General features: G+C 72.2%; 54 protein-coding genes and 3 pseudogenes (1 of these 57 only partly in view). 28 read left to right on the top strand and 29 right to left on the bottom strand.

The window, feature by feature from the left end:
* Together ACWD4P_RS20950 and ACWD4P_RS20945 are read right to left on the bottom strand one after the other, a co-directional pair.
* Positions 1-225 carry the 5' end (the start) of an ATP-binding protein gene (locus ACWD4P_RS20950; RefSeq protein ID WP_449780562.1) on the bottom strand. It extends 561 nt beyond the left edge of the window, so the window shows 225 of its 786 coding nt (coding positions 1-225); the start codon lies at positions 223-225; its stop codon lies beyond the left edge, outside the window.
* Positions 226-383: 158 nt separating this feature from the next.
* On the bottom strand, positions 384-1,472 hold the full coding sequence (locus ACWD4P_RS20945) for a Mu transposase C-terminal domain-containing protein (RefSeq protein ID WP_449780561.1): 1,089 nt from the start codon (positions 1,470-1,472) through the stop codon (positions 384-386).
* Positions 1,473-1,549: 77 nt separating this feature from the next.
* On the opposite strand from ACWD4P_RS20945, the pseudogene istB reads away from it, so the two are divergent.
* Positions 1,550-2,182 (top strand): annotated as a pseudogene (istB, locus tag ACWD4P_RS20940) (IS21-like element helper ATPase IstB); the annotation flags it as partial.
* A 66-nt stretch (positions 2,183-2,248) separates the two neighbouring features.
* Here istB and ACWD4P_RS20935 read toward each other — a convergent pair.
* The 3 genes from ACWD4P_RS20935 to ACWD4P_RS20925 all read right to left on the bottom strand — a co-directional run bounded on the left by ACWD4P_RS20935 (position 2,249) and on the right by ACWD4P_RS20925 (position 5,477).
* Positions 2,249-2,665 (bottom strand): DUF5959 family protein, encoded by a 417-nt coding sequence (locus ACWD4P_RS20935; protein WP_449780560.1) that lies wholly within the window; start codon positions 2,663-2,665, stop codon positions 2,249-2,251.
* 154 nt (positions 2,666-2,819) lie between these two features.
* Positions 2,820-3,623, bottom strand: coding sequence for a hypothetical protein (locus ACWD4P_RS20930; protein ID WP_449780559.1), 804 nt, complete (start codon positions 3,621-3,623; stop codon positions 2,820-2,822).
* Between the two features lie 1,146 nt (positions 3,624-4,769).
* Positions 4,770-5,477 carry a hypothetical protein gene (locus ACWD4P_RS20925; RefSeq protein ID WP_449780558.1) on the bottom strand — a complete coding sequence of 236 codons (708 nt, stop codon included), beginning with the start codon at positions 5,475-5,477 and terminating at the stop codon, positions 4,770-4,772.
* A gap of 26 nt (positions 5,478-5,503) precedes the next feature.
* Between ACWD4P_RS20925 and ACWD4P_RS20920 the strand changes: the two genes are divergently transcribed.
* On the top strand, positions 5,504-6,283 hold the full coding sequence (locus ACWD4P_RS20920) for a hypothetical protein (RefSeq protein ID WP_449780557.1): 780 nt from the start codon (positions 5,504-5,506) through the stop codon (positions 6,281-6,283).
* Between the two features lie 511 nt (positions 6,284-6,794).
* Here the strand turns inward: ACWD4P_RS20920 and ACWD4P_RS20915 are convergent.
* Both ACWD4P_RS20915 and ACWD4P_RS20910 read right to left on the bottom strand, forming a co-directional pair.
* Positions 6,795-6,917, bottom strand: a complete 123-nt coding sequence (locus ACWD4P_RS20915; protein ID WP_359821002.1) for a hypothetical protein — start codon at positions 6,915-6,917, stop codon at positions 6,795-6,797.
* A gap of 210 nt (positions 6,918-7,127) precedes the next feature.
* Entirely contained in the window at positions 7,128-7,700 is a 573-nt protein-coding gene (locus ACWD4P_RS20910) for a hypothetical protein (RefSeq protein WP_449780556.1), read from the bottom strand.
* A 308-nt stretch (positions 7,701-8,008) separates the two neighbouring features.
* Here ACWD4P_RS20910 and ACWD4P_RS20905 point away from each other — a divergent pair, with 308 nt between their 5' ends.
* Positions 8,009-8,551: a hypothetical protein gene (locus ACWD4P_RS20905; RefSeq protein ID WP_449780555.1), complete on the top strand. Its 543-nt coding sequence runs from the start codon at positions 8,009-8,011 to the stop codon at positions 8,549-8,551.
* Positions 8,552-8,813: 262 nt separating this feature from the next.
* Here ACWD4P_RS20905 and ACWD4P_RS20900 read toward each other — a convergent pair whose 3' ends face one another.
* Positions 8,814-10,100, bottom strand: coding sequence for an IS256 family transposase (locus tag ACWD4P_RS20900; protein WP_449780565.1), 1,287 nt, complete (start codon positions 10,098-10,100; stop codon positions 8,814-8,816).
* A 248-nt stretch (positions 10,101-10,348) separates the two neighbouring features.
* Between ACWD4P_RS20900 and ACWD4P_RS20895 the strand changes: the two genes are divergently transcribed.
* Complete coding sequence (locus tag ACWD4P_RS20895; protein WP_449780554.1) at positions 10,349-10,726, top strand: nuclear transport factor 2 family protein; 378 nt, start codon at positions 10,349-10,351, stop codon at positions 10,724-10,726.
* Positions 10,727-10,733: 7 nt separating this feature from the next.
* On the opposite strand, the gene ACWD4P_RS20890 is transcribed toward ACWD4P_RS20895, so the two are convergent.
* On the bottom strand, positions 10,734-11,192 hold the full coding sequence (locus tag ACWD4P_RS20890) for an RICIN domain-containing protein (RefSeq protein ID WP_359825097.1): 459 nt from the start codon (positions 11,190-11,192) through the stop codon (positions 10,734-10,736).
* 740 nt (positions 11,193-11,932) lie between these two features.
* Between ACWD4P_RS20890 and ACWD4P_RS20885 the strand changes: the two genes are divergently transcribed.
* The 3 genes from ACWD4P_RS20885 to ACWD4P_RS20875 all read left to right on the top strand — a co-directional run bounded on the left by ACWD4P_RS20885 (position 11,933) and on the right by ACWD4P_RS20875 (position 13,166).
* Entirely contained in the window at positions 11,933-12,226 is a 294-nt protein-coding gene (locus ACWD4P_RS20885; protein WP_359825100.1) for a hypothetical protein, read from the top strand.
* Positions 12,223-12,813: an RNA polymerase sigma factor gene (locus ACWD4P_RS20880; protein WP_359825102.1), complete on the top strand. Its 591-nt coding sequence runs from the start codon at positions 12,223-12,225 to the stop codon at positions 12,811-12,813. Before ACWD4P_RS20885 ends, ACWD4P_RS20880 begins: the two co-directional genes overlap by 4 nt.
* 125 nt (positions 12,814-12,938) lie before the next feature.
* Entirely contained in the window at positions 12,939-13,166 is a 228-nt protein-coding gene (locus ACWD4P_RS20875; protein WP_359825141.1) for a helix-turn-helix domain-containing protein, read from the top strand.
* On the opposite strand, the gene ACWD4P_RS20870 is transcribed toward ACWD4P_RS20875, so the two are convergent.
* The 7 genes from ACWD4P_RS20870 to ACWD4P_RS20840 all read right to left on the bottom strand — a co-directional run bounded on the left by ACWD4P_RS20870 (position 13,119) and on the right by ACWD4P_RS20840 (position 23,529).
* Complete coding sequence (locus ACWD4P_RS20870) at positions 13,119-13,535, bottom strand: hypothetical protein (RefSeq protein ID WP_449780553.1); 417 nt, start codon at positions 13,533-13,535, stop codon at positions 13,119-13,121. The two genes, ACWD4P_RS20875 and ACWD4P_RS20870, sit on opposite strands and share 48 nt — an antisense overlap.
* A gap of 375 nt (positions 13,536-13,910) precedes the next feature.
* Positions 13,911-14,312 carry a hypothetical protein gene (locus tag ACWD4P_RS20865; protein ID WP_449780552.1) on the bottom strand — a complete coding sequence of 134 codons (402 nt, stop codon included), beginning with the start codon at positions 14,310-14,312 and terminating at the stop codon, positions 13,911-13,913.
* A gap of 259 nt (positions 14,313-14,571) precedes the next feature.
* Complete coding sequence (locus tag ACWD4P_RS20860) at positions 14,572-14,826, bottom strand: hypothetical protein (protein WP_449780551.1); 255 nt, start codon at positions 14,824-14,826, stop codon at positions 14,572-14,574.
* Between the two features lie 658 nt (positions 14,827-15,484).
* A complete protein-coding gene (locus ACWD4P_RS20855) occupies positions 15,485-16,027 on the bottom strand; it encodes a hypothetical protein (protein WP_359825112.1) in 543 nt (180 codons plus the stop codon).
* A 492-nt stretch (positions 16,028-16,519) separates the two neighbouring features.
* Positions 16,520-19,744: a fibronectin type III domain-containing protein gene (locus ACWD4P_RS20850; RefSeq protein WP_449780550.1), complete on the bottom strand. Its 3,225-nt coding sequence runs from the start codon at positions 19,742-19,744 to the stop codon at positions 16,520-16,522.
* A 700-nt stretch (positions 19,745-20,444) separates the two neighbouring features.
* Positions 20,445-22,019, bottom strand: coding sequence for an RICIN domain-containing protein (locus tag ACWD4P_RS20845; protein ID WP_449780549.1), 1,575 nt, complete (start codon positions 22,017-22,019; stop codon positions 20,445-20,447).
* Positions 22,020-23,094: 1,075 nt separating this feature from the next.
* The gene (locus tag ACWD4P_RS20840; protein ID WP_449780548.1) at positions 23,095-23,529 is read right to left on the bottom strand and encodes a helicase associated domain-containing protein; all 435 of its coding nucleotides are present in this window, start codon (positions 23,527-23,529) and stop codon (positions 23,095-23,097) included.
* A gap of 111 nt (positions 23,530-23,640) precedes the next feature.
* Between ACWD4P_RS20840 and ACWD4P_RS20835 the strand changes: the two genes are divergently transcribed.
* The 13 genes from ACWD4P_RS20835 to ACWD4P_RS20775 all read left to right on the top strand — a co-directional run bounded on the left by ACWD4P_RS20835 (position 23,641) and on the right by ACWD4P_RS20775 (position 36,076).
* Positions 23,641-23,880, top strand: a complete 240-nt coding sequence (locus ACWD4P_RS20835; protein WP_449780547.1) for a hypothetical protein — start codon at positions 23,641-23,643, stop codon at positions 23,878-23,880.
* Positions 23,881-24,205: 325 nt separating this feature from the next.
* Complete coding sequence (locus ACWD4P_RS20830) at positions 24,206-24,388, top strand: hypothetical protein (protein ID WP_359825121.1); 183 nt, start codon at positions 24,206-24,208, stop codon at positions 24,386-24,388.
* A gap of 94 nt (positions 24,389-24,482) precedes the next feature.
* Positions 24,483-25,283, top strand: coding sequence for an SAM-dependent methyltransferase (locus tag ACWD4P_RS20825; RefSeq protein WP_359825123.1), 801 nt, complete (start codon positions 24,483-24,485; stop codon positions 25,281-25,283).
* Positions 25,250-26,074 carry a hypothetical protein gene (locus ACWD4P_RS20820; protein ID WP_449780546.1) on the top strand — a complete coding sequence of 275 codons (825 nt, stop codon included), beginning with the start codon at positions 25,250-25,252 and terminating at the stop codon, positions 26,072-26,074. The genes ACWD4P_RS20825 and ACWD4P_RS20820 overlap by 34 nt, the downstream gene beginning before the upstream one ends.
* A 3-nt stretch (positions 26,075-26,077) precedes the next feature.
* On the top strand, positions 26,078-26,986 hold the full coding sequence (locus ACWD4P_RS20815) for a hypothetical protein (protein WP_359825128.1): 909 nt from the start codon (positions 26,078-26,080) through the stop codon (positions 26,984-26,986).
* Complete coding sequence (locus tag ACWD4P_RS20810; protein ID WP_359825130.1) at positions 26,980-27,687, top strand: ABC transporter ATP-binding protein; 708 nt, start codon at positions 26,980-26,982, stop codon at positions 27,685-27,687. Before ACWD4P_RS20815 ends, ACWD4P_RS20810 begins: the two co-directional genes overlap by 7 nt.
* Positions 27,684-28,448: an ABC transporter permease gene (locus tag ACWD4P_RS20805; protein ID WP_359825133.1), complete on the top strand. Its 765-nt coding sequence runs from the start codon at positions 27,684-27,686 to the stop codon at positions 28,446-28,448. The genes ACWD4P_RS20810 and ACWD4P_RS20805 overlap by 4 nt, the downstream gene beginning before the upstream one ends.
* A gap of 35 nt (positions 28,449-28,483) precedes the next feature.
* Positions 28,484-29,491 (top strand): MsnO8 family LLM class oxidoreductase, encoded by a 1,008-nt coding sequence (locus ACWD4P_RS20800; protein WP_449780545.1) that lies wholly within the window; start codon positions 28,484-28,486, stop codon positions 29,489-29,491.
* Between the two features lie 93 nt (positions 29,492-29,584).
* On the top strand, positions 29,585-29,707 hold the full coding sequence (locus ACWD4P_RS20795; protein ID WP_359825137.1) for a hypothetical protein: 123 nt from the start codon (positions 29,585-29,587) through the stop codon (positions 29,705-29,707).
* 530 nt (positions 29,708-30,237) lie between these two features.
* A complete protein-coding gene (locus ACWD4P_RS20790) occupies positions 30,238-31,221 on the top strand; it encodes an ABC transporter permease (RefSeq protein WP_449780544.1) in 984 nt (327 codons plus the stop codon).
* 118 nt (positions 31,222-31,339) lie between these two features.
* Entirely contained in the window at positions 31,340-32,200 is an 861-nt protein-coding gene (locus ACWD4P_RS20785; RefSeq protein ID WP_449780564.1) for an ABC transporter permease, read from the top strand.
* Positions 32,197-34,329 carry a dipeptide ABC transporter ATP-binding protein gene (locus ACWD4P_RS20780; RefSeq protein ID WP_449780543.1) on the top strand — a complete coding sequence of 711 codons (2,133 nt, stop codon included), beginning with the start codon at positions 32,197-32,199 and terminating at the stop codon, positions 34,327-34,329. Before ACWD4P_RS20785 ends, ACWD4P_RS20780 begins: the two co-directional genes overlap by 4 nt.
* A 49-nt stretch (positions 34,330-34,378) precedes the next feature.
* Positions 34,379-36,076: an ABC transporter family substrate-binding protein gene (locus ACWD4P_RS20775; RefSeq protein WP_449780542.1), complete on the top strand. Its 1,698-nt coding sequence runs from the start codon at positions 34,379-34,381 to the stop codon at positions 36,074-36,076.
* 114 nt (positions 36,077-36,190) lie between these two features.
* On the opposite strand, the gene ACWD4P_RS20770 is transcribed toward ACWD4P_RS20775, so the two are convergent.
* The 6 genes and pseudogenes from ACWD4P_RS20770 to ACWD4P_RS20745 all read right to left on the bottom strand — a co-directional run bounded on the left by ACWD4P_RS20770 (position 36,191) and on the right by ACWD4P_RS20745 (position 43,756).
* Positions 36,191-38,545, bottom strand: coding sequence for a Helicase associated domain protein (locus tag ACWD4P_RS20770; protein WP_449780541.1), 2,355 nt, complete (start codon positions 38,543-38,545; stop codon positions 36,191-36,193).
* A 70-nt stretch (positions 38,546-38,615) separates the two neighbouring features.
* Entirely contained in the window at positions 38,616-39,344 is a 729-nt protein-coding gene (locus ACWD4P_RS20765) for a helix-turn-helix domain containing protein (RefSeq protein ID WP_449780540.1), read from the bottom strand.
* Entirely contained in the window at positions 39,341-41,557 is a 2,217-nt protein-coding gene (locus ACWD4P_RS20760) for a hypothetical protein (RefSeq protein WP_449780539.1), read from the bottom strand. Before ACWD4P_RS20760 ends, ACWD4P_RS20765 begins: the two co-directional genes overlap by 4 nt.
* Positions 41,558-41,564: 7 nt before the next feature.
* The gene (locus ACWD4P_RS20755) at positions 41,565-42,122 is read right to left on the bottom strand and encodes a DNA-binding protein (RefSeq protein ID WP_449780538.1); all 558 of its coding nucleotides are present in this window, start codon (positions 42,120-42,122) and stop codon (positions 41,565-41,567) included.
* Between the two features lie 482 nt (positions 42,123-42,604).
* Positions 42,605-42,724: pseudogene (locus ACWD4P_RS20750) on the bottom strand (hypothetical protein); the annotation flags it as partial.
* Positions 42,725-42,742: 18 nt separating this feature from the next.
* Entirely contained in the window at positions 42,743-43,756 is a 1,014-nt protein-coding gene (locus ACWD4P_RS20745; RefSeq protein ID WP_449780537.1) for a zinc-binding dehydrogenase, read from the bottom strand.
* Positions 43,757-43,893: 137 nt separating this feature from the next.
* Between ACWD4P_RS20745 and ACWD4P_RS20740 the strand changes: the two genes are divergently transcribed.
* Positions 43,894-44,850, top strand: a complete 957-nt coding sequence (locus ACWD4P_RS20740) for an Lrp/AsnC family transcriptional regulator (RefSeq protein ID WP_359827010.1) — start codon at positions 43,894-43,896, stop codon at positions 44,848-44,850.
* A 5-nt stretch (positions 44,851-44,855) separates the two neighbouring features.
* On the opposite strand, the gene ACWD4P_RS20735 is transcribed toward ACWD4P_RS20740, so the two are convergent.
* On the bottom strand, positions 44,856-45,086 hold the full coding sequence (locus tag ACWD4P_RS20735; protein WP_449780536.1) for a LysR family transcriptional regulator: 231 nt from the start codon (positions 45,084-45,086) through the stop codon (positions 44,856-44,858).
* A gap of 155 nt (positions 45,087-45,241) precedes the next feature.
* On the opposite strand from ACWD4P_RS20735, the gene bla reads away from it, so the two are divergent.
* Positions 45,242-46,216 carry a class A beta-lactamase gene (bla, locus tag ACWD4P_RS20730; protein ID WP_449780535.1) on the top strand — a complete coding sequence of 325 codons (975 nt, stop codon included), beginning with the start codon at positions 45,242-45,244 and terminating at the stop codon, positions 46,214-46,216.
* A 299-nt stretch (positions 46,217-46,515) separates the two neighbouring features.
* Here the strand turns inward: bla and ACWD4P_RS20725 are convergent, their stop codons facing one another.
* Both ACWD4P_RS20725 and ACWD4P_RS20720 read right to left on the bottom strand, forming a co-directional pair.
* Complete coding sequence (locus tag ACWD4P_RS20725) at positions 46,516-47,175, bottom strand: fasciclin domain-containing protein (RefSeq protein WP_449780534.1); 660 nt, start codon at positions 47,173-47,175, stop codon at positions 46,516-46,518.
* A gap of 112 nt (positions 47,176-47,287) precedes the next feature.
* A complete protein-coding gene (locus ACWD4P_RS20720) occupies positions 47,288-48,943 on the bottom strand; it encodes a molybdopterin-dependent oxidoreductase (protein WP_449780533.1) in 1,656 nt (551 codons plus the stop codon).
* A 365-nt stretch (positions 48,944-49,308) separates the two neighbouring features.
* On the opposite strand from ACWD4P_RS20720, the gene ACWD4P_RS20715 reads away from it, so the two are divergent.
* Both ACWD4P_RS20715 and ACWD4P_RS20710 read left to right on the top strand, forming a co-directional pair.
* Entirely contained in the window at positions 49,309-49,893 is a 585-nt protein-coding gene (locus tag ACWD4P_RS20715; protein ID WP_359826997.1) for a sigma-70 family RNA polymerase sigma factor, read from the top strand.
* Positions 49,890-50,633, top strand: a complete 744-nt coding sequence (locus ACWD4P_RS20710) for an anti-sigma factor (RefSeq protein WP_449780532.1) — start codon at positions 49,890-49,892, stop codon at positions 50,631-50,633. Before ACWD4P_RS20715 ends, ACWD4P_RS20710 begins: the two co-directional genes overlap by 4 nt.
* Positions 50,634-50,740: 107 nt before the next feature.
* On the opposite strand, the gene ACWD4P_RS20705 is transcribed toward ACWD4P_RS20710, so the two are convergent.
* The 4 genes from ACWD4P_RS20705 to ACWD4P_RS20690 all read right to left on the bottom strand — a co-directional run bounded on the left by ACWD4P_RS20705 (position 50,741) and on the right by ACWD4P_RS20690 (position 53,104).
* On the bottom strand, positions 50,741-51,091 hold the full coding sequence (locus ACWD4P_RS20705; protein ID WP_449780531.1) for a hypothetical protein: 351 nt from the start codon (positions 51,089-51,091) through the stop codon (positions 50,741-50,743).
* 286 nt (positions 51,092-51,377) lie between these two features.
* Positions 51,378-51,776: a DUF2267 domain-containing protein gene (locus tag ACWD4P_RS20700; RefSeq protein ID WP_449780530.1), complete on the bottom strand. Its 399-nt coding sequence runs from the start codon at positions 51,774-51,776 to the stop codon at positions 51,378-51,380.
* Between the two features lie 58 nt (positions 51,777-51,834).
* A complete protein-coding gene (locus tag ACWD4P_RS20695; protein WP_359826988.1) occupies positions 51,835-52,239 on the bottom strand; it encodes a DUF2267 domain-containing protein in 405 nt (134 codons plus the stop codon).
* A gap of 430 nt (positions 52,240-52,669) precedes the next feature.
* A complete protein-coding gene (locus tag ACWD4P_RS20690; RefSeq protein WP_359826985.1) occupies positions 52,670-53,104 on the bottom strand; it encodes an Hsp20/alpha crystallin family protein in 435 nt (144 codons plus the stop codon).
* 109 nt (positions 53,105-53,213) lie between these two features.
* Between ACWD4P_RS20690 and ACWD4P_RS20685 the strand changes: the two genes are divergently transcribed.
* The 4 genes and pseudogenes from ACWD4P_RS20685 to ACWD4P_RS20670 all read left to right on the top strand — a co-directional run.
* Complete coding sequence (locus tag ACWD4P_RS20685; RefSeq protein WP_449780529.1) at positions 53,214-53,900, top strand: hypothetical protein; 687 nt, start codon at positions 53,214-53,216, stop codon at positions 53,898-53,900.
* 153 nt (positions 53,901-54,053) lie between these two features.
* Positions 54,054-54,617, top strand: coding sequence for a TetR/AcrR family transcriptional regulator (locus tag ACWD4P_RS20680; protein ID WP_449780528.1), 564 nt, complete (start codon positions 54,054-54,056; stop codon positions 54,615-54,617).
* Positions 54,618-54,721: 104 nt separating this feature from the next.
* Positions 54,722-55,666 carry an NAD-dependent epimerase/dehydratase family protein gene (locus tag ACWD4P_RS20675; protein WP_449780527.1) on the top strand — a complete coding sequence of 315 codons (945 nt, stop codon included), beginning with the start codon at positions 54,722-54,724 and terminating at the stop codon, positions 55,664-55,666.
* Positions 55,667-55,966: 300 nt separating this feature from the next.
* A pseudogene (locus ACWD4P_RS20670) lies at positions 55,967-56,442 on the top strand (hypothetical protein); the annotation flags it as partial.

Here is a 56,442-nt window from a genome sequence, read left to right as displayed (position 1 = left end):
GTGCGGTGCGAGCAGGCGCAGCGAGGCGTTGACCGACAGGGACTTGCCGTTGCCGGCCGTGCCGGTGATGCACATCATCGCGCGGGCTTCGAGGGTGGCGGCGATGTTGTCCCGGGCGGTGCGCAGCGTCTCGGTGGCGACGGTGCAGGCGCCTTCCAAGTGCAGGTAGTGGTCGGCGCGCTCCGGCGGCAGCATGCCGGGACGGACGGCGGGTGCGGTGGTCACGGTGCTGGCTCCTACGGACTCAAGAGATGGGAACGGGCAGGCAGAGGGGCCGGTGGAGCGAGTGAGAACGCCAGCGCGGGCCGGGCCGCGGCGGTGGGTCAGGCGAGAGCTGTCCTGTTGGCAGGGCCTGGGTCCGGGTTGCGACCGCAGTGGGTGGTTCAGGCTGGCGGTGCCGGTGCCGGGTGTCTGTCATCGGCGGGATCGGGTTCGGCGGGCGTGGTGGCGCGGGGAAGGACCCAGCCGTCCGGAACCGGGGCGTGCGGGAGCAGCCCGGGCAAGGCCAGCGCCTGAAGGTCCCGGCCGTCGGCCGCCTCCAGCTCGGCCGCGGCCTGCGCCGCGGTCAGCGTCTGGAGTGGCTCGGGGGTTCGGGGGGTGGTGACGGCCGCGTACCGTTCGGTGCGGAGCTTTTCGGCGGCGGCCAGTGCCTTCTTCAGACGGCGCTGCTCGGCCGATCTGGTGCGGCGTACGGCGGCCCGCTGCTCGTCGGTGGCCGCGTCGGCCAGGTGAGCGGCGCCCAGGCGGGCGCCGGTGACCGCGTCGACGACTTCGATCTCGTGGGAGTGGTGGGGCAGGAACCGGATGCGGACCTTGATCCCGTCGCCGGCCAGGCCCTGCATCCAGTCGCCGACGTAGTAGCGGCCCCGCCAGTACACGCCGCTGCTGGTGAGCGTGCGGGCACGGCCGTCGTCCTCGAGCGTGAAGGCCCACAGCTGCCCCTGCTTCGGATCCTCGATCGGGGTGGGGTCCTCCAGCCACGCCTGCAGCGGAGTGCGGCCGGCCAGGGCCTGTGAGGTGTGCTCGGTGTTCCACCAGTTGACCCAGCCCAGGAGCAGTTCCACGAACGCGGTGAACGTCAGCGGCGCCGTGGCGTCCTTGGTCCGGGCGCGGCGGCGGACGGAAGGTGTGGGGGCGTGCGTGTAGCGGGGCAGCGAGGCGAAGAGCATCCGTTCCGCGCACCGGTTGAGGTTCTCGACCGTGCCTTTCAGGTGCGGGCTGTAGGCGGGCAGGTCGTGCACGGGGATGGCGAGAGCGCCGAGCGCGGCGGTGACGGTACGGGAGAGGAAGTCCTTTCCCCGGTCGATGCGCACCAGGGCCGGCAGGCCGCCGACCGGCCCGTAAGGGCCGTCGGGTTCGTCGCGGGAGATCGCGGTGCGCAGCGCTGCCAGGATCGCGTCCCGGGACGGGGTGTGCGGGGTGATCGCGGCGCCGGTGACGGCATTCGTGGCGCAGTCGATGAACCAGGTCACCCACGGGCACACCAGCTCGCCGTTCAGCTCGACCTCGACCGGGACGTGTTTGTGATCGCCCTCCCAGCAGGCGTTGCGTGCTGATGTCCGAGTGCGACGACCGGGCCCGGCGCCGCTCCGAGCGCCGGATCAAGGCCGCCGGATTCCCCCGCGACAAGTCGCTGCGGAAGTTCGACTTCGACGCGAACCCGAACATCGACCCCGCGATGATCCACACCCTCGCCACCTGCGAGTGGATCAAGAAGAGCCTGCCGCTCTGCCTGATCGGTGACTCCGGAACCGGCAAATCCCACCTGCTGATCGCGCTGGGCACCGAGGCCGCGATGGCCGGCTTCCGGGTCAAGTACGTGCTGGCCACCAAGCTCGTCAACGAGCTCGTCGAGGCCGCCGACGAGAAGCAGCTCGCCAAGACCATCGCCCGCTACGGCCGCGTCGACCTTTTGTGCATCGACGAACTCGGATACATGGAACTCGACCGCAGGGGCGCCGAACTGCTGTTCCAGGTCCTGACCGAGCGCGAGGAGAAGAACAGCGTCGCCATCGCCTCCAACGAGTCCTTCGGCGGCTGGACCAAGACCTTCACCGACCCCCGTCTCTGCGCGGCCATCGTCGACCGACTCACCTTCGGCGGCAACATCATCGAGACCGGCACCGACTCCTACCGTCTCGCCACCACCCGCGCCCGCGCCGAACAGCAAACGGTCGGCTGACAACTGCAACTGAGTGCGGTGTTCGGGGAGATCGTTGGGCGGGAGCCCGAACACCGCACCGGGAGGTCAGCCCGCGAGCACCCGCCGCACGTTCTCAAGACGCGCACGGTGATCCTCGATCCAGCCGGCTGGCGGCAAGAGAGGAAGGCTGACCGTCACCTGCGACGACGGACCGTCATGGATCGACACTCCGATCACACCAGGCCGCAACGGCTTGATCCCGAGCTGGACCGACCGACCGGAGTTCAGCCACGAGACCAACCGACTATCAGCGAGCTTGTCGAGGGCTTCCTCCCACGCGTCGAGGTCATCGGACGTGATGCCGACAGGGAAGCTGCCGTTGATGGTCTCGGTCTCCACAACGAACTCGCAGTCGAGGAAGTCGCTGCCCGGGACCCGCTCCAGCACCCGGAGAGAGACCACGTGACCGCTCGTTCCCGGCGGATCAGCGAGGTGAATCAGGTCGCCAAGGTCGTCATCCATCACAGTCCCTCTCGTCGGCCTCGAATAAGGGGCATCATTCCGGAGGCCACCGACACGCCCGCCCCCAGCCTGGGTGCTGTCAGGTCTGGCCGATATTCCGCGGCCTGTTGATCACCACCTGCTGCCCAAACTCGTCGATAAGTGCTGTCACCTCTCACCTACGCAGCCAGACACCGCCTGCCGGGTGGCTGGGGGATGCGCCCGCTCCGGTGTCCTGGGCCGAGGAGGGAACCCGATCGATGAATGCGGCCGGACGGTTGGCGTGGGTGTACTCGTCCGCGATGTTGAAGACACTGGCGCACACCGGGCATTCCGCCTCGCCGAAGAGGTGGGCGATCCCGTCGGCGAGCGCCTTCTGCCCGTCGCGGACCGCGGTCCGGTACATCCACCGGCCGGTCCCGGTCAGCTCCTCGGCAACGGCCGGTCGCAGTTCCCGTCGCAGCTCCTCGTCGCCGTCCCACACCTGTGAGTAGCACCCGAACCGGCCGACGGCGATCTTCATCCCCGCAGCGCAGTGCGGGCACTCCAGCTCGTAGATGTCATCCGTGAAGCCCTCCAGAGCGTTCGCCCAGTGGTACTCCTGCACGACGGCGAGCAGAGCACGGAAGGAGACGAGATAGTCGGTCGGCCGTGACCGCAGGTGCCGGTCCAGCGTCTCGCCGAACTCCGCGATCGTGCCGGCGCAGTCCGCCAGCAGGTCGTCGCAGCCGTGGTGCCCGGCCGCGCGCTCGAGGATCCGCCCCGTCAAGGCGCGCGCCTGCGCGCTGCGCGGCGCGAGGCTCACCAGCTGCGGCAGGGCGGCGAAGCCGGCCGGAAAGACCAGGTCGCCCTCAAGGACGAGCCGCCAGCCCAGCTCCTGCCACGCATCCGCGTCGTCCCGGCGTTCCAGCCGCGCCAGAAGCACCGGGACGCGATCGACATCGAAACTGCTGTCACGTATGCGTGCCCAGTCCACCACCCCGGTATTGAACACCGGCCACCCGGCATCCAGGGCTGGAGCCCGCCATGCTGGCTGGCAAAGCGATCTGCATCATGATGTCACCTGGCGGCGTCTCCTGATGTCACCACACATCCGCACCCCGGTGACACCCACGACTCCCCCGCCCCCACACGCCGCCGTCAACAGGGGCTAGTGACACCAGCTGATCCCCCAGTGACAACAAACAACAGATTCGCAGTCACAACCCCACCCCCGGGGGCCCTCCCGCGGTCCCGGCCGGTGGGGTGCTCGGGGGCGGTTTCGCCTTGTGGTTGCTGGGTTCGCGGCCCCGTCCTCCGTCCCCGGGGCGGGGCCTGCGGCCCTCGGGAAGCACCTTCGGGACGCCGGTCCGGCTCGGGCCTCCCCACCCGGGTGGCAGGCCCTCACGGACGCCCCGCACGGCGGCCCCTGACGGGCCCTCAACCACAGACCCCCGGACGGACTCCGAAGCGAATCCGGCAGCGTTTTCGGAGGCGCTTAAATGGCTTTCACACAGATCCATTCTACAATCCCCTGGCGGACGCTGGAGACGAACGGACAACCTCATGGAGACCGTCCATCACTGCTCTATCAGGCCGCACCAGCGGCGGGAATAGGAATTCCCTCCAACTCCATTTCGAGCGGCAATCCGAACCCACTCGGAGGCACAGCGACAAGGAATCGAGTTCGGACACCTCGAAAAGGGGCCTACGGCCCTCCCAGACCGACACAGCGACCGCCCTTCCCGACCACCCAGGAAATCCGGCCCAGCATCACCCGGACAATTCCCGAAGCAGCGACACCAAACCGAACACCGGACCAGGGCAGCCACCAGGGCTCAGCAACGGGCAGCCCCGGCCGCGAGCGGGACACCACCAGGGCGGGCGCGGACACGGCAGGCCGGGACGGCCACGTCGGGCGCAGCAGGACGGCCTGGCGGCCGACCAGGGCCGGGCCGCGGGCAGGCGCTGGCGGGCAGGGATACCACCACGGCGGGCTCGGGCACGGTGGGCAGGACAACCGCCAGGACCGCCGACTCCTAGCCGTCGTCGGCACTGACCTCGGGCGGGACACCACCAGGACAGGCACGCGCACGACGGCCACGTCGGACGCAGCGGGACAGCGGGGCGCAGCCCGGCTGTCCCGTCAGTCGTGGATCTGCCAGGCCCTCTGCGGTAGCCAGTGAGGAAGGTCGTCGAGCGCTTCGGCGGGGTAGAACACCGGCCGGGTCAGGAGGTGGTCGCCCTCCCGTTGGACGTTGATCACGACGCCGAGGGACTTCGAGGAGGGCACGCCCGCGCTCATGTAGGCGAGCTCATCGGGCCGAGTCTCGGCGCGCTCGCACATCCACTGTTCCAGCGCGGAAGGCACCCGGCCTACGAGCGCGGTGCCGTCGGCGGTGACCTGCGGCCCGCGCAACGCGTCGACCGCGATACCGGACAGCCGGCCGTCCCGGTAGTAAAGATGCAGGCCGAACTCCCTGCACCGGCCCTCCGAGACCCTCCACGTATTGTTGCCGCGCCCGCCGACCCACGTACGGTGCTCGCTATCCCCGGTGACACCGAGCAGGGCCTGCGTCACCTCGTCAGCGCCCATCCCGAAGCGCAACGGCCCCACCGCCGCGAACGGCTCCAGCGCCCACTGCACGCGCTCCTCGTCCGGCCGGACATGCCACCATCCCATAAACATGATCAACACTCTGCCCGTCACCACCGACAAGGCGGGGCGCAGCAGGGCCGAACGGCCCGGACGGCAGGCCGCCGAACACACCACCAGGAGAAGGCCGGCCCCGACAGCGGCCCGGACCAGCACGGATACCTGCAGCTCCAGACGGTGCCCCAGGACAGCCAGCACCTGCAGGCCGTCGGTAGGCTGACGGCATGGCAGGCCTACTACGGTTCGGCGCGCTGCTGGCGCGCCTGACGGGCCACCGGGCGCTCGACTCCGCCACGCTTGCGTCAGCGGCCGGCATCGACCCTGCAGAGCTGCAAGCCGTGCTCGGCGGGCAACCGCCGACCGGACGGCTCTTGGGAGACCTCGGACCAGCACTCGGCCTGCACGCCGCCGACCTGTTCGTTCTCGCCGGACAACCGGTGCCCGACGACCTGACACCGACCACCCGGAACCCGAACTGGTCGATCAGCGCCGTCGTCTACAACACGATGGTCATGCCCGCCGAGAACCGGCGACCGCTGCTGGACGCGATCCGGGCGCAGCCCCTGGTGCGGCGTGAGGGGCGTGGTGGGGTCGACCGGCCGCACCACCGGTACGAGCCGGGCTTCGGCGCGGTGCTCCTGGAGCTCGCTCACAGCCGGAACCTCACCTGGACGTCCACGGTCAGGGCCCTGTACGCGGTCACCGACGGACGGATCTACCTGTCACCGTCCACCATCGGCGGGATCGGCCGCGGCGCCGTGGAAGCGACCCCCGAGCTGGTAGCCGGCTTCGCCGGAGTGGTCGGTATCCCCGCCCCCGACCTCGCAGCGCTCGGCGGCATCCGCCTGCCCGACGACCTGCCACCCCTCCACACCCGGGCCACGGACCTGGCCACGGTCATCTGGGAAACCCGACGCCTGACCACCGCCCAGCTCCAGGACATCGAACTCACCTCCCGCCACCTCGCCGGCCGCGGACCCACCTCCCCCACCAGGACGGCCTGACGGCCAGCCGACCCGGGACGGGGCCCCACGGCGGCCTGACGGCCCCCACCTGTCCAGCGAGCGGCACAGCAAGGCGGGCATGACCCCGACGGCGACGCGGCCTGGACGGCGGGACGGCGACGGCACCGCGGCAAGGCGAGCAGACGGCGCAGCCCGGCCGGAACGACCCGTACGGGGCGGGGCCCAGCGGCTCCACCCCCGGACGAAACCGAACACCAACCCCCGCCACCACCCCGCCAACCACAATCCCAACCCAAATTCAGACCACCGCAGGCAGCGAATCCATAAAAGCAGCAGCACCGAATACCCGGCGGAATTCACCCCGAAAACAAGACCAACAACACCGAGCCCACCCACCGAACAGGACGACCCGACCCCCGACCCCACCCAACACCACACACAGTCACCAAACCAGCCACCCGACAGCACCTCCAGGACACCTCGACCCGCCCAACCAAAGGTCCAGACAACCCAGCATTTGGGGCCGTTCCACACCCCACAACACAACAGGTCACACCCAGCGGCCCCTCGCCGGGTAGAGCTTGGCGTGCACCACGCGGTCCTCCCACCACGGATCGTCCGGAGTGGAGACCAACGCGGCCACCAGCTCGCGCCTGGTCGGGACAGGCAGCACCAGCGGGCCCAAGTCCTTCGCGGCGCGGTCCTGTACGCACTCGGGGCACTCCAACGGATCCGGGCCGGCCTTCTCCCGCAGCTCCAGCCCCGCGCCCTCCTTCCCCCCGATCGAGCCCCGGCACGTCCAGCACGGGCGCAGCGCAGCGTTGGTCGCGCGGACCGGACGAAGCGGCAGCGCCCCGCAGGATTGGTGTTGTCGGAGGAGGGGCTAAGCCACAGGAGAGCCAGCCACCGCTCCGCGCGCGATGCGGGCGCGGCCGTCTGGCGACAGGACAACGAGGTAGTGCCGGTCCGTGTCCTCGACACGGGCCAGTGTGATGGAGGTTTTGGCCGCTGCGAGCGCCTCGGCGGCCGGGCCGGCCGCCTCCGTCATCCGGTCGATCCGCGAGTGGAAGCGGGTGAGGTCCTTTGCCGGGCCGGTGATCCAGATCGCGATCCGCGCACCCCGGCGCAGCGCGGCGAGCAGGTCCGTACGCAGCGGCCCGTCTTCGGCTTCCTGGAGAAGCAGGTCGTGCAGGCGTTCCTGCCCGCATGGCTGGGACGGCGCCCCCTCGGCCAGCGCTCGACACTTGCGGCACGAGGCCAATGCCCGCGGCTGGAAGTGGTGCAGGAAGAGCTTCAGGTACCGGCCGCGGATCCCGCACAGGGTACGGCCCGCTCCCCCGGCGTGCTCGACACCGGGCACGCCTTCGACCTCGACCGCAGGGAACTCGGCCGGCTCACGTGCGGTCGCGAACGACCACGTCCCGCCCGAGGCGTCGAAATCAGGAGTGTCGACCATGCCAAGCAGCATGCCACGCCGAACAGCTCGCCTCCCACGCGAGGGCGCGGGGCAGCCGCACGACCCACATGCCGCGCTCCTCGACGAGGTGCAGGTTCGTCCAGGGCGGAGACCAGCGCAGCCACCAGCTCACGCTTGGACGGGACCGGCAGCATCAGCGGGCCCAAGTCCTTCACGGCGCGGGCCTGCACGCACGTCGAGCACTCGATGGCCTCATCCCCCGCCAGGTGGACTTGTCCCGGAAGGCGCCACGGAGAAGGGGCAGTTGATGGAGGCTTGCGGCAGGCTTCGAGACGAGGAGAATGCCGATGCAGACGGACCACGCGCACGACCACAGTCGGGACGGGGTACGGAGGTTCTCGGTCCCGCTCGACGACGCTGAGAAGCGGGCGGACGCTGCCGCGGTGGCCTCGCTGTACGACGCGGCGATCGACGACTGCCATGAGTGCCTGCGGGAGCTGCTGGGACGCGTCGCCCGTGACGCGGCGGCCACCGCCTGCCTAGCAGGCTGGGTGTGCCTGATCATGAGCGAGACCTACGGCGGGTTCCCGGACGAACTTCTGGAGTACAACGGTCCCGACTCCGCCGCGTTCAACCGCATGGCGAAGGTCTACCAGCAGGTGTTCGGCCACCCGACCGACGTCGTCTACGGAACCTGCGAGCAGCTGACCGTGGAGGAGCGCGGCACAGCGTGCGTCTGGGCACTCGGGCTTCTGCTCGCACCCGACCCATACGAGGCCGGCCTGCCAGCGCCGGAGGACTGCTGCCCGGACTGCGCCGGTAACGAGGACGGCGACATCCTCGTCATCACCGACGACGGGATCACGCGCATCCCGGGGACCCCCGCCTAACCACCTGCCACTGATCGACCAGCGAACACGCCGGCGCCTCGACCAGCTCCCGCTTCGTCGGGGCGAGCGGCAGCGGGCCCATCTCCTCCACCTGCCGATCGGCCGCGCACTGCGGGCACTCCAACTGGTCAGGGCCGGCCTTCTCCGCAGCTCCAGCTCCGAGCCAGCCTTCTCACCGATCGAACCCTGGCACGTCCAGCACAGCCGCAGCGCGGCGTTGGTCGGGTCTGTCCAGTGAACGGTGTAACTCGGTTGGGTTGAGTTAGCGGAGGCCGGCGGAGAGTCGGCCGTCGAAGGTGATCTCGAAGGCGTTCAGCGCGGCCTTCCAGCGGGTCATCCAGCGTTTGCGGCCGTCACCGGTCGGGTCGAGAGACATGACCGCCATGTAGACGCACTTCAGGGCCGCCTGCTCGTTCGGGAAGTGCCCGCGCGAGCGGACGGCCTTGCGGATGCGGGCGTTCACGGACTCGATTGCGTTCGTGGTGCAGATGACCCGGCGGACCTCGATGTCGAAGCTCAGGAACGGCACGAACTCGGCCCAGGCGTTCTCCCAGAGCCGCACGATCGCCGGATACTTCCTGCCCCAGGCCTCGCTGAACTCGACGAACCGCTCCAGGGCGGCGTCCTCGGTCGGCGCGGTGTAGACGGGCTTGAGGGCCTTGGAGATCTTGTCCCAGTCCTGACGGGCCGCGTAGCGGAACGAGGCCCGGATCAGGTGGACGATGCAGGTCTGGGTGACGGCCTGCGGCCAGACCGTGCCGATGGCATCGGGCAGGCCCTTGAGGCCGTCGCAGACGACCATGCAGACGTCCGCGACGCCGCGGTTCTTTATCTCGGTCAGGACGTGCAGCCAGTACTTCGCGCCCTCGCCGCCGTCGCCGGCCCACAGCCCGAGGATCTCCCTCGTGCCTTCGACCGTGACCGCGAGCGCCACGTAGATCGGCCGGTTGGCGACCTGGCCGTCGCGGAGCTTCACGTGGACGCAGTCGATGAAGACCACCGGATAGACCGGGTCGAGGGGGCGGTTCTGCCACTCGGCCATGCCCTCGATCACCTGGTCGGTGATGGTGGAGATGGTCTGCTTGGAGACCTCGGCGCCGTAGACCTCGGCCAGGTGCGCGGAGATCTCGCCGTGCGTCAGGCCGCGGGCGGACAGCGAGAGCACCATCTCGTCCACCCCGGACAGGCGCCGCTGCCGCTTGCGGACCAGCTGCGGCTCGAACGAGCCCTCCCGATCCCGTGGAACGTCGATCTCGACTGGGCCGACCTCGGTCAGCACGGTCTTCGACCGCGTGCCGTTGCGGGAGTTCCCGCTGCCGGTCCCGGCCGGATCGTGTTTCTCGTAGCCGAGGCGGTCCGTCATCTCGCCCTCGAGCGCGGACTCCAGGATTTTCTTCGTCAGCTGCTGGAGCAGGCCTCCGGCGCCGGTGAGCTGCAGCCCGCTCGCACGGGCCCGGTCGACGAGTTGGCCGATCAGCTGGTCGTCCAAGGCGTCCGGCTGCAACTCCGCCGGCCGCACGGCCTCCACGGCCTCGGCCGAGACGGTCACTTCCTTCATCAGGTGCTACTTCCTTGATCGGGAGTTACACCGTTCTTTGTACAGACCCCCGCCAGGCAGATTTCGACCGTGACGAGGTAGCTCGCGGGGTTGCGGACGAGGCCGTTCTGAATCTTGGTCCGGGGGCGCCATTCTTCGACGTGGCCGCCCCACCGTGCTTCCGCTTCCTCCGCGCTGAGGCCGAACGGCTTGCCGATCCGGTCCCGGCTGGTCCCGCGCACCCGCTCGGCGATGCAGCCATGACCGCTCCGTACGTGGCCTTCGTCAGGAAGTCCTTCGCCTGGTGCACGTGGGGCGCGAGGAGATCCGGGCCGGGTGCCGGGCGGCGTGGGGCGTGGGGCGCGAGCGCGGCACGGCCGGAGGAGGTCCGGGAGGTCGCCGTCCACCCGGCGGCCGACCCGGAGGTGCTGACCGTCGAGCACGTGGTGATCGGGACGGTCGTCGGCACCGGCAAGCCGTTCGCCCGCCCGGGCCTGCTGGTGACGCGCGCCCGACGCGGGCTCCTCGTACACGTCCGGGACTACGTGGACGGCCTCGGGGTGGCCCACGCGATGGGCCGCCTCTCGACCGTGGCCGCCCGGCTGGAGGCCACGGTCGAGAGACGGAACTCCTGGTGAGGGTTACTCAGTTGTGCCATCCGTAACCGGAGACGCCTGCCGACCGCCCGGAGTCGGTTTGAATGCGCGTCTGTCCCATGGCGTGGAGCCACAGCCCGGTCGCGTTGTTCTGGTAGGCCCAGCCCGGCACATTCAAGTAGGCCGACCACTGCTGGTTGGCGCCGCCGTTGCAGGGCAGGGTGTAGACGTTTCCGTACTCGTTGCTGTCCAGGCACCGACCGGTCGCCACGTTGACCAGGCGTCCGGTGCTGCCGGCCGTGCTGCCGCCGTCCCAGGACCACCGCTGATAGGCGCCGCCGTTGCAGTAGATGACGTAGACGTCGCCGTTGTCGTTGCTGTCGAGGCACGCCCCGGTGCCTTCGTTGACGAGGTTGTAGACCCCGCTGGCCGACGCGCTGCCGGCCAGTCCGAGCGTGAGGCCCGCAGCCATCGTGATGGCGCTGACCGCAAGTCGCAGCTTCTTCATGACACCCTTTCGAGTCGATCTTCGAGCTCTTGGTGAGCAGAGCCTGGCCGAGGGTGATTTACGCGGCGTCAACGATCGATGTACGCGCCTTCGATGACGGGCGGCAGACGCTCAGGGGGAGCCGACCGGGCAGTGGCCGGGGAGGCAGAAGGTGGCGACCAGGGACTGCTGGGCGTCGCGCAGCGGGGTGGGCCAGTTGGCCTCGGGGCCGGCGACGAGGGACGAGGAGGGCGTAGACCTGGCCGTCCGGGGCGGTGACCAGCTGGTCGACGGTGTGCCGCACGCCCTTCCCCGCCAGGTCGTACGAGTACTCCAGAACCGCGCCGCCGCCCGGGGTCCGGGCGACAAGCCGGGGGCGAGTGGCGCCGTCGGGCCGGGCGGACCGCCCTGGGCCAGTCGGCGGCGGCGCACAGGCCGTTGGGCAGCCCCGCGATCGCGGCGACGGTGCCGCCGTCCAGGCGGTGGTGTTCCACCAGCGCGGCGACACCGGCGCGGACCACCGCCAGGTCCCGGCTGCGCCCCAGCCGGACGGCAACCTCCTGCGGGTCCAGGCCGTCGAGTCTGCGGCAACCACCCGCACCGCCTCCGCCAGCCGCACCGGACGCGTGCCGGGATCGCCGCCTCCGGCCGTGGCGGTCCTGGCAGCGCCCTGACCAGGCGGGAAACCGCAGCTCCTGATGTCACGTAACATTTTTCCGCCTGGATGTAAACGGTCTGGCGTTGCCGTTCGTCTGCTGGTCATGAAGCGTCAGGTAACCCAACTGCTCGGCTGGACCCCGGCGGTGCCGTTCGTGGCGCTGGGCGCCCACCAGTCGTCGTGGATCGTGCTGGCCCTGGTCGGGGTCCTGGGGGTGGCGGTGCGGCAGCTGGCCGAGTGGCAGCGCCGGCGCACCCTGGTCGCGTTGGTCGAGCGGTCGCCGCTGGGCACCGTCGTGGAACAGGAGAGCGGGATGGGCGGGCCCGGCATGCGGGTCCGGGTCGGCACCGGGCCGACCAGGGGAACGGACGCGGACGAGACCCAGGGAGCCAAGTGACGACACAGGAGAACCGGCGGATCCCGGCGGACGTCGCCGACGCCGTCACCGCGCTGTACCGCGCCGCATACCGCGACGTGCTGCGCAGTACCACGGTGCTGGCCGGTGCGGCGGACGCCCCCGACCTCGTCCAGTACGCCTTCCAGCAGGCCGCGCTGAAATGGGACGAGGTGGGCTCCCGCTCGCCAGACGGCCAGAAGGCGTGGCTCAGGACAGTGAGCCGCAACCGGTTCATCGACGACCTGCGCCGCGACGTCCGCTTCGACGACCTGCACTTCAAGGTGTGCGAGCACTACACCGCCGCCCCGCACGACCCGGCGGACGTCACCGTGGCCCGGGACGCGCTCGAACGCTGCTGGGCGGTGATCTCCGCCATGCCCGAAGCCCAACGCGCGGTCGCCGTCCTGGCCTGGCGCGAGGGCCTGGACCCGGCGGAGATCGCCCGCAGCCTCGGCATCTCACCCGCCACCGTGCGGGTCCAGCTCCACAAGGCCCGCCGGCGGCTCACCAGCGAGATCGGGAACCACCTCCCCTTCGCCCGGCCCGACGCCGCCAAGGGCACCGCACAGAAGAGGAGGGCATCATGACCACCTGGCAGCACTCCACCGACCACACCGACCCTTTGTCGGACCTGCTCCGGCGCGTCGAGCAGGCCGTACCGCCGCCGAGCGAGGCCGACGTCCAGCGGGAACTCGACCGGCTCACCGCCTGGATGAACGAGCCCACGCAGCACGCCGCCACACCCCCGCCAGCGGACGACGCTCCGTTCCTGACCGTCGCGGAAGCCGCCGTCGTCATGCAAGTGACGAAGATGACCGTGTACCGCCTGGTCCACGCCGGCGACCTGCCGTCCATCCGGACCGGCCGGTCCTTCCGCATCCCCAGCCAGGCCCTACTCGACTACCTCAACGCCCCCGGCATCACCCGAGCCCGCGCCTGAACGGCCCCCGCCGACCGATCGCCCCCGGCCCACGGACGGGGCGATTCCCCATCCAGGGAGGCGGGCGAGGAGCTCAAGCCCGAGCAGGTCGCGCCCGCGGTCGAGCACGATGTCGCACAGCTTCTGTTCGAGCCAGGAGTCCACCGGGTCGTAGCCGTTGCGCTCGAACCAGGCCCGAAGCTTGGCGGGTACCAGGTCCGCCACGGCGTCGCGCCCCTGGGCTTGGTGCTCGGTGATGCAGCGCAGCTGGGCGGTGATGGCGCCGGCGAGTGCGTCGTCCTCACCGACGGCCAGGCGGGCGTAGACGGTGAAGCCGGGGGGCGGGTCCAGGAAGAGGACGTCACCGTTCCGGGTCCCTCCCCCGCCCACCGTCCACCCAGCCCACCAGGCGCCGCCGGGATTCGGCCCCCGTGGTTGATGACTGCGCCCGATGGCGCCCAGCCAGCCGCTGACCGTAAAGCTATCCCCGCGCGCGAAGCCGACCACCTCCACCGCGAACAGAGCCGGTCGAGTGGGGAGCCATCCCGCACGTACGAGGCCGACAACACCACAGCCCAGCTGGTGAACGGTGGTCCAACCGGCCCCACGTCTACGGGGATGGTCCCCAGCCGGCGCTGCCGCCGCCGATACACGCGGTGTCGGCCTCGCGCACAGCGACCCAAGCGACCGGACGGCTGACCCCACGAGCGCGGGGCCGACGATCGCCCCGCCGGGGCCGATTCGCAACTGCCGTTGCCGACTCCGCTACCAGGCCGAGCCGTTGCTGATCGATGAAGGAGACGACGGTGTCCGCTGACCTGCCGTGGGGTCTTTTGCAGCACATCCCGGAGGAGAACCCGACCGTCGCCAGCGCGCTGGAATCGTGGCGTCGTGGGGGTCCGGCCGCTCGCCGCCGACGGTGAACAGCCGCAGGACGCCCGGGTACGGTCGGACGAGGATGCCGTCCTCCTCGTACCAGCGGACCGTGCCGTCGAGGTGCCGGGCCGACGCGAGCCGGGCCGGCCTGCAGCTCCAGCCCGTGGCCGCGGCGGCGCGCAGGTGGGCGGCGACCTCGTCGGGAGCGTGAGCCGGGGCAGCGGGGTCGTAGCCCTCGCGCAGGCCGAGCGCGACGAGCACTCCGCCGACCGGTTCCGCGGCTGCCGGCATCCAGCCAGTGGCCGCGACGAGCAGGCCGGCGGCGGCCTCGCACTTCCCGAGGTCCGTGTTCCGTGGGTACGCCTCGGGTCCCGGTGCGGCACAAGCGCGGTCACCAGGTCGCCGCCGACGCCCGGGATGGCGGCCGCCACCGGCCAGGTCCGCGCCAGCACGGTGAGGGCCGCACGGACCCGGTCGGCCGGGACGGCCGGCAGCAACAGCGTCCGTGTCCACGCCCGGGGCGCGGACACGACCTCCCGGTAGGGCGTCGTCACGCGGCCACCGTTGCGGGAGGGCCGGGCAGGCCCGGCGCGGCGGGTCCGCCGTCCGCGTCGGCGGCGGCGATCGCGGGGTCGAGGTCCGCGGCGCAGGTCACCACAGCGGTGTAGATCTGAGCGGTGGTCACCAGGTCCAGCGGCACCTCGCCCCGCGTCCGCTGGATCCGCACCGTCTCGGCGACGTGGCGCAGCAGTGCGATGACGTGGGCGGCGGGCACCACCAGCTCGCCGTCGTGCCGGTACAGCACGAGCGGGAACCGGCCGCGAAGGCCTCGCCCATGGTGTCGATGTTCTGGTCGTCGGTGCTGGTCACGGCTGATCTTCCTCCTGGTCAGATGGGTTGGACACCTTGTGAGTCGGGTCCAGCGTTCGGGGCAGCGCGGACTGCCCCGCGCACATGAAGGAGGGTGGCGTCACCGGTGACGCCAGCTCTTGCGGGACGTGGGTGACGGCTGCTCACCTGATCTTGCCTGCTGCTTCGGGGGCAGCCGCTACAGGAGGGAGCGCAGGTCAGCGGCCTGCCAGCGGGTGGGGCCGGGTCAGGACCGGCGCCACCAGGCCCGGCGGCGCTTGGCCTCGGCGGCGGCCCGCTCACACTCCACGGGGTCGGAAATCGCGCCGGGGTCCAGGACCAGTACTGGCGGGGAAGCGGGGGTGTCCGCGGCGGGTGGGGTGCATCCGGTGCGGGTGTGGCCGGGCCAGGTACGGCGCCACCAGTGCACCGTCCGCTCGGCCGGCTCCCGGCCGGAGCGGGCCGGGTCGTTGTCACGGACCCTGGTGCGGAACAGCTCGCGGTAGGCAGTTGAACTTCGCGGCGACGTCGGCCGGGGCCATGGTGGAACGGTCGACCTCGACCAGCGGCCGCGCGGAAGCGCCAGCGAACGGCGTCCGCGGTGAGACAGGTTCCTAGCGACGCAGGAAGGTCCCGCCGTCGATCACCCAGAAGCTGGCCGGAACCGCGCCGCACTTGACGACTTCGGAGTGCATCTGGGGGTTGGTTCGGTTCCAGCCGACCCGGCGCTGGCGCTGCTCGTCGGTCGGGTAGAAAGTCAGGCCGGCCTCGGGGTGCTGGCCCTCCTCGAAGAGGTACGGCTCGCCCCCGAGCGGGGTGACCACGGTCTGCGAGATGGGCCCGGTCACGGTGACGGCGCCGTTCCTGTCGACGGTCAGGCAGTCGACGTCGAACTCGGCCCGGGTGGTGCCGGTCTTCTCGAACACGTGCTGCACCACGACGTGCCCCCGGGTGTGGCCGTCGACCGTACGGGCGCTGACCCGCGCGGTGAGCCGCTCGCCCGGGTTGGGGCCCGGCCCGTGCTCGTTGAGCAGGGTCCAGCTGTACAGCACAAGGTGCTGGGCCGGTACGGGGGCGGCCGCGGCGGTGCCGACCGCCCCGGCCGCGAGGGCCACGGTCGCAGTGGTGAGCGCGATGGCGGTGGTGAGCTTTCGCATGGTCAATCCTCGCTGGAAAGAAGGGAATCGGGCTTCTCACGATTGCCTCCACCCTTCCAGCTCACCTCCGGTTGCGGCCTCCGCCGCAGGGAGGGGCCAGCTCCCCCCAGCGGGGGAACCGCTCTTCCTCCGCCCGACTCGCCGAGTGGCGTGTCACCGCGCGGCATGGCGTATCGCGTCCAGGACGGCGGCGATGCCCGCTGCCGGGCCCGGAGCCGGGGCGGCGCAGCAGCGGCCGGGGCGAAGACCCAAGCGACCGGAACGGACGCAGCAGCGGCTCGGCGGCGCGGCGACCGGGTGCCGGCGCGGCCGGAGGGCGGGCCGCCGGGCTCGGCCAGGACCGGGCCCGGCGGCCGCGGCGGCGGCCCGGAGCCTGGCGGTCGGAAGGAAGGATATCGAACGAGGCGCGCGGGAGTCGGAAGGTGGCGGGGCGGCACGGAGCCCGACCCCCTCGGGCGAGGGGGCCGGGCCGTGCGGTGCGGTGCGGCAGGGCTACGCGCAGGTCACCTTGCCCGCCGGGTCGGCGGTGCAGGAGAGCGTGAAGGTGCCGTTGTTCGGGTCGCTCGCGACCGGGCTGGCCGACACGCGGGTCATGGTCAGCGGGTAGCTGGTGCCCGGGGTCAGCGCGCCGACGCTGAAGGAGATCAGCGGGGTGGTCCGGTGGTGACCGGAGGCGAGGGCCCCGGTGTCACAGGTCAGCACCCGGTTCGCCGTGTCGATCGTGCAGGCGGACGGGGAGGTCGGGGTGCCGAAGGCCTCCGGGTAGCTGAGCTGATAGCGGACCTCGGTGGCGTCGCTGCGGCCCCCGTTCACCACCGTCGGGTGCACCTGGATGGTGCCGCCGACGGTGGCCTGCGAGGTCCGCAGGTCGAGGATCGGGTTGGTGGCCGGCGCGGGGTTCGACAGCGGCGAGGCGGGGCCCTGGCCGCGCGCGTTCACCGCGGTGACCTGCACCTGGGCGCCGTCCGCCTCGATCTGCGCGATCCGGTCGGCCGGGACGGCCAGCGAGGTCGCCGTGCCAGGTACGGTGGCGAGCACCGTCTCGGCGCCGGCCGGGTCGCCCGGGTCGTTCACCACGGTCACGACGTACTCCAGGATCGGGCTGCCGCCGTCGCCGGCCGCGGTCCAGCTGACGGTGGTGCCGTCCGCGCTGACCACCGGCTGCTTGGGCGCGGCCGGGAGGCTGGCACCGTGGTGGACCGCCGCCTGGAGGGTGGCGGGCGCGCAGCCGGCCGAGCCGGCCGTGGTGGCGGTGATCACGTCGACGTAGTTGTGGCTGGGGAGCGGGTGCGGCGGGCTGTAGAGGCCGGTCTGGTCGACACGGCCGAGCGAGCCGGACGCCATGGACCAGGTGACCGCCTGGGTGCTGTCGCAGCCCGCCGGCCAGGTCACGTGGTACTGATGGGTGGCCGTCAGCGCGGTGCCGGAGGCCGGTGTCCGGTCGTCCGCCGGTGCGAGCCCGCCCTTCGCCGCTGCGTCCGACGGCGCCGAGGCGGCCAACGCCGATCCGCCGGACAGGGACGGTCCGGGGAACGGGCCGGGCGCCTGGTACAGGTCGAAGGTCTTGTTGAACACGACGTCGCCGAAGGCGAACTTCGTCAGTTTGACGTCCAGGAGGAAGAACGCCGACACCTTCAGGGGCGCCTTCACCGTCAGCCATGGATTGGCCGAGGTGTCCGCGGTCACCTCGATGGCGGGCGTGATCTCCACCTCCGGGCCGACCACCCCGTAGATCAGGACCTTGAACGACACCGGGAAGGCGAAGGTGACCTTGGCGGCCGCGTTCAGCGTGTAGTCGAACTTGGTGACCGCGTCCTTGGTCAGGTCCTCCGTCTGGCTGTTCCCGCTGTAGTCGCGGAAGACCCGGCCGCCCATGGTCCGCTCGTAGGAGGCCGAGAAGGAGAACCTGATCGAGCCGTCGATCGAGGTCTGGGTGTAGACCGTGAGCTCGGGGCAGAACGCGATCCCGTACACGAACAGGCAGCTCTGCGGCTTGATGGTGACAAGGGCCTCGCGCTGCGACTCGTGCTTGTAGGCGATGCCGAACTCGCCGTTGATCGACGCCTTCGCGGTGGCCGTCGCGGAGAAGTCGTAGGTGAAGGTCGGCAGGGTGTACCAGGAGCCGTTGGGGTCCTGCTTGAAGTCGACGGCGGCCGCCCAGTTGGTGCTCAGGCTCAGGGCCGCGGTCAGCTTGGCGGTGACCGTGGCGCCGCCCAGCTTCTCCTTCGTCTTCGGGTCGTCGTTGATCTTCTCGGCCAGGTCGAGGGTGAAGGTCTTCTCCGCGCCCGGGCCACTGCCCCGGGGCGCCATCGCGGCCTGGAACTTCGGGTTGAGCGATGTGACCCGGTAGCCCTCGGAGCCGGAGGTCAGCTTGCTGCCGGTGGCGCTGAAGTCCAGGTTCTGGAAGGCCTGTTGCAGCGCGGCCTGGCTGGTGGTGAGGGTCACCGTGCCGCCCTCGGTGCTGATCTTGTCCACGACGCGCAGCAGGCCGGTGCGGATCAGCGGGTTGGCGCTCTCGCCGACCACGATGATGTTCTTGACCTTCAGACCGGTCACCTGCGCGGGCGGGTTGGTGAACGCCACGGTGCTGCCGGTGAGCTTGGTGACGGACGCCACCGACTCCTTGGACAGGAACACCGTGCCGGCCTTCAGCGTCGGCGCGGGCGCGGCCTTGGCCGGGGCGCTGGTGGCGCCGCGGTTGCCGTCCTGCTGGAGGGCGGTGACGGTGACCGCGTACTCGACGCCCGGGGCGAGCGAGAGCAGCGTGGCCTCCTTGGCGGTGCCCGACACGGTGGCCGAGACGGTCGGCTGTCCGGCGGTGGTCGCGTCGACGGTGTAGCCGGTGATGGTGTTGCCGCCGTCGTCCTGCGGCGAGTCCCAGGTCACCTTGAGCGCGGTCGGGTCGGGCTGGCTGCCGTCCGGGCCGACCGGCGGCGGTCCGGCGGACACATCCTGCGGGGCACTGGCCGCGTAGGCGGGCTTGGTGAGGACGGTGCCGTTGGAGTTGGCGCCGGTGGTCTGGCTGTCCGAGACGGCGGCCGGCCCCGTCCCGGCGGCGTTGGTCGCGCTGACCGTGACGAAGTAGTACCGGTTGCCGACCAGCCCGGTGACGGTGGTGCTCAGCACGTCACCGGCCACGGTGGTGGTCACGCTGGCGCCCGGGCCGTTCGGGGTCGCGGTGACGGTGTAGGCGGTCACCGGCGAGCCGTTGGGGTGGGCCGGGTTCCAGCTGGCGATCACCCCGGTGTCGCGTCCCAGGAGGCCGGCCAGGGTGGGGGCGAGCGGGGCCTTGGGGGTCTGCGGGCCGCCGATGAAGGCGGGGGACGTGCCGGAGACGACACCGCCCGCGGTGGTCTCGGTGGCCGTGAACGCGTAGTTGACGTCATTAGCCAGTCCGCTGATCTCGACCACCGGCGGGTTGGCCGGGTCCGGGCGCTGCGCCCGGCCGGTGGCAACCGGCGCGCCGGTCGCGTTGCCGGAATCGTCCAGCGCGTAGGCGGCCACGTCGACGGCGGCCACCGCCTCCTGTGCGGTGTCACCCGGGGTGACGGTCACCCGCACCGTGCCGGAGGCGAACGGCTGCACCGAGTCGATCAGCGGCGCCTGCACCGCCTGCGTGGCCCGGGCCGAGCCGCTGCCCGGCCCGGCCGGGGGTGCCGCGGCGGCCGCGCCGACCGTTCCCGCACCCAGGCCGAGCACGACCGCGGCGGCGAGCACCGCGCGTCCGCGTAAGCTCCCGGCCCGCCGTTTTCCGACATGTCCATGCCACATATTTCCCCACCCTTCTGCCCACGCACGCGAGGTCCATGGGCGCGGGCCCCGATTGGGCCCAGCGGATCGTATCGCTCCGGATAGCGGCGGAACGATGTCCAAAGCCGCTTCAACGCAATGGATTTGGCGTCTACCGCCGATCCGGTCGAAGGCGCAGGAAAGACCGTCGAATCGGTGCGCGGGCGACCGGGGAGGACCCATGTGACGGGAGAGGTAAACCCGTGCGCCGCAGCTCACCACCCGCCGTCGCCGGCCGCTCCGGCGGACGGCCGGCGACGGCGCCCGGCTCGCCACCGTCAGCTGTACGCCGCCGTCCTGACTTCCGCCTGACGGGCCGAATCCGAGTGGTCATCGCGTCACGTGCGGCGGCTGGGCCACGCCCGGGGCCGCTGGGCGCAGCGGTTCGTCGACCTGAATGTCGCGCTCAACGACCTCGGGAACATCACCCAGGTCTCGATCGCGCCGCTCGGCAACGACCTGCACGTGGTCGTCGTCGCCAACATCGGCGGCGGGCCGTGTTGGCGGATGGGTCCGTCCGAACAGCAGAGACCGCCCGGTCCTGGTGGCCCGAGCGGTCTCTGTGCGTTTCCCCGTCGGGTCCTCCGGCGCGTTTCCCCGGCCCGCTTCGCAGGCGGTGGACGTCAGGTCAGTCGCGGGTGGTCCAGCGCTGGGTGGCGCTGGTCGCGGAGGGCGCCGTGAGCGTCGCGCCCATGCCGGACTGGTTGCTGGGGGTGTCGAGGACGTAGCCGGTGTTCGGGTCGGTGATCTTCAGGCTGCCGTCGTCGTTCCGGGTGACCTGCCACTTCTGGGACGCGGACTGTGCGTCGGACGGCTTCACCGTGACGCGGTAGCTCGGGTAACCGCTGGACGTCAGGGAGAGGGAGGGGTTGCAGCCGTCGTGGATGCGCACCGTGCCGTCCGCGTTGGTGTCCAGCCGCCACTGCTGTCCGAGGTCGGACGCGCTCTTGTCGTAGATGGAGGCGTAGCTGTTGGGGAGCATCATGCAACCGGTGCCCTGGTGCGACAGCACGAGGTTGCCGCCGTTGGAGAGGTAGTGGGGCCGCCCGTCGCCGACGGGCATGGGCCCGTAGTAGATGGTGTGCTTGGCCAGCAGGTCGAGCGCCGCGCCGGTGATGGCGAGCGGCGGGACGGCGGCGGGGCGGACAGTCTTGAAGTAGTCGGCGAACGTGCCCGGCGTGCGGTCGTTCAGCGCCTTGAGGGTGCCCTGCCAGCCGCCGTCGACTTGCCGCCACAGGTCGAGCAGTGAACCGGAGATGTTGCCGGAGACCGTGTCCCCGGTGTCCCAGCCGCTGCCGTAGGTGAATTCGGTGCTGCTTCCGCTCGACCACACGTAGCGGTTGTCGCCGAGCAAGTAGGCAGAGACGGCGTCGGCGAAGCCCTCGACCCACGCGCAGGGGCGGCCCGCGCTCGACCAGATGTAGTGCGAGGCACAGACGCTGTCGGGCGGCCAGGCGCCGTTGAAGAGGCGGTGCATCAGGAAGTGGCCGCCCTCGTGCAGGACGGTGTGCTCCGAGTCGGGGTCGGCGTCGGAGAGGTAGATGGTGTTGTTGAGGTCGTACACCGGGCCCCCGCCCGCGCCGGGGCCCCAGACGACGGAGAGCTCGGTGCAGGAGCCGCTGTTCGGCTCGTGGGCGCTCCAGCAGGAGCTGACCGGGTTGTTGCGGCCCCACCACAGGAGGTTGAGGGTGTCGAGGACGTGCCAGGCCCGGGAGGTCTGGGCCGGGGGCTTGATGACGCCGAGGGAGGCGCTCGCGGAGAGGTTCTGCTGGACCGGCGAGTCCACGGTGTACAGGGAACCCTGGGACAGGACCTTCCACATCCTGGTGCTCTCGGAGTAGAACCGCACCCACATGCTGTTCATCGTCGTGGTGGTCGTGGGGGTGTAGCAGAGGTTGAAACCTCCGTCGGACACGGCGGTGAGGCCGTAGACGCCGAGCGCGTGCGGGGTGTCGGCGGCCTTCTCCCGTCCCCACAGCTCGACGTTGGCGTTGCGGACGGGCTTGGTCCGGGTGGGCTTGCCCGAGCCCTCCTCCGCGTTCTGGTAGTCGTACTGGAAACTGCCGCTCAGGCAGATCGGGCTCGCGGCGACCGCCGCCGAGGCGGGGGCCGCCGCGAGTGGGACGACGGCGAGCACGGCGAGCATGGCCGTGCCGACGGCGGCGAACCGGCGAGCCAGTCGTGTGCGCGGGGATATGCCCATCAAGGTCCTCTCGGTGGTGTCGCCGGGCACCGCGGAGGCGCTCGGCAACGGTCAGTGACGGTTCGCGTGCCCATGGTCGGTGCACGGTTCGGCTTGCGGCAGGGCGTACGGAAGCGGACACAGCACGCGTCCACCACGCCCGCGCCGGTGCGTGGGGCAGAGCGCGACCGGTGAAGAAAACTCCTGCGGGCGGGTGACGGCTTGCGCTGTCACCCGAACCGATCAGGAATCTACACAGCTCATTCACGATGGGAATGCGATACTCCACCTTTCTCCACTTGAGATCGCAAACCGTCAAGCTTTGATCGATTTTGATCGTTCATCAGGTGTGGCGCTGGTCAACGTCTCCTGCCTGACTCACCGTCTGAACGGACATCCCGGGCGGTGACGGCCCCCCGGCCAGTGGCCCTGACCTCGCCACCCATCACCTGCGCGGGAATTCCGCGGAGTCGACTTCTGGCGCACGTCGAAGCTCAGACGCGGCCGTCGTGACCAGCGGCCGCGGGGCGAAACTCACCGGCCCCAGGCATGCCTTTCCTGGTCTGGGGCGTTCTACCATGCTGTCCCCGCCGGGGCGAGGAGTCGGGAGGCGGCCCGAACGAGGGAAGCGGGAAGGACGTCTGCCAGCTCCGGGCCGGGAGAGCGGGGCCGAGCCGGGGGGCGCAGCAGCACAACGGCGGCCGGACGACGAGCAGCACCGCGGCCGAGGCCGGGACGGTCAGGGTCCTCCCCCGCGCGGCGCCGGGACCACCGGGGCGTCACGCAGGCCGGCGTTGCGTCACCACCCGCTGGTGAAGCGGCCGTCCGGCGCGGCCGGCGCCGTGCCGAACCGGGGCCGGGGCCGGGGCCGGGACGAGGGAGAGTTCGTAGGTGGTGATCGCCTCCGTGAGCCGTTCGGCGGTGACCTTCTGGCCGGCTTCCTCGATCGAGCCGACGGCCCGGCACCACAAGCGCGGACGGCCGCCCCGCACGCAGTCCTAGGTGCTGCCGCGATCCACCAAGTGGGACCTGCGTCCTGCTCGACCCGATCAGCCGGGACCGAACAAGGGCCGTCCGCACCCCGCGGGAAGGCGGGTCAGCCGGTGACGGTCTCGGCGTGCCGGTGGAGGGCGTCCAGGAGCGCGGTCTGGTGGTCGGTCAGCTTTCCTTCGGTGCGGGCCTTGTCCTGCTTGCGCAGCCAGGTGCCGGGCCGGAACGTCGGGTCGTCGCCGAGGCCGGTGCGGTTCGCGGGGCCGTCGAGGGTGCCGCCGGCAGCGAGGTAGGCGAGCAGGCGGCGGTAGGAGCGGTTCCAGTCCGGCTCCAGGCGCCACAGCCCGTCGATCGCGTCGAGCCTGGCCACCTGGTCCGCGGTGAGGCCCGCGGCCTTGCGCTGGCGGCGCATCCACGCACCCACCGCGTAGCCGTCCAGCTTCGCGGTCGCCGGGATCGCCAGGTGACCGTGCTGATGGTGGAACGCGGCGGCGTAGGCGGCCCCGCACTCCCAGGCGTTGGCGTTCTTCGACCAGATCATCCCGAGGGCTCCAGCTCGCTGACGCGGGCGGCGTCGAGCAGGCCCTGGTGGGCCTCGTCGATGATCACGAGGTCCCGCTGGGCAAGGCCCCAACCCTGGTGGGCCTGGACGATGCGCTCCAGCGAGGCGTACGCGGCTTACACGGTGGCCGGCTCGCTGGCCTTCTCCTTGGCGAGCAGGTCGGCGATCCGCGGGGCCTGGGTGGTCACCCGGGCGTGGACGCGGCCGCCGGCCTCCGCGCTCTCCAGCGCCTCCTCCCGCGAACAGGCCGCGACGACGGTGGCGCGGCCGGGGGCCCGGCCGGGGGCCGCGGTCTCCCTCAGTGTCCACGGGCCGGCGCCGCGGGGCTGAGCCGAGGCGGTGTCGCCCGACCAGTCCCCACGGCGCGGATCCGACGGGCGGGGTTCGTAGTGTGCCCGGGTGCCCGCGCATCCGACGCCGCCCCGGGAGGATTGGCGCGCTGTCTGGCAGACGGAGAGCTCGCCGGAATATGGCGTTGGTGCCGGAATGCATGCGATTTTGACGGGAGTGGAAGTGATCGAATTGTTTCGCCGGGTGAATGTCTCATTGCAGGCGTACTCGAACCATGGAGCCGCGATGCCGTGGTCGCTAGGTTGATCTTGTTCGCCCGAGAATCGGGTGACACTTCACAGAGAATGGGGAGAGCCTCATGTCCGTGGTAACCGTGGATATCGCGCAGCAAGTTGTCGGCTCCGTAGCCGGCCAGGACAGCCACCCGGCGCACCGGGAGGTCGTGGTGCCGTCCTACATCCCGACCATCGAGGAGACGATCAAGGCGAGCGGCGCCCACTGCCAGGGAACCTGCGCGAGCGTCGTCGCGGATTCCAACTGCTTCTGAGTCGGATTCCGACCCGGCCGGCGAGTGCGGTGCCGACTTCGGCGTCGGTGCCACGACCGGGATCGGTGAAGTCCTCGATCGAAAGGCCCATCGGGTGCGCCTGAAGCGTGCTGACCTGCGCGTCCCCGATGCTCAAGCCGACCTGTACCTGGTCGGCTTGGGCATCGGGGGCTTCGACCGCCGGAGTGTCGAAGCCGACCGGATCCTGCGTGACTCCCGCAGGATCCTCCATCTCACCGCCTACGACTCCGACCTGCGGCTGCGCTACGACGGCGAGGTGACCGACCTGGAGCAGGTCTACGCCGCCGATCCCAATCCGGGCCAGGTCTACCACGCGATGGCCGCCCGGGTGCTGGAGGCCGCTGCCGAGGGGCGCGGTCACGGGCCGGTCAGCTTTCTGACCTATGGTCATCCCCTCTTCCTGGTCGACACCGGCTGGCTGCTGCAGGAGGCGGCCCAGCGCCACGGGCTGACGGTCAAGGCCGTGCCCGCGACGTCCTTCCTGGACACCCTGCTGATCGATGTGGGAGCCCGCTTCGACTATGCCGTTCAGGTGTACGACGCCAACGCCTTCTACCTGCACTCGGTCGCGCCGGACACCCGTTTCCCGCTCGTCCTCTCCCAGTTCGGTTCCTTCGGCACCGACCGGCTCCGCGACCGCGAGGACCTGTACGGTCGGCTGTCGCCGCTCACGGCACGGCTTCGCGATCTGTACCCGGCGGATCGCGCGGTCGCCGCCGTGCTGTCGGCCTGGCGCTCCGACATGGCCCCGCAGATCAGCCACGCCACCGTCGGTGAGCTCGACAGCCTGGTGTCCAGCAGTCACAGCGGGATGACGCTGTACATCGGGGGGAGCGAGCCGTGGACGTTGCCCCGCACGCACTGGAACGACTGAGCCGGCTGCGGCTGGACTTCTGGGGAACGACGGTCGACGTGCTGCTGCAGAATTCTGCGGACCTGGCTCATTTCGACTACTACTTCCAGGATCACCGGCGCACGGGAACGTCCGGTCGCGCAGATTTCGAGATCGCTTTCACGGCAGAATCGAAGGCCTTTACGGACGGTTCTGCGGATGCCCTGCGAAGCATATTTCTACGCACTCCAGAATTCGACTGGTCCTGTTACGAGAAATACCGCGGGGCGGCGAGAAAGCCGAGCCCGCTCCCACCGTTCCCGTTCCCGCCGTTGAGCAGCACGGTCCGCACCGTGCACGCCAGTGCGGCGAGCGCACCGTGGGCTCCGGACCAGGCGGTGCTGCTGCACGGGCCGTCCCTGGCGGGCAAGTCGGTGCTGCTGCTGGAACTGCTCCGGACCGGCTGGGGCTTCGTCAGCGACGACACCGTGCCGATCGAGCGGGAACGGCGGCTGCTCTCCTACCGCCGGCCCATCGGGGTGCGGGAGCGCACGCTCGGCGTCCACCCGTGGTTGCGTCCCTTCCTGGCCGCGGCGCCTTCCTTTCGGACACCGACCGGAACCACCTGGGCGGTGCACCCCGCCGCTCTGCCGGTTCGACGGGCCCCGCAGCGGACCGAATGGTCCTGGACCGTCGTGCTCAGCCCCGCGGCCGAGTTCGAACTCCACCGCATCGGCGAGCACAGCTGGCGGCTCGCCTTCGACCCGGCCCGACACGCCCGACAGGCGGTGGCGGAGCTCTCCACCACCCTGAACGCAAGCACCGGGACCTGAGACATGGATCTTCCCTTGACGGACCTCTACTTCGACTTCTACGACGTGATCACCCGGCTGCGCTGCCACTCCGCCGATACCACCGAGGCGCTGTTCTACTTCGGCGGACAGCGAGTCGAACCCGCTGCGCCGGAGCGGACCGAGGTCGTGGTGACATTGAGCTGCCCGGAATGGCCCGAGCGCGGATTCTTCACCAGCCTGCTGCGGAAGGACGGCCTGACCAAGCGGATCGAGGTGGACCGAAGGACCGAGGACGGCTGGCACCGTGAAGTCGACCACACGTTCACCGACTGGTCCGAAGTCCCCTCCCCGCTTCCGCCGTTCCGGTACTCGCGCCTCTGGGAGCGCCTGGCCGTCGGCCCGGGCACCTGTCTGGAACTGGCTGACGGCACCGGGGTGCTGCTGACCGGGGACAACTACATCGGCAAGACCTCGGCCGCACTCGTGCTCTGTTCGCGGGGTGCCCGACTGGTCAGCGACAGCCTCGCCGTGCTCGACGTGGACAGCGGCAGTTTCCTGCGCCACGACAGCCCGCTGGGCTTCCGCCGCGGGGGGCGGCGCCACCATCTGGCCCGGATCCTGGACGGCGAGCACCGCGAAACGGTCTCCCCCGACACCGGTCTGGTGCTGCTGGCCCGCTCTGAACGGTTCCTCGGGAGGCCCAACCTCGACCAGACCAACGTGAGGCACCTGGTACGGCTGGTCCCGTCGGAACAGGCCTCGACGGGGCCGGCCGATCGGCGGACCGACCCCGCTGTCTGGTTCTCCGGAGCGAGCCGCCACCGGATCTCCGAGCAACTGCCCGAGCGCACGCTCGTGGTGGGCATACCTGACGGAGCCGGGCCGGAACAGGTCGCCGACCTGATCGAGGCACGGCTGGCGGCCACCGAGGCACTGGACCCGGCGTGCTGAGCGTGGACCGGGTCTCCAAGCAGTACCCGGGCAATCCCGCGCCGGCCCTGGAGAAGGCCTCACTGGATCTCGAAGCCGGCGAGCTGGTCGCACTCATCGGCCACAACGGAGCAGGGAAGTCAACGCTCTTCGACATCGTCGCCGGTCTGCGCCGGCCCGACTCGGGAACCGTGCGCCGGGACGTCCCGGTCGCCGAGTTCGGCTGGTGCCCGCAACGCGAAGTGATCGACTGGTCCTTGACGGTCAGCCAGAACATCGAGCTCGGTCTGGCACTTCGCCGCGGCACCTTGCGCGGCGTGCGACGAGCGGCAACCGAGATCGCCGAGATCCTGAACCTGGGGCCGGTACTGCACCGCCAGGCGCAGACCCTGTCCGGCGGCGAGCTCAGGCGCTGCCAGATCGCCCGGGCCATCGCCGGACGCCCGCGCCTCATGCTGCTCGACGAGCCCACCACCGGTCTCGACCCCGACGCCGTGCGACAGGTCTTCGACTACCTCCAGGACAGTGCCCGGGCCGGCGGAGCCGTGCTCGTGAGCACCCACGAGACCTCGCGGTTCTCCGGCTACTGCACCCGGGTGGTCGCCATTCACCGCGGCCGGATCCTCGCAGACCGGCCCACCGCCGCCTTCCTGCGCGCCGCACCGGGATCCGAGGACCTGTGGACCGCCTACCAGGCACTGACCGAGACGGAGACCCCATGACCCGCGCCCGCCCACTGATCGCGGTGCGGTTCCATCTCGCCTCACTGTGGAACTGGCGCCAGGTCTACTACGGCCGCATCATCGAACCGGTCGCCTACCTGCTCTTCCTGGCCGCAGGCGTCAGCGGCGCGGTAGGCGCTTCGGGCAGCGGCACGGCCCACCACTACCTGGCATTCGTCCTGCCGGGCATGCTGGCCATGCTGGCCTTCCGATCGGGCACCGCCGCCGTCTCGGACGTGTCGAACGACCGCAAATGGGGAGTCTTCGCCTTCTACCGGATGTACGGCGGCGGCACCACGGGCTACCTGCTGAGCGTGCTGATCGTGCTCGGCGGCGTCTTCCTGCTCCAACTGCTGGTGGTGATCGGCCTTGCCGCACCGCTCGGCGCGCTGTCGGGCCTGTCCGGCCGAGGACTCCTGCTCACCGTGGCAGGCTCGCTGCTGGTGGACGCCGGCTGGGTGCTGGCCGGAGCCGCCGTGGCCGCCCGGGTCCAATCGTACGCAACGCGGGACTTCGTGGTGACCCTGACCGCCCTTCCGGTGGTACTGGCCGCGCCGCTGTTCTACCCGCTCGACACGGCGCCCGGCTATCTGCGTTTCGTGGCCCGGCTGGACCCGCTCACGTACCAGGTCGACTGGCTGCGCTCGACCTGGGCGGGCTCCGCCGCGGACCTGCTCTGGGCCGCGCTCTGGACACTGGGCACCGGGGCACTGGCCGTGCTCGCCCTGCGCGCAGCCGACCACCTGACCACCGAGCGCTGAAACCCCCTGCCCCACGAAACCGAAACGGTCCGTCGATGAAGATCTCCGTACTCGACCTGTGCCCGGTCTTCGAGCACCAGGGCCCGGCCGCCGCCCTCCGGGGCTCCATCGAGCTGGCCCGGAAGGCCGAGGAGTTCGGTGCGGCCAGGTACCTGGTGGCCGAGCACCACGCCAACCCGGCCTCTGCGGCCACCGCCCCCGAAGTCCTGATCTCGGCGATCGCCAACGAGACCTCCACACTGCGAGTCGGTGCCGGCGGCATCATGCTGCCCAACCACGCGCCCTTCCGAGTCGCCGAGAGCTTCCGCGCACTGGCGCGCCTCCACGGGCCACGGATCGAGCTCGGCGTCGTGCGTGCGCTCGCCGGTCGGCCGGCGCTCGGCCTGGCGCTGCGCGGCACCACACCGTCAGCCGAACCGGAGCGGTTCCGCCGTCAGATCGCCGAACTGGTCGGCCACCTCGACGACATGTCCGCCGCCGCCGAGGCCCCGATCCCGGTCCGCGTCCTGGGATCGAGCCCGCCAGTGGCGCAGCTGGCAGCCGAACTGGGGCTGCCCTACGGTTTCGCAGGACACCTGAGCCTGCGCGGGGCACGACAGGCGGCCGACACCTACCGCCGGCACTACCGGCCTTCACCCGGTCACCCCGAACCCGACCTGCTGCTCAGCCTCGGTGTCTACCTGTCCGACGACCCGGGCCGGGCCGCCGCACTGGCCCGCGTCCCGGCCACCGCGCTCCTGCACGCCCGGCAGGGACGTCCCTCGCCCCTTCCCACGGTGCCGCAGGCCGCCGAAACGCAACCGACCGGGCCAGAGCAGGAACTGCTGCGCCGCCGGCTCACGGACTGGCTGGTCGGCGACCGGCAGACCGCGGTGGCGCGTCTGTGCGATCTGGCGACCGAGCTCGCGGCGACCGAGATCTGCGCGGTCACCAGCATCGCCGACCCCGACGAGCGGGCCCACTCCTACCGGCTGCTGGCGGCCGCCGCCCGCTCGGTCCAAACACCCGGCGCAGTACCGCAGGGGCCTGAGCCGACACGATGAGCATGCCCGGCACCGCACGCGGCCCGGGACGGCGGCCGGGGACGACGAGGCCCCGCGACGCCGTTCGACGCCACCACACCGTGGCCCACGCCGGTGCCACCCCGAGGGAGTCCGGCCCCGGGCGGTGAGGACGACGAGGACGGCCCCGACGACGCGGATGCCGTGGACGCCGGCTTCGGGCTGTTCGACGCGGCCGAGAAGGCGCAGCAGTGGTGATCCCGAGAGGGTGTCGGCGAGGGCGCGCGGCGCGGGGTAGCCGATCACCGCGTCCGAGACGAGCACCGTCTCGTGGAGCAGGCGCACCGTGAACTCGCGCGCCCGCGGTCTCGGGTGCCCGGTCGAAGGCCTCGTCGGCGATGTGCTCGACGCGGTGTCCGTGGGCGACGACCGCGGCCAGGTGGCGCGGGGAGACGCCGGGGTGCGGCGAGTCCGGCACGCGCACCAGGGCGCGCGCCCGCCGGCGCTCGGCGGCGGCGCGGGCCGGTGGCCGCCGCGGCCGCTGCGGCCGCTGCGACCTGCGGATTCGACGGAATGTGACGTGGACGCGTGCGTGTGCTGCGGGGGCGTTTCGTGTTCGTGTCCACGTGCCCTGATCCCTGGTGCCGGGTGTCGCTCGTACACATACTGGTCTCTGCGCGATCGTGCGACCACCCCTTGGACAGAGGAAGTTCCACCCGCATGCCCAATTCCCCCAGACCCAGCGCTCCCCGGCCGTACCCGTCGCATCCGGCGGGGAGGTGGCGTCCGTGCTCCGGTACGTGACACGCAGCGCGGCGGGGTGGCTGCTGGTGATCGCCGCGGCCACCAACGCCACCTACTTCCTGGCCAGTTGGTTCCTCGACCCGCGCTCGAACTTCAAGGAGCTGCGCCCCGTCCGCACCGAGGACCAGATCTCCCGGGCCCTGGCCCCGTACAACCTCGACCCGCACGAGCCGCTGCTGCACCGCTGGTGGGACTGGCTGAGCGGGGTCGTCCTGCGCTTCGACTGGGGCCGCTCCCCGGTCGGGGTGCGGGTGAACGGGGAGATCGGCCACCGCTCCCTGGTCAGCGCCGAGTTGGTGATCGGCGCGACGGTCCTGTCCGTCGTCGTCGGGGTCGCGCTCGCGGTCCACACCGCCTCGCGCCAGTACGGCCGGCGCGACCGGGCCGCCCAGGCCCTGTCCGTGGCGCTGTTCAACGTCCCGGTGTCCATCGCCGCCCTCGCCCTGGTGCTGCTGGCCATCCGGCTGAACGAGCAGGCGGGCTGGCACTTCCTGTACGTCGCGGGCGAGAACTCGCCCGGCGTGGAAGGGTTCTGGGCGACGGTCGGCGACCGGCTGCTGCACCTGATCCTGCCGACACTGACGCTCACCCTGACGGGCTATGTGGGCTACCACCTCACCCAGCGCTCGCTGCTGCTGGACGTCATCGGCTCCGACTTCGTGCGCACCGCCCGGGCCACCGGGCTCACCCGCGCCCAGGCGATCCGCCGGCACGCCCTGCGCACCGCGCTGATCCCCACGGCCCAGTCCGTGGCCTTCAGCATCCCGGCGGTGTTCACCGGCGCGGTCCTCACGGAGACGATCTTCGGTTGGAACGGCATGGGCCAGTACTTCATCCAGACCATCAGCAAGAACGACGTGCACGGCACCGTGGCGATCGCCGCCTTCGCCGCCACCCTGACGGCGGTCGGCGCGATCCTCGCGGACATCGCCACCGTCCTCCTCGACCCGAGGGTGCGGGTGAGCTGAGATGAGCACCCCTGTGACCCCCGTGAGCCCCGATGTGACCCCTGTGGGTCCCGACGCGGGCACCGAAGGCGTCCTGGCCGCCGATCATGACAAGCACGACGGGCACGACGGCCGTTACCTGGGCCGGCGCCGCCTCTACCTGCGCCGCTTCCTGCGCAACCGGACCGCCGTCGCCGGTGTGGTGATCTTCCTGCTGCTCGTGCTGTTCAGCGCGCTCGGCGGCCTGTTCACCCCGTACGGCTACGCGGACACCGACTTCTCCGCCCTCACCCAGGCCCCGAGCGCCGAGCACTGGTTCGGCACCAACCAGGGCGGCAACGACGTCTACGCCGCCGCCGTGCACGGCCTCCAGCGCTCACTGGTGATCGCGGTCACCGTCTCCCTGCTGACCGTCGCCCTCGCCGCGGTCGTGGGCGCGGGCGCCGCCTATGTCGGTGGCCGGGTGGAGAAGGCGACCCTCGCCCTCATCCACTTCCTGCTGGTCGTGCCGTCCTTCCTCGTCCTCGCCCTGGTCTCGCACCGGCTGGCGGGCGACTGGCGGGTCCTCGTCCTCGTCCTGACGGTGTTCGGCTGGATGTCCACCGCCCGCGTGGTCTGGTCGGTGTCGACGTCCCTGCGCGAGCGCGACTACGTACGCGCCGCGGAGTACATGGGCGTGCGCCCCCTGCACATCGTGGTGCGCCACATCATCCCCAACCTGGGCTCCCTGCTCATCGTCAACCTCACCCTGGGCGTGGTCTCCACCGTGCTCAGCGAGACCGCCCTGTCCTTCCTCGGCTTCGGCGTCCAGACCCCCGACGTGTCGCTGGGCACGATGCTCGCCGACGGCGCGGGCACCATCACCAGCGCCCCCTGGCTCTTCGCCTTCCCCGCCGGGCTGACCGTGCTGCTCACCGTCTCGATGACCTTCGTCGGCGACGGCCTGCGCGACGCCCTCGACCCCACCTCCACCACCGGCGCGGCAGGAGGCCGACGATGACCCTCGCACCCGCCCGCCGCACCGGGCCCGCGGCCGAACCCGCCGGCCCCGCGCCCGTCCTGTCCGTCCGCGGCCTGCGCGTCTCCTTCCCCTCCGAGGCCGGACCGGTCGAGGCCGTGCGCGGCGTCGACTTCGACCTCCTGCCCGGACGCACCCTGGGGATCGTCGGCGAGTCCGGCTCCGGCAAGTCCGCCACCGCCCTCGCCGTCATGGGCCTGCTGCCGCCGACCGCCCGGCTCGGCGGCCGGATCCTGCTGGGCGGGCGCGACCTGGCCGCGATGGACGACAAGGAGCTCTCCCGGGTGCGCGGCAAGGACATCGGCATGGTCTTCCAGGACCCGATGTCCGCGCTCACCCCCATCTTCAGCGTCGGCCGGCTGCTCTCCGACGCCCTGCGCGTGCACCGGGAACTGTCCGGGAAGGACGCCTGGGAACAGGCGGTGGAGCTGCTCGACCTGGTCGGCATCCCCGATCCGCGCGAACGCGCCAAGGCGTTCCCGCACGAGTTCTCCGGCGGCATGCGCCAACGTGTCGTCATCGCCCTGGCCATCGCCCACCGGCCCTCGGTGCTCATCGCCGACGAGCCCACCACGGCGCTCGACGTCACCGTCCAGGCCCAGATCCTCGACGTCCTGCGCCTGGCCCAGCGCGAGACCGGTGCCGGTCTCGTCCTGATCACCCACGACCTGGGCGTGGTCGCCGGCCACGCCGACGACGTCGCCGTCATGTACGCCGGACGGATCGTCGAGCACACCGGCGTCGACGAGCTCTTCCGCCGCCCGACGATGCCCTACACCGCCCGCCTGCTGGCCAGCGTCCCGACCGTGGACAGCGGCGTCCGCCGGCCCCTGGTCCCGGTCGGCGGGGAGCCGCCGTCCCTGGTCGCCCTGCCCGGCGGCTGCCCCTTCGCGCCCCGCTGCGCGGTGGCCCTGGACGTGTGCCGGAGCACCGAACCGGACCTGGCCGCACCGGCCGGGCGAACCGGCCGCGCCGCCTGCCACCGCGCGCGGGAGATCGCCGACGGCGGCCTCGACCCGGCCGGGCAGGCCGTCCCCGTCCCCGCAGCACCGGCCGGCTCCGGAGCACCGACCGACTCCGTATCACCGGCCGGCTCCGGAGAGCGGAGGGCCGGCGAGGTGGTCCTGCGCGTCGAGGACCTCGTCAAGACGTTCCCGATCACCAAGGGGGCCCTGCTCAAACGCCGGGTGGGGACCCTGCACGCCGTCAACCACGTCAGCTTCGAACTGCGCGCCGGCGAAACCCTGGGCCTGGTGGGGGAATCCGGCAGCGGCAAGACCACCACGCTGCGCGAGGTGCTGCGGCTGCGCGCCCCCGAGGGCGGCCGCATCGAAGTGGCCGGCACCGACGTCGCCACGCTCCGCTCGGCGGCCCGGGTGAACGAGCTGCGGCGCGACATCCAGATCGTCCTCCAGGACCCGACGGACGCCCTGGACCCCCGGCTGACCGTCTTCGACCTGCTGGCCGAACCGCTCCGGGCCGCCGGCGCCGACCGGGCGGCCATCCGCTCCCGGGTCCCCCGGCTGCTGGACCTGGTGGGCCTGGAACGCGCCACGGGCGACCGCTTCCCCGCCGCCCTGTCCGGCGGCCAGCGCCAGCGCGTCGGCATCGCCCGCGCCCTGGCCCGCGAGCCGAAACTGCTGGCCCTGGACGAACCGCTGTCCGCCCTGGACGTCTCCGTGCAGGCCGAGATCGTCAACCTGCTCGCCCGGCTGAAGCGCGAACTGGGCCTGGCCTACCTCGTGGTGGCCCACGACCTGGCCGTGGTGCGCTACGTCTCCGACCGCATCGCGGTGATGTACCTCGGCCACATCGTCGAGTCCGGCGCCACCGAGGAGATCTTCGCCCGGCCCCGGCACCCCTACACCCGGGCCCTGCTGTCGGCGATACCCGTCCCCGACCCGCAGCGCGAGCGCCACCGCGAACGCGTCGTCCTCGCGGGCGAACAGCCCAGCGCCGCCCGGCTGCCCGAGGGCTGCGTGTTCGTCGACCGCTGCCCGCTGTACCGCGAGGCCGGCGAGGCCGTACGCGCGCGCTGCCGCACCGAACGGCCGGCGACCGTCGCCGCCCCGGACGGCTCCGACCACCGGTACGCCTGCCACGCGGTCTGACCCCGCCCCCGTTCTTCCCCGTCTCACCGAATCCCACCAAGGACACCCCATGCGTCGGAAGCTCGCCCTGCCCCTCTCGCTCGCCGCGGCCGTCTCGGTCGCCGCCACCGCCTGCTCCTCCCCGTCCCCCTCCGGCGGCTCCACCGGCGCCTCCCCCGGGCAGGACGCCAAGAACGCCGCCAAGGTCGCGTCCTCGGTCACCGACTACAACCCGCAGCCGTACGAGAACATCAAGGACGGCGGCACCTACACCAGCGCGGGCACCTTCGACGAACAGGGCAACCCCTTCAACGTCAACGCCACCCTGACCGCCACGAGGGTCTGGTCCTGGTACAACGCCGACGCCATCACCTACTCGCCCACCGGCGAGGTCCAGTACAACCCGGACTACTACAGCGACGTGAAGGTCTCCGTCGAGGGCGGCGACCAGAAGGTCGTCATCACCCTCAACCCCCAGGCCACGTTCAACGACGGCACCCCGATCGACTGGCGGGCCATCGAGGCCACCTGGAAGGCCAACAACGGCTCGGACAAGGCCTACGCGGCCTCCTCCACCGACGGCTACGACCGCATCACCTCCGTCACCCGGGGCGCGGACGACAAGCAGGCGGTCATCGCCTTCCAGGGCGTCAACCCCGCCTGGTCCGCCCTGTTCACCACCTTCCTGCACCCCCAGGCCGCCACCGTCGACAACTTCAACACGGCGTACGTCAAGACGGCCCACCCCGAGTGGGGCACCGGACCGTACACCGTGGGCACCTGGGACTCCCAGTCCGGCAACATCACCTTCGTACGCAACCCCAACTGGTGGGGCCGCAAGGGAAAGCTCGACAAGCGCGTCTACGTCAACCTGGAGAGCGCCGCCTCGGTCAACGCCTTCAAGAACGGCGAAATCGACTACGCCCCCGTCGGGACCGCGGAGACCCTCAAGCAGGTGAGGACGGCCAAGGACGCCGAAATCCGCAGCGGCGGCAGCCCCTTCGAAATCTCGCTGCACCTCAACACCAAGTCCCCGCTCCTCGGCGACCTCCAGGTCCGCAAGGCGGTGCAGGAGAGCATCGACCGCGCGCAGATAGCGAAGATCCGGTTCCAGGGCCTCGACTACACCGAACCGCTGCCCGGCTCGGCGGTGCTCTACAGCTTCCAGCAGGGCTACCAGGACAACGTCGCCGCCGTGCTGAAGTACGACCCCGAGGAGGCCCGGAAGACCCTGGACGCGGCCGGCTGGCAGCCCGGGGCCGACGGCATCCGCACCAAGGACGGCAGGACGCTCGAACTCGGCTACACCCTGCTCGGCGACGACCCCATCGAGAAGGCCACCGTCGGCGCGTTCACCGCGATGCTCAAGGCCGTCGGCGTGAAGGTGAACGTCAACAAGGTCTCCGAGAACGACTTCTCCAAGGTGATCAGCGACCGCCGCTTCGACCTGTTCATCTCCGGCAACCGCACGACGGACCCCTTCGGCGCACGGTCCCTGTGCGACTTCTACTGCTCGGACCGCGACTCCAACATCACCGGATCCGGCACCCCCGAACTGGACAAGGAGATCCGCGCCACCGGAGAAATCGCCGACCTCGACCGGCAGATCGCGGCCGCCAACGAGGTCGAGCAGAAGGCCCTCCAGCAGTACGCCCTGCTGCCGCTCTTCAGCGGCCCCTCCACCTTCGGCATCCGCAAGGGCCTCGCCAACGTCGGCGCCGCCATCTTCCACAGCCCGCTGCCCGAGACCATCGGCTGGCAGAAGTAGCAGCACCGCCGGCAGCCGGGGCGATCGACTCCCCGTACCGTCGGGAGACCCACGGCGCGCGTCGGACGCGCGCTCGCCGAAGGACGGCTCCCCGGGCCGCCGTTCGGCGGAGCATCACCCGATCCGGCCGCCGGTGACGGTCTCGGCGTGCCGGTGGAGCGCGTCCAGGAGCACGGCCTGGTGGTCGGTCAGCTTCCCGTCGGTGCGGGCCCCCGCCTGCTTGCGCAGCCAGGTCCCGGGCCGGAAAGTCGGGTCCGCCTCACCGCCGGTTCGGTTCGCCGGGCCGTCCAGGGTGCCGCCGGCGGCGAGGTAGGCGAGCAAGCGGCGGTACGACCTGTTCCAGTCCGGCTCCAGGCGCCACAGCTCGTCCAGGCCGTCGAGCTTGGCCACCTGGTCGGTGGTGAGGCCCGCGGCCCTGCGCTGGCGGCGCATCCACGCGCCCACCGCGTAGTCGTCCAGCTTCGCGGTGGCGGGGATCGCGAGGTGTCCGTGCTGCTGGTGGAACGCCTTCGCGTAGGCGTGGCCGCGTTCCCAGGCGTTGGCGTTCTTCGACCAGATCATGCCGAGCGCGTCCAGCTCCGAGACGCGGGCGGGGTCGAGCAGGTGCCGGCCGTTGAGGTGGCGCTGGCGGGTGAGCCAGGAGATCAGCTCGGCGTGCTCGGTCTTGTCGGTGGGGTCGAGGTGGCCGTGCTGGAGGTGGAAGACCTCCGCGACGGCGTGCATGCGCTGCCACTCGACCGCCCTGGGGTTGAACGCCCGCAGCTTGACGGTCTGGAGGATCCGGGCCGCCTGGTGCCGGGCGTTGATCTTGAGCCACTCGATCGGCGACTCCACCGGGGCCGGCTGCTGCTCGGCTTCCCCGGCCTCGCCCTCGGCCGGCTTGGCCGCGGTCATGTGCGAGGTGCCCTGCGAGCGGTGGGCGCGCAGTTCGGTGATCCGGCCGACCACCCGGGTGTCGTGCGCGGCCAGGGCACGCAGGACCCGCCAGATCGTGCGGAAGGAGGACGCTTCGATCTCGGCGTCGGCCTCGGCCTTCACTGCCTCGCCGGCATCGTGGACCTCGGACGGGTCGGCGGCCGCCGTGTCGTCGCCCACCTCAGGGGTGGGGAGGTAGACCGGAATGATGATCCAGGAGACCTTGCCCTGACGGTAGGATTGGCGTAGCGCCCGACCGACGGCCTGGACGATGTCAATGACCGACGACTTCGGATCCGAAAAGACGATTGAGTCCACGCTTCTGACGTCGATCCCCTCGGTCAGGAGCCGGCTGTTGCAGAGGATGCCGCACTCCTCGCCGTCCTCGCCGGTGTGGGCCTTGAACTCGGTGAACGCGGCCCGGCGGTCCTTGAGACGGTCGGTGCCGGCCACCGCCTTCGCCCAGATCCGCTCCGGGCGCTCCGCATCGGGCAGCAGCTCCGAGGCCTCCAGCAGGGTGCCCGCGAACTCCCGCGCCCCGGCCACCCGGGAATGGAACGTGATCACGCGGCGCAGGCCGAGGTCGGCGACCGCGCGCAGCACCGCGATCTGCAACGCGAGGCGCAGCAGTTCCTCGTTGGTGCGCTGGGAGCGCAGGTCCGCGACGGCGGGGAGGTTGAGGAGCTCGCGCAGGTCCTCGTCCGTCACCACCGGCACGAGCACGCGGTAGTCGGCGAGGTAGCCGTGCTCGATGCCCTGCCCTAGCGTCCAGGTGAAGCAGGTCTTGCCGTAAATGCTCTCGTCGTCCATCGAGCAGAACGCCGGGAGAGACTGGCCGTCGGCGTCGACGAGGTCGGCCAGGCCGTCCTTCGCCCGCCGGTCGTCCGCGATCCTGGGCGTGGCGGTGAAGTACAGGCGCCGGTGGGCGGGGACCTGGGCGTCGTTGTGGACCGCGGCCCACGCCTTCCCCTCCGAACCGGCCGTGCGGTGCGCCTCGTCGATGACCACGAGGTCCCACTCGGGCAGGCCGAAGTCGCGGTGGGCCTGGACGATGCGCTCCAGCGAGGCATAGGTGGCGTACACGGTGACCGGCTGGTTGTCGGGGGCGCCGTTGACCAGGTCGGTGAGCCGGGCCGCCTGCGTGGTCACCTCGGCGTGGATCCGGCCGCCGGCCTCTGCGCTCTCCAGCGCCTCCTCCCGCGAACAGGCCGCGACGGCCAGGCCGCGGCGCCCGCCCCGCAGCGACCACGCTTCGGCGGTCTGCTCCAGCAGCTCGATCGTCGGCACCAGCAGCAGCACCCGGCCCCGAGCGGCCAGGCGGCGGGCGCAGCCGGCCGCGATCAGGGTCTTGCCGGAGCCGGTCGCCGCGACGACGGTGGCGCGGCCGCCGTCCTTCACCTCGCGCACCGCAGCCGCCACCGCGTCCTTCTGGAACCCGTGCAGCGGCAGCGGGTTCACGGTGGCGGTGCCGGAGGGCTGCGCCGGGACCGGCTGAACGGCCGCGGCGTGGAACGCGGCCGGCACGTCGGCCTCGGTGGCGGTGGTGGTCTCCACGGCGGTGTTTCTCCTTCGTCGGCCGGGCGGTGCGGGAAGGTGGTCGGGTGCCGGACGAGCGCGGCCGCTGTCAGCCGATGAGGACTTCGGTGGTCTGGTGCCCGGTGGGGGTCCAGGTGCGGATCTCCAGGTAGACGATCTCCGCGTCCTCGGTGGCCCGGCCGGTCTCCACCAGCCACGTGAGCACCGCGTGGACGACGTCGCCGTGCGAGGCCGCCACCCTGCGGGACCACTCGGCGGCGGAGAATCCGCCGGTGGCGGAGGAGCCGTAGGTCCGCTCCTCCGTGCCGTCCGCGCGCGGGACCACTCCGCGCCTGATGCCGGGCGAGTCCTGCCGGGAGCCGGCGGACAGGGTGAAGTACCGCGACTGCATCCGTACGGTCAGCGCGACCCGGCCGTCCGCGGCCGCGGCCGCGTGGATCACACCGGCCAGGTGCGCGGCACCGGACCTGATCGCCTGCTTCCCGGCCCGGCCGGCCATGCTCCCGCCCGGGGTGCCGATCACGTCCTTGCCCCGCACCCTGGCCTTCTGCCCGGTCCTCGTGCGGCGACGGACGGTGTTCGCCTCCGCGATCCCGGCCAGTGTCTCCTCGTCCCGCTCGCCGCCCCGCACTGCGCGCACCAGCTGGCGCAGCGCGTTCACCATGCTGGCGCCCTTGCCCTTGGTGAAGAACTGGGAGACCAAGGACGCGTCGCGGCCGAGCATCCTGGCGACCTGGCGCTTGGTGTAGCCCTCGTCGATGAGCTCCTGGGTCAGCCGCGCGGCCTCGTTCGGCTGGTTCGGGTCGGCCGGGCTCACCGCTGCTCACCTCCGGTCGCCACCTGCGCGGCGGCGAGTTCGGCGCGACCCAGGCCGCGCAGCTTCAGGTACTCCTCCTGGGACTGCGGGTGCGCGACGGGGCCGGTGAGGTGTCCCTTGAGGAGGTAGTCGCCGGGCTCGCCGCGGTAGGGCCAGGGCTGGCGCTCGGTCAGCGCGATGCCGTCGGTGCCGAAGTACACGACCGTGCCGGGCTTGGCGTGCAGGGCGCCGGCGTGGCCGATGACCTCCTTGCCCTGGCGGTACTTCATGTCCAGCAGCGCCGCCCGCGCCCCGGACCACACGTAGGCGGCCCACTCGGGGTGGGCGTACGGGTCGCGGGAGAATCCGGCCTGCCGCTGCCAGGTCACCACCTGGCCGTCCTGGCCGAGGATCTCCACGCCGGCCGGGAGCGTCTCGCCGGCCGGGGTGGTGCCGGAGACCAGCCGCGGGCGCTGCGCGAAGCCGCCCAGGCCGAACAGCAGCACGCTGCGGACCGCGCGGGAGGCGAGGTGAGCGGCGGTGCGTTGGCGCTCGTCGCCGTGGATGCGGGAGAGGTTGGCCAGGTCGGCCCAGGCGGCCTTGAGGCGCTTGCCCCACTCGTCGAGGGGCTTGCCGTCCTCGAAGAGCAGGCCGCCGAGGACCTCGATCCTCCACGGCGTCAGGTGGTTGGCGAGGGCGAGGTGGACCTCCGCGCCGCCCGCCCACGTCACGAAGGTCTCCCCCGGCGTTGAAGGGTAGACCCAGGCCCGGTCCCCGGTGACGGGGGCGGGCAGCAGGCCGACGTGGTTCCAGTCGGCCGGGACCGTGACACGCACGTTCCAGTGCGAGCAGGACATCAGCGCCTTGGTCTGCTCCTGCTCGGTCATCGCGGCGAACGCGGCGGCGGTGATCCGGCGCGGGGTGCCGACCGGGGACTTCCACAGGTGCTTGGCGTAGGCGAAGGTACGGTCGTACTCCACCAGCGCCGGGAGCTGCTCCGGCACCCGGGGCGGCAGGATCAGTTCGGTGCGGCCCTGGCCGCCGGTCGCGTGCAGCAGGCCCCGCAGTTCCTCGGACAGGACCGGGTAGCCGCCGGCCCACTTGCCGGTGGTCGGGATGGTGCGCGACCACAGGTCCCGCCCGGTCTGCGAGGGCGAGCCCATCAGGACCGCGTCGTCCCAGTGGCGGCGCAGCGCCTGCCACAGCAGGGTGAACGCCTGGCGGCAGGTGACGACGTCGGCGCCCTCCGGGTCGAACCACTCCCCCATCGAGCGGATCTCGGTGCTGCCGCCGTCCGGTGCGGCGGTGGGGGCGTAGCGGCCGACGGGCTGGCGCTGGTGGACGAAGTGGCCGGCGAGCTTGTCCCGGCCGGCGCCGACGGCGGTGGTCCACCGCTCGGACGGCGTGTTCAGCCACGCGGCGACCGCGTCCTTGAGGGTGGAGTAGCGCTCGGCGCCGTCGTGCCACGGGGCGCCGGCGGTGATGTAGATCCGCTCGGTGCCGGGTGCGGCGTGCAGGACGGCGTCCAGGATCCCGCCGGGGGTGCGGGCGCCGAGGTCGAGGCGCACCACGCGGTCGCGCACCGCCAGGTCGCCGGTCGCGGCGTCCAGGAACACCGTGGAGCGGGTCTGCTGGGTGAAGTTGGGGCGCTTGGACACCAAGCCCGTGGTGACGGCCTCGAAGCGGGCGCCGGCCGGGCCCTCGGGGAGGGCGGGCAGCTCACGCGGGCCGGCGGCGACCGGAGCGGCCGGGACGACCGGCGCAGTGGCCGGGTCGGGCTTCTCGGCAACGGCCTGGTCCTCGACCTCGGCCGGCGCCTCCGTCACCGGTGCGGCCGGGGCCGGCTGCTTGGGTACGGGGACCGGGCGGGTCAGCGCCGGGGCGACCGCAGCCGTGGGCTCGTCGACCGGCTCGGCCTCCGGGGCCGGGACAGGCGCAGCGGCACCGGCAGCGGCGGCCTGGTCGTCGACCTTCGCGGCGCGGACGGCGGCCGGGGTCGGGTCCAGCAGCGGGGCGATCCGTACGACGTCGCCGACGGACAGGCCCGCCGCCTTGGCGACCGCGTCGGCCTTCGCGCCCTCGTACCCCGCGAGCCCGGCCACCCGGCGCGCGCGCCGGGCGGTGAGCTTGTCCAGCTCCTTCTGCGCGGCGGCGACGGCCTTCTCGGCGGACGTGATCTCGGCGCGCAGCTCGCGCAGACCCGCGAGCTCGGCGGTGTACGTCTTGCGGTCCATCAGCGGGTCACTCCCCTTCGGCGGTGGCGGTGGTGGGTCGGGTGGGGACGTAGGCGATCGGGCCGCCGGACACCGACGGCAGGCGGGTGCCGAGCAGCAGGCCCGCCAGGCGCGCGTCCTCGGCGTCGGTGGGGTCGGCGGCGTTGGCGGGGGCGGTGAGGTCGGTCAGGTAGCCGGCCAGGCGCGCCTTCGGGAACCGGTACCGGCCCGCGGTGCCGACGGTGCCGTCGGACTCCCACCCGGCCAGGCCGGTCAGCACCGCGACGACGAACCCGGCGACCGTCACCGGCAGCACCGTTCCGGCGGCGACCCGGGCCGGGTCGCACCGCCACCACCCGGACAGCGCGGCCAGCAGCTGCGTCTGGTCCAGGCCGGTGCCGAAGCCGATCCACTGCCGGTCCAGCTCCTCTACCCGCGCGGGGGCGTCGGAGCGCAGCACCGCGACCTCGGCCACACCGAGCGCGGTCAGGTCGGCGGCCGGGCGGGCCTGCAGGCGCTGGAGCGCGGCCAGCGGGAACACCTGTCGGCCCTGTTCGCGCACGCCGGGGACCACGCCGGTAGCCATCAGCTTTTTCACCGTCGGGATCGAGCACCCCAGCGCTGTCCCGGCTTGACCGGTCGTCACGAACACACCCACAACCTCCACGCCTATTCAACTGACTTGAAACGCTAGGTGACTCTACATCGTCCATGCCTTTTCAGTGAATTGTATAGGCATATGGGTGATCGGGTGTACGGCCGAGCACGGCGCCACGTAACGCAAACCGGGTGACACCAGGGCTTGCTGACCGCCGCGAAGATGACAAGGAGCCAGGACATCCACCATGGCCGGCGGCGCGCAACGCGGCCGCCCACCGGACGGCGAACGGCAGCGACGGCATGCCGTGCCAGTGGGCGGAGACCGTGTACACCCCCAGCCAACTGGGCTGACAACGCCGCACGCCCCGACGGGGCCGAGCCGCCGCGGTCCGGCCCGGGCACGGTGGCCGGGCCGGACCGCTTCCCCGGGTTGCTACCGACGATCCCAGGCGTGGGTCGGATGAGCTGTCAGGCCTGAACGGTGAAGGCGGGCTGGTAGCCCTCGTCTCCCTTGATGTCCTCGTGCACCACGGTCCAGCACAGCCGGTTCCATCGATGGCCGAGGAACAGGGCGAGACCCCGTGGTGTGGCGAGGAAGAGACAGTCCTAGAACGGTTTGACGAGGACGGGCCCCAGGTACCTGCCGGCGATGGTGTCGACGAGGGCCTGGGGTGCGTGCTCGATGCCTGCGACGACGTGGTGCGGGACGGTGGCTCCGTCGAGGAGGTCGAGCCATTCCTGCTCAGCCTCGGGGTGGTCGTCGGCGCTGTAGCCGCGCAGTGTGACCTTCTTCAGCAGAAGCCGGAAGGAGTCGAGGCTCACCGGAGCCGAGCGTCCGGGACCGTTCGGGGCGAGCTGGCCGGACAGGGCACCGATGACGACGATGCGAGCGCCCGTTCGAGCAGCGCGGACGGCCGCGGCCAGCCGGTCGCCGCCGACGGTGTCGAGGACGACGTCGAGGCCGCCCGGTGCGGCGGCGGCGAGCTTGTCCGTCAGGCTTCCGGAGCCTACGGTGACCACGGCGTCGTATTCGCAGCCGCTGATCAGCGCCTCGGTCTTGGCCGCGCTGCCGGTGCCACCGACGACGCGTGCGGCGCCGAGCCTGCGGGCGGCCAGTGCGGCGACCGATCCGATGGCGCCGGTGGCCCCGGTGACGTGGACCGTGTCACCCGGGCGTATCCCGGCCGCGCGCGTGAGCGCGGCGTAGGCGGTCCAGCCGTGGCCGAGGTGGACGGCCGGATCGGTTGCGGGGTCCAGCGGACTCAACTCGGCTGCCGGGACGAGGGCGTACTCGCGCCAACCCGCACCGTGCGCGACCAGGTCGCCGGGCTTCAGGCCGCTCCCCTCGGGGGCGATCACGACCTCGCCCAGCGCGCCGCCGGCCACGGGGTCACCGGGGCGCAGCACGGGGAAGGGGACGCCTTCGACGGATTCGGCCCCTTCGCCGATCATCATGCGCAGTGAGGCGGTGACCCGGAAGTACGTGGTGCGGACCAGTGCCTGCTCTGCCGTGGGCAGGGACAGCGGTACCTCGGCGACGTCGAAGTCGCTGCTGCGGGGCAGCCCGGCGGGGCGGCGGGCGAGGCGCACCTCACGCGTGGTGGCGGGCAGGGCGGACACGGTACCTCCGGGTGATCGACGTCTGGCGCGGCTCCGGCCCCGGAACCTGCCGCCACTGTGCGGGGCGCCGCGGAACCGGTCCACCCACCGGGTACTTCGTGCCGGATCCCGACATCGGCCGTGACAGCCTTGCCGGTATGGATCAGCTCGATCGGCAGTTGCTGCACGCCCTCTACCTTGACGGGCGCGCCTCGTTCAGCCGGATCGCGGCCGTTCTCGGCGTCTCGGGGCCGACGGTCGCCCGCCGCTACCGGGTGCTGCGGCAGTCGGGTGCCGCCCGGGTGGTCGGCTCCGTCCAGGCCTCGGGCGTCGGCCGCAGCGTGTGGGTGCTGCGGCTCGCCTGCGCGCCGGGTGCCGCGCCCGAGATCGCGGCGGCACTCGCCCGGCGGCCGGACACCCGCTGGGTCCGGATCGCCTCCGGCGGCACGGAGGTGCTGTGCAACGTGCACGCCGATGAGGCCGACCGGGACGCCCTCCTGCTGGACAAGCTGCCGGCTACCCGGTCGGTCACCGCGATCCACGCGTGCTGCCTGCTGCACACCTTCACCGACGGCGGCGCCGACTGGGCGCCGCTGTCGTCCGCGCTGTCAGCGGACCAGGTGGAGGCCCTCGCCCACCGGCCGTCGGCTGTGCCTGGAGCGCACGCGCCCGACGAGCTCGACCGGGTGCTCTTCTGCGAGCTCGCCCGCGACGGCCGCATGCCCGCGGGCGAGTTGGCACGGGCGACCGGCCGTGACGAATCCACCGTCCGCCGCCGCATCGCCTCCCTGCGCGCCGATGGGATCCTCGCCTTCGACCTCGACGTCGATCTGCGTGCGCTCGGCCGCGGTACGGCCGCCCTTCTGTGGATCGAGGTGCAGCCGAAGCGCCTCGCCGCGGCCGGGGCCGCTTTCGCCGACCATCCGGAGGTAGCGTTCGTCGCCGCGACCACGGGACCGACCAGCCTCCTGGCCTCCGTCGTGACAACGGACGAGTCCGCGCTCTACGGCTACCTGACCGGCCGTCTCGGTGCGGTGCGGGGCGTACGCGACGTGCGTACCACGCCGATCCTGCGGACTGTGAAGCGCTCGGGGGCCCGCTTGCCGAGCCGGTGATCCGATCAGCAGGGAACCACCGGGTCGGTCTCGCTCACCACGTCGCCGTTCGGGCGGGACGGCGGCGCGCGGGGTGCGGTCGGACAGGTCGTGCCGAGTTCGCGTTCGAGGGGCTGGATCCGCGGGGCGAGCGAGGGCCGGGCGGTGCGCAGGCGCTCGGCGGCACGGCCGAAGTGCCGTTTCCCGGCGACGGCGCGGAAGTGGCGGAGGTGCCCCGGCAGGTCCGTGGCCAGCAATCATAGGTGTTTTCATATCGCTCACTTCATGATTGCGGTCTTGGACTGGGGAGCCCGTGGCCTGTTTAGCTGAGCGTGATCGCGCGGATCGCGGTGGTGTGGACCACCACCGCGGGCGCGACCGTGACTGCACGAACCGCTTGGGGAGACCACCGATGACGCCCGACCTCCGCCGTACCGGCACCCGTACCCGCACCGCGCTGCCCGCGGTGGCCCTGCTCGTGGCCGCGCTGGTCGGCGGGTGCGGCCAGGCGGGCGGCGCCTCGATGGCGGCGGCCCCCGGCACGGCGGCCTCCGGCTCGGCTGCGACGGCGGTGACGGCGGGCGCGGGGGCGGCCTCGGCCGATGCGGCAAGCGCGGCCTTCGCGGAACTCGAGCAGCGGTTCGGCGCCCGGCTCGGCGTGTACGCGGTGGACACCGGCAGCGGCCGGGAGGTCGTCCACCGGACCGACGAGCGGTTCGCGTTCGCGTCCACGATCAAGTCGCTCGCCGCCGGGGCCCTGCTGCGCAAGGCGTCCGACGCGGACCTGGACAAGGTCGTCCCCTACCGCCAGGAGGACGTGCTGGCGTGGGCACCGATCACCTCGCAGCACGTGGCGACCGGCATGAAGCTGCGTGATCTGGCCGCCGCTTCCATCCAGTACAGCGACAACACCGCGGCCAACCTCGTCTTCGCCGAACTCGGCGGCCCGGCGGCCGTCCAGCAGTCCCTGCGCGACCTGGGCGACTCGACCACCAGCGTCGACCGCACCGAACCCACCCTCAACGAGGCGACCCCGGGCGACACCCGCGACACCAGCACGCCGCGTGTCCTCGCCGCCGACCTGCGCCGCTACGTGCTCGGCGACGTCCTCCCGGAAGGCCCGCGCGGGCTGCTGACGGACTGGCTGGTCGGGAACACGACCGGCGGCCCGTACATCCGCGCGGGGGTGCCCGCCGACTGGAGGATCGGTGACAAGACCGGCAACGCGGGCTACGGCACCCGCAACGACGTCGCCGTGGCCTGGCCGTCGGGCGGGCGCGGCCCGATCGTGATCGTCGTCCTGACCGACCGCGGCAAGGCGGACGCCACCTCCGACGACGCCCTGATCGCCCAGGCGACGAAAACCGTCGTCAGCGCCCTCGGCTGACGCCCGCGGGAGCGTCCCCCGGCCCCGGAGGCGCTTGAGCAGGGCGGCGGCGCCCCCGGGGCCGGCGGGAAGGCCCGGCCCGACCGGGACGGCGGCGCCGTGCATAGCATCGGGCGCCCGCCGTCGGCTCCGGTCCGGTCAGGTGAGGGCCGTGGCGCGGCGGCCTGCCGGGTGGCCGGGTCGCCTCTCTGGGCGCCGCTCCCCCGCCGTCCGGGAGTCGGCCGGGAACAGCAGGCGGCCGGGGATACCGGTGCTTCCGTGCCCCGGTCGGCGGACAGCGGTCGGTGGGCCGATGCCGGTCAGGAGGCGGGCATCAGGACGGTGTCGACGATGTAGACGGTGGCATTGGCGGTCTGGACGTCGCCGCAGAGGACCTTGGCGCTGTTGTTGACGGTGAAGTCGGGGGTGCTGCCGGTGACGGTGAGGTCGTGGGTTTCCAGGGTCTTGTGGGTGCCGGTGAGGGCGGTGGGGGCGAGGCGCTGGGGGACGACGTGGTAGGTGAGGATCTCGGTGAGCTTGTCCTTGTCGGCGAGGACGGCGTCCAGGGTGGCCTTGGGGATCTTGGCGAAGGCGTCGTTGGTCGGGGCGAAGACGGTGATGTTCTGCGCGGAGTTGAGGGTGTCGACGAGGCCGGCCTGCTTGACGGCGGTCACCAGGGTGGACAGCAGCGGGTTGTTGGAGGCCGCGGTGGCGACGGGGTCCCCGGCCATGCCCGAGAAGGACCCGGCGCCGTCCTTGGGCACGGCCGCACACGCGGTGCCGAACGGCCGGCCGCTCATGGCCGCGCCGGACGCGGTGGCGGGCGCGGCGGCGGGTGCGGCGGCGGAGGACGACGCTGCGGCCGGAGCCTTGGGCGCGGTCGGGGATCCGGAGCCGCTGCTGCTGCAGGCTCCCAGGGCGAGCGCGAGAGCCGCGGCCGCGGCCAGGGCGACGGAGCTGCGACGGCGAGTGGTGGTCATGGCGGTTCTCTCCTTGATGCGGTTGTGAAGGTCCGGCCCGTCGGGCGGGCCGGGCGGGGGTGGTTCGGTCGGAGGTGGTTCGGTCGGGGGTGGTTCGGGTGGCCGGTGCGGCTCAGGTGACGGTGACGACGGTGCTGTGCCAGCCGGCGGCGCCGGCCGGGTAGGGAGCCGCGCGGGTCTCGGTCTGCACGGCTCCGGTGGTGTCGGTGGCACGGACCTCGATCCGGTGGGCACCGGGGACGGCGCCGGTCCAGGTGTGGGTCCACTGCCGCCACAGGTCGGGTCCGGTGTCGGGGGCGAGCAGGGCTTCCTGCCACGGGCCGCCGTCGAAGCGGACCTCGACGGCGGCGATGCCGCGGTGGGTCGCCCAGGCGGTGCCGGCCACGGTGATGTCGCCGACGGGCACCCGCGCGAACGGGGCGGGGACCTCGATGCGCGAAGCGGTGCGCACCGTGCCGGTGCGGTCCCAGCCCCGTTGCACCCAGTAGGGGTCGTAGGCGGCGAAGGTGGTGACGTCCAGGTCGACGAGCCACTTGGTGGCGGAGGTGTAGCCGTAGAAGCCGGGCACGACGCTGCGGCACGGGAAGCCGTGGGCGACGGGCAGGGCCTCGCCGTTCATCGCGACGGCCAGCAGCGCGCGGCGTCCGTCCAGGACCGACTCCAGTGGGGTGCCGATGGTCATCCCGTCCTGGGAACGGCCCACGAGCTGGTCCGCGCCGGGGTGCACACCCGCCCTGCGCAGCAGGGCGGGCAGGGAGACGCCGAGCCAGCGGGTGGTCCCGGCATAAGGGCCGCCGACCTCGTTGGACACGCACGACAGGGTGTGGTCGAGCTCTTCCAGCGGTTCGCGCAGGAGGTCGTCGAAGGTGATCAGGAGGGGGTGGTCGACGCGGCCACGGACGCGCAGGGCCCAGCGGCGGGGGTCGATGCGGGGCAGGGTGAGGGCGGTGTCGACCCGGTAGAAGTCCGCGTTCGGGGTGACGAACGGGGACAGGCCCGAGACCTTCGGGTGGACGGCGGCGGGCAGCGGCGGCAGCGGCCGGGCGGCCGGGGGGATGCGGACGGCGGCGCGGGCCGCGCCGATGTCGTGGCGGCGGTCCGACAGCGTGCGGCCGCCGACACCGGCGAGGGCTCCGACGGCGATCGTCGCGCCGGTGGCGGCGAGCACGGCGCGACGGGAGGTGCCCGCGGGGCCGCCGGGTGCGACGGGCTCGGCTTCGGTCCCGCCCTCCGGGCGGCCGCTCGGTGCGTCGCCGTGTGCGGCCGCCGGCGCTGCCGTGGTCTCGGCGGTGCGCAGCGCGCGGGCCAGGAGAAGGAGGGCCGCGGTGCCGGTCAGGCCGGCGGCCAGGGCGGGAGCGGCGTCCGCGGGGCCGGAGGTGGGGCGGGAGAGGGCTGCCCGGGTGCCGAGCAGTCCGAAGGCGGCGAAGACGCCGGCCCCGAGCGCGGGGTGGCGGGCGACCAGCAGACCGGCGAGCGCGGCGAGCAGTGCCATCGTCAGGTAGATCCCGCCGAGCAGCACCGACTTGTCGTGGGTGCCGAACGTGCGGATGGCGTACTCCTTGAGCGAAGTGGGTGTCAGGTCGATGGCGGCCGACCCGACGGCGATGACCGGCGCGCTGTCAGGGCCGGTGAAGGCGGCGGCCAGTTCACCGGCGCCGAGCGCGGCCGCGGCGGCGGCCCATCCGGTCGCCGCTGCGGCGCCGGCCCGCGGGAGGCCGCCCCGGCGGGGCCAGGAACGCGGTGGTACCTGGGTTGCGTCGTTGCTCACGTCCCGTCTTCGTCGCGGCGGTGGGGGCGGATGGGTGCCGATCTCCTCCCCCGGCCGGAAAGGTCCCCCGGGCCGGTCGGTGACCGGTTGCCGGCCGCTGTCTGCCGCCCCCGCTCCGGCGGACGCGCCCTGCCGGGTGAACGCCCCCGGAGCGCAGGGGGCGGGTGGAGGCCGGCGCGCGGCGGGCGGCGGTGAACCGGCGGCGGCCGGGGCCAAACCGGAGGCCCGACGGCTCCGAAGACCACATGCCAGCAGTCGTGTTCACCGGCCGGTCCTTGTCCCGGCCCCGTCGTGGGGAGGCTCTCGTTGCCCGCCGCCTGTCCGTACGGCTCACCGCCCGCCCGTTGCCCCCGACGAGCAGACAGGTGAGCGCCGTCGTCCACCTGTCCGGGCCCCGCCGGCCCGGCCCGGACCTCGAAGAACTCCTCGCCAGGGTCGCCCGCGGCGACCAGGACGCCTTCTCCCGGCTGTACGACGCGGTGGCCGCGCCGGTGCTGGGCCTGGTACGCCGGGTGCTGCGCGATCCGGCGCAGTCGGAGGAGGTCGCCCAGGAGGCGCTGCTGGAGGTGTGGCGCACCGCCGCCCGCTACCGGGCCGAACGCGGCGAGGTGATGCCGTGGGTGCTGACCATCGCGCACCGGCGCGCGGTGGACCGGGTCCGGTCGGCACAGGCGGCCGCCGACCGCGACCAGCGCGCGGCAGCGGCTTCGCACGCTCCGGTGTTCGACGAGGTGGCCGAGCAGGTCGAGGGCCGGTTGGAGCGCGAGCAGGTGCGGCGCTGCATGAAGACGCTGACGGAACTGCAGCGCGAGTCGTTGACCTTGGCGTACTACCAGGGCTACACCTACCCGCAGGTCGCCGAGGTTCTCGGCGCTCCGCTGGGAACCGTCAAGACCCGCATGCGCGACGGACTGATCCGTCTGCGCGACTGCCTGGGGGTGGGGGCGTGAGCGCCGCCGAGCTGCACACCCTGACCGGCGCCTACGCCGCGCACGCCCTCGACCCCGAGGAAGGCGCCGAGTTCGAACGGCACCTGGCCGGGTGCCCCGCCTGTACGCAGGAGGTCGCGGAGTTCGCGGAGACCCTCGCCCGGCTCGGCTCCGCCGAGGCGCTCCTGCCCCCGCCGGCGCTGAAGGCCCGGGTGATGGCCGCGTTGCCGACGGTGCGCCAGCAGGCCCCGCACACCGCTCCCGTGCCGGGGCACCGACGTGACCGCCCGGCCCGGGGCTGGACCAAGCTCGCTCTCGCGGCCTGCCTGGCGCTGGCCGTCGGCGCCGGCGCCATCGCCCTGCGGCAGCACCAGCGGGCCGGACAGGCACAGGCCCGCGCCGCCGTCCTCCAGCAGCAGCAGGACCGCTTCGCCGCGCTGCTCACCGCGCCGGACGCCCGCACCGTCACCGGTACCGTGGCCGGCGGAAGCGGGGTGGGCACGGTGGTGTGGTCGGACTACCGCGGCCAGGCCGGCTTCCTGGCCTCCGGCATGCCCGTTCTCGCCGCCGGTAGCACGTATGAGCTGTGGTTCGACGACGCGGGGACGATGCGCCCGGCCGGGCTGCTGCCGGCCGGCGACGGCGCCCTCCTGCTGACCGGAGCGCCGAACGGGGCGCGCGGCATCGGCGTCACCGTCGAACCGGCGGGCGGCTCCGCGCACCCCACAACGGCGCCGCTCATGCTCCTGCCCTTCACCTGAGCCGACCGGCCCGGGCCGGGATCCCGGCCCGGGCCGCTGAGGCGCCGAGCGGTGTCGGCACTTCGTGGGCGCGGCGTCCGGGCGCGTACCGCCCTCTTCGGCGCGGGTCAGCCGGGCGGGACCGGCAGGGCGGCGGGCACGGCCTGCCCGAGCAGGCAGGCACGGGCGTCGTCCAGGGCCGCGGCAGCGTGGCGCAGGTGGTGGTTGACCACCGGGACGAGGGTGCCGCGCAGGCCGTCGGCGGCGTGAAGGGCAGCGGCGGCCCGGTCCAGGAAGTCGCCGGCGTGACGGACCGACGGAGACCGGTCACCGGCGCGGTACTCACCCGCCAGGGCCCCGGCCGCATCGGCGAGTTCACCGACGCCGGGGTCCTCCACCGGTTCGGCGCCGAAGAGCTCCAGCCCGTACGCCACCTCCGCCAGCCTGGCCGAACGGCGCGTCTCCCACCATGTACTCACACCGCGATCATCCACCACCGCACGACCCGACGGACACGAAACGACCCAACTCTCCCGCAACCGCGGGGGTCCGGGCGCACTCGGAGGAGACAGGGGCCCCGGTCCGACGGTTCGGGGAAGGCGGTCGTGGAACGCCGTCCCTCCCATGGCCGGCGCCGGGCGGGGAAGGCCGTCGGGATTCCCGGGCGGGATTCCCGACGGCCCGGACCCGGCCGTCCGGGAGGCCGCCGACAGCAAGCGAAGGCCCGGGCCCGGCGTTGATCGCGCTCGCCTGCCGACCGCCGTTTCAGGCGGCGGCGGCCAGGTCGGCGCGGCCGAACAGCAGGGCGTAGCCGCGGGGCAGGTGGGCGAGGAGGCGGTCGGTGAGGTTGTCGTCGGTCAGTGTGGTGAGGGCTGCCAGGACGGAGGAGGCGTCCCAGCGGGCGGCGGTGAGGCTGGTGCCCAGGGTGTCGGCAAGGGTGTCGACGAAGGCGGGGGCGGTGACGGGACGCGGCAGGGGGATCTGGGCGGCGAGGACGGCGCGGGCCCGTTCGGGCAGGACTGCGGCGAGGTCGCGGCGTTCGTCGCCGGTGAGCTGGGAGCCGAGGAGGGCCAGGACGGCGTCGAGGACTCGTTCGGCTTCCTCGTCGGTGGTGTAGCGGCCGAGGCTGCGGACCTGCTGGAGGAGGTGGCGGTAGCGGGTCATGACCGTGGGGCCTTCCAGGGGCTGGCCGCCGGCGGGCCGGCGGTGGCGTGAGGGGTGGTCAGGGTCGTTCGCCTGCGGGCGGTCGGCCGAACAGCAGGTCGTAGCCGGGCGGCAGTTGGAGCAGGACGCGCCCGGTGAGGTCGTCGCCGGCGGCGTCGGCCACCGTGGACAGGACGGCGCCGATGTCCCACAGGGCGGTGGCTTCGGTGGCGCCCTCGATCCAGGCGGCGGCCGCGCGCACGAACCGTTCCGGGCTGAGCGGCTCGGCGGCCTGCAGGGGGTTGAGCAGGATCAGGGCCATGGTCTCCGGCAGGCGGGCGGCCAGTTGCGCGCGCACGTCGCCGACCAGGTGGGCTCCGAGCAGAGCCAGGACGACCCGGGCGGCCCGCTCGGCCTCCTGTGGGGTCTCGTACTCGCCGCGTTCCCGGATCTCTTCCAGGAACGCCTCCCATCGAAGAGTCACCGCGGTTCTCCCTCCGTTCAAGGTCCGGCGCGGCCGTGCCCGGTCGGGGGCTGGGCGCCGGTGCGGCCCGGTGAGCTGTGCAGCCGGACGCCGCGGCTGCTGGTTCCGCGAAGGATCAGGCGTCTGCCGCTGCGGTCGGCCCGGTCGCGGGCCCGGACGGGGCGCCCGGGCCCGCGCGGTCCGTGAACGCGACCTCCGATGGATCGAGTACCACCTCCCGGTGCGACTCGGGCGCGGCGGCCGGAGCACGGGGCGGGGCGGAGCCGAGGTCGATCCCGCCGGGCCCCCGCACGATGAGGGTTGGCCGTTCACGGCGATTCCGCGTCGCTGCGGATGGGCCGGCGGGGGCGGTCGGCGGTCGGGGGTGTTCCGGCCGCCCTTTCGATCGAGGGGGGAGATCGGGGCGGCCGGAACGGCCTCGGGGGGTTGGTCAGGCCTGGATCTGCTTGCGGTCGCCGCTGTGGCTGATCGCGACCTTGCGGGGCTTGGCCTTCTCGGCGACCGGGATCTTCAGGGTCAGCACGCCGGAGTCGTAGTCGGCGGTGATCCCGGCGGGGTCGAGGGTGTCGGAGAGCATGACCTGGCGGGAGAACACTCCGAGCGGGCGCTCGGACAGCTCCCACTTCACGCCCTCGCCTTCCTGGCGCGGACGGCGCTCGGCCTTGACGGTCACCATGTTCCGCTCGACGTCGATGTCGATCGCCTCCGGGTCGACCCCCGGCAGGTCGAAGCAGATCACGTACTCGTCGCCGGTCCGGTAGGCGTCCAGCGGCATCGGCGCCGGACGCGACCAGGTCCCCGTGCTGCCCAGGAACTGCTGGGTCAGACGGTCCAGCTCGCGGAACGGGTCAGTGCGCAGCAGCATCGCGAAACACCTCCACTGATCGAATGGGTGCCAGTGCGCTTCACCTGACACCTTTGTAGCGCGTCATCCATCCGATGACAAGTTGGCACGTCGCCCGTAGAGTGACTTCATGAGTGAAACGCCCCGCCGACCCGCCGCCGGTGGTCCTCAGCCGGTCGAGCCCGCTTCGTTCCTGGCGGCCGCGGCCGCGCTGGCCGCCATCGACGACGCCGTCCGCACCGCCCAGGACCCCGCGCCCCGGCCCACGACCGCCCCCGACGAGCGGGAAGGCCCCGAGCAGGCCCTGGCCGCCGTGATGCTGCTGCGTGAGCTGCGCGCCCAGCTCGCCGGCTGGGAAGTCGGCCTGGTGGAGAGCGCCCGGGAGGCCGGCGCCACCTGGGCCGACCTCGCCCGGCCCATGGGCGTCGCCAGCCGCCAGGCCGCCGAGAACCGCTACCTGCGCCTCAAGCCCGCCGGCGGCACGACACGAGGCGGTACCGGTGCGGAACGCGTCAAGGCCGTGCGCGACCGGCGGGCCGCCGACCGCACGGTCACCGCCTGGGCCCGCGACAACGCCGCCGAGCTGCGGGTTCTCGCCGCCCAGATCACCATGACCGCACTCGCCCCCGACGCCCGCCCCGCCCAGGCCGCCCTGACCGCCGCGCTCGGCGCCACCGATCCCGCCGACCTCATGGAGCCCCTCGCCGCCGTCCGCCCCCACCTCGGTACCGGCCATGACGACCTCGCCACCCGCCTCGACGCCCTCACCCACCACACCGCCCGGCTCCGCGACGACAGCGACCGACGCCGCGCCTGACCCTGCCGCCGACTGACCCTGCCGCCGCCGGAGCTCGGCACCAAGGTGCGTGTCGAGCTCCGGGTGAACGAGTCGTCGGCCGCGCGGGTCGGGCGGCCCGACGGGAAGCGTCGAAGGGTTGACGCGAAAAAGTGTGAGTGGTTTATTACTCATATGGCGACGACGAAACGGGTGCTCAGCACCGCGGAGGAGCGCAGGGAAGCGGTGCTCAGCACCGCGGTCAGCAGCTTCGCGGCCCGCGGCTACTACGGCACCAACACCACCGAGGTGGCGAAGAGGGCGGGCATCTCGCAGGCCTATGTCTACCGCCTGTTCCCCAGCAAGGAGGCGTTGTTCGTCGCGGTCGTCGAGCACTGTTTCGACCTTGTGCGGGACAGCTTCGCCAGGGGGGCGGCCAAGGCGCGCGGCAGCGAGCCGCACGAGGTGCTGATGGCGATGGGAGACGAGTACGCCCGGCTCATCGCCGACCAGGACCTGCTGCTGGTCCAGGTGCACGCCCAGGCGGCCGCGGCGTCCGAGCCCGCGGTGCGCGAGGTGGTGCGGCGCGGCTACGCCAGGACCGTCGAGTACGTGCGCAGCGTTTCCGGCGCGGACGCCGGCGCGGTCCAGCACTTCATGGCCAGGGGGGCGCTGTGCCACCTGGTGGTGGCGATCGGCGCCACCGAGGTCGACGCGCCGTGGGCGAACACGCTCTCGGCGGGCCTGCGCCACTACTGAGTTCCGTCACCGATCGGCTTTCGCCGCGAGAACGGCCGCGTCGCGCGGCCTTTTTTCGAACCAAAGTGTGAGTGGTCAACCACTCAATTCCCAGAGGAGAACCCATGCCCCAGGAACTGCACGTCGTCCTCGGCACCGGACCGGTCGGCCTCACCCTCGCCGAGCGGCTCGTCGCCCGGGGCAAGCAGGTGCGCACGGTGAACCGGTCCGGCGGCGGGGAGCGGATCGCCGGTTCGGTGCGGGTCGCGGCCGACGTGACCGACCGGGCCGCGCTCGCCGAGATCGTCGAGGGCGCCGACGTCGTCTACAACTGCACCCACGTCCCGTACCGGCTGCAGCCGCAGGTGCTGCCCGTGATCCAGGACGCGCTGCTCGACGTGGTCGGCCGCAGCGGCGCGAAGCTGGTCACCGTCGAGACGCTCAACCAGTACGGCCCGACCGGCGGGGTGCCGATGACCGAGCGGACGCCGCTCGCCGCACCGGGCCCCAAGGGCAGGACGCGCGCCGCGATCACCGAGCGGTACCTGGCCGCGCACGAGCGCGGGGACGTCCGGGTCGCGCTCGGCATGGCGGCCGACTTCTTCGGCCCGCGCGTTCTGCTGTCCTCGCTGGGCGTGTCGGTGTTCCCGGCCGCGCTGACCGGCGCGGCCAGGCTCGGACTGGGCGACATCGACCTGCCGAAGAGCTACACCTACGTGCCCGACCTCGCCGCCGGGCTCGCCACGCTCGGCTCCGACGAGCGCGCACTCGGCAGGCTGTGGCACCTGCCCGTCGACGGCCCGTACACGACCCGGCGGATTCACGGCATCATCGGCGACCTGACCGGCTTGCCGACGCAGATCACGGTGCGGCGCGAGGCAGAGCCGTTCGGCCCGTACGACGAGGAGTTCATGGCCGAGTACCGCGAACTGTTCTACTGGCACACCGAGCCGTTCGTCATGGACGACTCGCTCTACACCGGCACCTTCGGCGTCCGCGCCACCCCGATGCGCGAAGCGCTCGCCAAGACCCTCGACTGGTTCGCCCACCCCGTCCAGGAAGGACAGTGACCGTGCGGACCCCCTACCCCACCGAAGTGACCTCCAGCGGTGACGGCCGCAACGGCAGGGTCCGCTCTCGCGACGGCCTGCCGGACACCGCACTCACGCTCCCCGACCTCGTTCCGGGGGCTCGGAAAATTTCTTCGAACCCGGCTGCAACCCCCCGGGCGGATGGACGTCTATCAGGGTGAGAGGCGGGGAGAGCGAGCCGGCGAAGCCGGGGGGCTCGGGCCGGCTCCTCGGGGCGCGACAGTGAGCGCCCGTCCTTTCCGCAACACACCATCACCTTGTCCTTGGGGGGACTGTCACATGAACGCGTCCGTTATCGCCCGTATTGCGAAGATCGTCCCGCTGGCCGTCGTCGCCGCCGTCGGTGTCACCGCCTGCGGCCCGACCGACGGCGGGGCCTCCGTCGCGGCCCCCGCCACCACCCCCGCGGCCACCTCCTCGGCCACCCCCGCCCCGGCCACGCCGACCACCGAGGCCACGCCGACCACCCCCGCCGAGACCCCGGCCGAGCAGACACCCGCCCACCAGACCGCGACCGCCAGGACCGACACGAAGACCGCCGCCAAGACCACCCCGGCCAAGACCGCCGCCAAGACCACCGGCGGCACGTCCGGCACCGGCGGCATCGCCATCACCTTCAACGGCCTGGACCAGAACGGCCAGATCGGCCTGGGCGAGCTGGTCCCCTTCTCCGTCACCTGGAAGAACAACGACACCACCGGCACCCGCAGCATCGTCCCCGTCGTGGCCACCCAGCCCTACGAAGGCGCGCCCTG

The organism is Kitasatospora sp. NPDC002543 (assembly GCF_053594915.1).
Note: the sequence above shows the minus strand (reverse complement) of the source record. Positions and strands in the feature narration are given on the sequence as shown.

Coding starts and splice junctions, on each gene's coding strand:
- ACWD4P_RS20935 (WP_449780560.1), bottom strand. CDS start 2,665: ATGGATGACGACCTTGGCGACCTGATTCACCTCGCTGATCCGCCGGGA.
- ACWD4P_RS20920 (WP_449780557.1), top strand. CDS start 5,504: ATGGCAGGCCTACTACGGTTCGGCGCGCTGCTGGCGCGCCTGACGGGC.
- ACWD4P_RS20910 (WP_449780556.1), bottom strand. CDS start 7,700: ATGGTCGACACTCCTGATTTCGACGCCTCGGGCGGGACGTGGTCGTTC.
- ACWD4P_RS20905 (WP_449780555.1), top strand. CDS start 8,009: ATGCAGACGGACCACGCGCACGACCACAGTCGGGACGGGGTACGGAGG.
- ACWD4P_RS20895 (WP_449780554.1), top strand. CDS start 10,349: ATGACCGCTCCGTACGTGGCCTTCGTCAGGAAGTCCTTCGCCTGGTGC.
- ACWD4P_RS20890 (WP_359825097.1), bottom strand. CDS start 11,192: ATGAAGAAGCTGCGACTTGCGGTCAGCGCCATCACGATGGCTGCGGGC.
- ACWD4P_RS20885 (WP_359825100.1), top strand. CDS start 11,933: ATGAAGCGTCAGGTAACCCAACTGCTCGGCTGGACCCCGGCGGTGCCG.
- ACWD4P_RS20875 (WP_359825141.1), top strand. CDS start 12,939: ATGAACGAGCCCACGCAGCACGCCGCCACACCCCCGCCAGCGGACGAC.
- ACWD4P_RS20865 (WP_449780552.1), bottom strand. CDS start 14,312: ATGCCGGCAGCCGCGGAACCGGTCGGCGGAGTGCTCGTCGCGCTCGGC.
- ACWD4P_RS20855 (WP_359825112.1), bottom strand. CDS start 16,027: ATGCGAAAGCTCACCACCGCCATCGCGCTCACCACTGCGACCGTGGCC.
- ACWD4P_RS20845 (WP_449780549.1), bottom strand. CDS start 22,019: ATGGGCATATCCCCGCGCACACGACTGGCTCGCCGGTTCGCCGCCGTC.
- ACWD4P_RS20840 (WP_449780548.1), bottom strand. CDS start 23,529: ATGATCTGGTCGAAGAACGCCAACGCCTGGGAGTGCGGGGCCGCCTAC.
- ACWD4P_RS20835 (WP_449780547.1), top strand. CDS start 23,641: ATGCGCTCCAGCGAGGCGTACGCGGCTTACACGGTGGCCGGCTCGCTG.
- ACWD4P_RS20815 (WP_359825128.1), top strand. CDS start 26,078: ATGGATCTTCCCTTGACGGACCTCTACTTCGACTTCTACGACGTGATC.
- ACWD4P_RS20805 (WP_359825133.1), top strand. CDS start 27,684: ATGACCCGCGCCCGCCCACTGATCGCGGTGCGGTTCCATCTCGCCTCA.
- ACWD4P_RS20800 (WP_449780545.1), top strand. CDS start 28,484: ATGAAGATCTCCGTACTCGACCTGTGCCCGGTCTTCGAGCACCAGGGC.
- ACWD4P_RS20780 (WP_449780543.1), top strand. CDS start 32,197: ATGACCCTCGCACCCGCCCGCCGCACCGGGCCCGCGGCCGAACCCGCC.
- ACWD4P_RS20775 (WP_449780542.1), top strand. CDS start 34,379: ATGCGTCGGAAGCTCGCCCTGCCCCTCTCGCTCGCCGCGGCCGTCTCG.
- ACWD4P_RS20760 (WP_449780539.1), bottom strand. CDS start 41,557: ATGGACCGCAAGACGTACACCGCCGAGCTCGCGGGTCTGCGCGAGCTG.
- ACWD4P_RS20755 (WP_449780538.1), bottom strand. CDS start 42,122: ATGGCTACCGGCGTGGTCCCCGGCGTGCGCGAACAGGGCCGACAGGTG.
- ACWD4P_RS20740 (WP_359827010.1), top strand. CDS start 43,894: ATGGATCAGCTCGATCGGCAGTTGCTGCACGCCCTCTACCTTGACGGG.
- bla (WP_449780535.1), top strand. CDS start 45,242: ATGACGCCCGACCTCCGCCGTACCGGCACCCGTACCCGCACCGCGCTG.
- ACWD4P_RS20725 (WP_449780534.1), bottom strand. CDS start 47,175: ATGACCACCACTCGCCGTCGCAGCTCCGTCGCCCTGGCCGCGGCCGCG.
- ACWD4P_RS20700 (WP_449780530.1), bottom strand. CDS start 51,776: ATGACCCGCTACCGCCACCTCCTCCAGCAGGTCCGCAGCCTCGGCCGC.
- ACWD4P_RS20690 (WP_359826985.1), bottom strand. CDS start 53,104: ATGCTGCTGCGCACTGACCCGTTCCGCGAGCTGGACCGTCTGACCCAG.
- ACWD4P_RS20685 (WP_449780529.1), top strand. CDS start 53,214: ATGAGTGAAACGCCCCGCCGACCCGCCGCCGGTGGTCCTCAGCCGGTC.
- ACWD4P_RS20680 (WP_449780528.1), top strand. CDS start 54,054: ATGGCGACGACGAAACGGGTGCTCAGCACCGCGGAGGAGCGCAGGGAA.
- ACWD4P_RS20675 (WP_449780527.1), top strand. CDS start 54,722: ATGCCCCAGGAACTGCACGTCGTCCTCGGCACCGGACCGGTCGGCCTC.